The organism is Pseudomonas sp. yb_5 (assembly GCF_043103865.1).
Classification (GTDB): domain Bacteria; phylum Pseudomonadota; class Gammaproteobacteria; order Pseudomonadales; family Pseudomonadaceae; genus Aquipseudomonas; species Aquipseudomonas putida_Y.
Genome location: NZ_JBICKE010000061.1, coordinates 1 through 54,844, shown reverse-complemented (window position 1 = coordinate 54,844; position 54,844 = coordinate 1). Strand labels below are relative to the sequence as shown.

Annotated in this window: 58 protein-coding genes and 1 riboswitch (1 of these 59 cut by a window edge); of the genes, 20 read left to right on the top strand and 38 right to left on the bottom strand. The window is 62.4% G+C overall.

Translation table 11 applies throughout. The features are described from left to right. Together ACF8GF_RS09200 and cobO are read right to left on the bottom strand one after the other, a co-directional pair. Nucleotides 1-175, bottom strand: partial view of a cobyrinate a,c-diamide synthase gene (locus ACF8GF_RS09200; RefSeq protein ID WP_392460829.1) — the 5' end (the start) only. Its footprint begins 1,121 nt before the window's first position; the window shows 175 of its 1,296 coding nt (coding positions 1-175); it begins with the start codon at nt 173-175; the stop codon falls past the left edge of the window. After that, the gene (gene cobO, locus ACF8GF_RS09195) at nt 172-783 is read right to left on the bottom strand and encodes a cob(I)yrinic acid a,c-diamide adenosyltransferase (protein ID WP_392488011.1); all 612 of its coding nucleotides are present in this window, start codon (nt 781-783) and stop codon (nt 172-174) included. Before cobO ends, ACF8GF_RS09200 begins: the two co-directional genes overlap by 4 nt. Before the next feature lie 119 nt (nt 784-902). Further along, nucleotides 903-1,124, bottom strand: a riboswitch (cobalamin riboswitch). 269 nt (nt 1,125-1,393) lie between these two features. On the opposite strand from cobO, the gene ACF8GF_RS09190 reads away from it, so the two are divergent. Then, nucleotides 1,394-2,701: a PQQ-dependent sugar dehydrogenase gene (locus tag ACF8GF_RS09190; RefSeq protein ID WP_392460828.1), complete on the top strand. Its 1,308-nt coding sequence runs from the start codon at nt 1,394-1,396 to the stop codon at nt 2,699-2,701. 55 nt (nt 2,702-2,756) lie between these two features. On the opposite strand, the gene ACF8GF_RS09185 is transcribed toward ACF8GF_RS09190, so the two are convergent. The 5 genes from ACF8GF_RS09185 to ACF8GF_RS09165 form a co-directional block, all read right to left on the bottom strand. Next, nucleotides 2,757-3,290, bottom strand: coding sequence for a C40 family peptidase (locus ACF8GF_RS09185; RefSeq protein WP_176685488.1), 534 nt, complete (start codon nt 3,288-3,290; stop codon nt 2,757-2,759). A 140-nt stretch (nt 3,291-3,430) separates the two neighbouring features. Next, complete coding sequence (locus ACF8GF_RS09180; RefSeq protein ID WP_209964040.1) at nt 3,431-4,069, bottom strand: C40 family peptidase; 639 nt, start codon at nt 4,067-4,069, stop codon at nt 3,431-3,433. 127 nt (nt 4,070-4,196) lie between these two features. Continuing rightward, entirely contained in the window at nt 4,197-4,904 is a 708-nt protein-coding gene (gene hda / locus ACF8GF_RS09175; protein ID WP_003252443.1) for a DnaA regulatory inactivator Hda, read from the bottom strand. Nucleotides 4,905-5,084: 180 nt separating this feature from the next. Beyond that, nucleotides 5,085-6,158, bottom strand: a complete 1,074-nt coding sequence (locus ACF8GF_RS09170) for an AI-2E family transporter (RefSeq protein ID WP_176685489.1) — start codon at nt 6,156-6,158, stop codon at nt 5,085-5,087. A gap of 12 nt (nt 6,159-6,170) precedes the next feature. After that, nucleotides 6,171-7,238 (bottom strand): DUF2066 domain-containing protein, encoded by a 1,068-nt coding sequence (locus ACF8GF_RS09165; RefSeq protein ID WP_392488010.1) that lies wholly within the window; start codon nt 7,236-7,238, stop codon nt 6,171-6,173. A gap of 368 nt (nt 7,239-7,606) precedes the next feature. On the opposite strand from ACF8GF_RS09165, the gene purM reads away from it, so the two are divergent. The 4 genes from purM (at nt 7,607) to ACF8GF_RS09145 (ending at nt 10,420) form a co-directional block, all read left to right on the top strand. Continuing rightward, entirely contained in the window at nt 7,607-8,665 is a 1,059-nt protein-coding gene (purM, locus tag ACF8GF_RS09160) for a phosphoribosylformylglycinamidine cyclo-ligase (protein ID WP_003252437.1), read from the top strand. After that, nucleotides 8,665-9,318, top strand: a complete 654-nt coding sequence (purN, locus tag ACF8GF_RS09155; RefSeq protein ID WP_176685491.1) for a phosphoribosylglycinamide formyltransferase — start codon at nt 8,665-8,667, stop codon at nt 9,316-9,318. Before purM ends, purN begins: the two co-directional genes overlap by 1 nt. 8 nt (nt 9,319-9,326) lie before the next feature. Next, nucleotides 9,327-10,037, top strand: a complete 711-nt coding sequence (locus ACF8GF_RS09150; RefSeq protein WP_176685492.1) for a DUF3108 domain-containing protein — start codon at nt 9,327-9,329, stop codon at nt 10,035-10,037. Between the two features lie 200 nt (nt 10,038-10,237). After that, the gene (locus ACF8GF_RS09145) at nt 10,238-10,420 is read left to right on the top strand and encodes a hypothetical protein (RefSeq protein ID WP_021782528.1); all 183 of its coding nucleotides are present in this window, start codon (nt 10,238-10,240) and stop codon (nt 10,418-10,420) included. A 100-nt stretch (nt 10,421-10,520) separates the two neighbouring features. Here ACF8GF_RS09145 and ACF8GF_RS09140 read toward each other — a convergent pair whose 3' ends face one another. The 10 genes from ACF8GF_RS09140 to ACF8GF_RS09095 all read right to left on the bottom strand — a co-directional run bounded on the left by ACF8GF_RS09140 (nt 10,521) and on the right by ACF8GF_RS09095 (nt 23,295). Continuing rightward, nucleotides 10,521-12,779 (bottom strand): GMC oxidoreductase, encoded by a 2,259-nt coding sequence (locus ACF8GF_RS09140; RefSeq protein WP_392488009.1) that lies wholly within the window; start codon nt 12,777-12,779, stop codon nt 10,521-10,523. Then, complete coding sequence (locus ACF8GF_RS09135; RefSeq protein ID WP_104962419.1) at nt 12,776-13,267, bottom strand: sorbitol dehydrogenase; 492 nt, start codon at nt 13,265-13,267, stop codon at nt 12,776-12,778. The genes ACF8GF_RS09140 and ACF8GF_RS09135 overlap by 4 nt, the downstream gene beginning before the upstream one ends. 4 nt (nt 13,268-13,271) lie before the next feature. Next, nucleotides 13,272-14,612 (bottom strand): cytochrome C, encoded by a 1,341-nt coding sequence (locus ACF8GF_RS09130; protein WP_176685494.1) that lies wholly within the window; start codon nt 14,610-14,612, stop codon nt 13,272-13,274. A gap of 307 nt (nt 14,613-14,919) precedes the next feature. Continuing rightward, a complete protein-coding gene (locus ACF8GF_RS09125) occupies nt 14,920-15,459 on the bottom strand; it encodes a DUF2058 domain-containing protein (protein WP_176685495.1) in 540 nt (179 codons plus the stop codon). 26 nt (nt 15,460-15,485) lie between these two features. Further along, entirely contained in the window at nt 15,486-16,319 is an 834-nt protein-coding gene (gene mazG, locus ACF8GF_RS09120; protein WP_176685496.1) for a nucleoside triphosphate pyrophosphohydrolase, read from the bottom strand. Between the two features lie 124 nt (nt 16,320-16,443). Beyond that, the gene (gene relA / locus ACF8GF_RS09115) at nt 16,444-18,684 is read right to left on the bottom strand and encodes a GTP diphosphokinase (protein WP_176685497.1); all 2,241 of its coding nucleotides are present in this window, start codon (nt 18,682-18,684) and stop codon (nt 16,444-16,446) included. 96 nt (nt 18,685-18,780) lie between these two features. Continuing rightward, nucleotides 18,781-20,139 (bottom strand): 23S rRNA (uracil(1939)-C(5))-methyltransferase RlmD, encoded by a 1,359-nt coding sequence (rlmD, locus tag ACF8GF_RS09110; protein WP_176685498.1) that lies wholly within the window; start codon nt 20,137-20,139, stop codon nt 18,781-18,783. Further along, nucleotides 20,140-21,039 (bottom strand): cysteine synthase CysM, encoded by a 900-nt coding sequence (cysM, locus tag ACF8GF_RS09105; RefSeq protein WP_010952713.1) that lies wholly within the window; start codon nt 21,037-21,039, stop codon nt 20,140-20,142. A 141-nt stretch (nt 21,040-21,180) separates the two neighbouring features. Continuing rightward, entirely contained in the window at nt 21,181-22,572 is a 1,392-nt protein-coding gene (locus ACF8GF_RS09100; protein ID WP_176685499.1) for a sensor histidine kinase, read from the bottom strand. Nucleotides 22,573-22,575: 3 nt separating this feature from the next. Further along, nucleotides 22,576-23,295, bottom strand: a complete 720-nt coding sequence (locus tag ACF8GF_RS09095; protein WP_176685500.1) for a response regulator transcription factor — start codon at nt 23,293-23,295, stop codon at nt 22,576-22,578. 193 nt (nt 23,296-23,488) lie between these two features. On the opposite strand from ACF8GF_RS09095, the gene ACF8GF_RS09090 reads away from it, so the two are divergent. The 4 genes from ACF8GF_RS09090 (at nt 23,489) to ACF8GF_RS09075 (ending at nt 28,178) form a co-directional block, all read left to right on the top strand. Next, on the top strand, nt 23,489-26,242 hold the full coding sequence (locus tag ACF8GF_RS09090; RefSeq protein ID WP_176685501.1) for a response regulator: 2,754 nt from the start codon (nt 23,489-23,491) through the stop codon (nt 26,240-26,242). 76 nt (nt 26,243-26,318) lie between these two features. Further along, on the top strand, nt 26,319-27,308 hold the full coding sequence (locus tag ACF8GF_RS09085) for a 2-hydroxyacid dehydrogenase (protein ID WP_176685502.1): 990 nt from the start codon (nt 26,319-26,321) through the stop codon (nt 27,306-27,308). A 31-nt stretch (nt 27,309-27,339) separates the two neighbouring features. After that, nucleotides 27,340-27,777, top strand: a complete 438-nt coding sequence (locus ACF8GF_RS09080; protein WP_392519739.1) for a hypothetical protein — start codon at nt 27,340-27,342, stop codon at nt 27,775-27,777. After that, entirely contained in the window at nt 27,774-28,178 is a 405-nt protein-coding gene (locus tag ACF8GF_RS09075) for an META domain-containing protein (protein WP_021782541.1), read from the top strand. Before ACF8GF_RS09080 ends, ACF8GF_RS09075 begins: the two co-directional genes overlap by 4 nt. A gap of 34 nt (nt 28,179-28,212) precedes the next feature. Here ACF8GF_RS09075 and ACF8GF_RS09070 read toward each other — a convergent pair whose 3' ends face one another. Next, the gene (locus ACF8GF_RS09070; protein ID WP_010952706.1) at nt 28,213-28,677 is read right to left on the bottom strand and encodes a peroxiredoxin family protein; all 465 of its coding nucleotides are present in this window, start codon (nt 28,675-28,677) and stop codon (nt 28,213-28,215) included. Nucleotides 28,678-28,762: 85 nt separating this feature from the next. Here ACF8GF_RS09070 and arsC point away from each other — a divergent pair, with 85 nt between their 5' ends. Genes arsC through ACF8GF_RS09055 form a run of 3 tightly spaced genes read left to right on the top strand, consistent with a single transcriptional unit; the run spans nt 28,763 to nt 30,124 of the window. Continuing rightward, nucleotides 28,763-29,116, top strand: coding sequence for an arsenate reductase (glutaredoxin) (arsC, locus tag ACF8GF_RS09065; protein WP_103469350.1), 354 nt, complete (start codon nt 28,763-28,765; stop codon nt 29,114-29,116). Beyond that, nucleotides 29,113-29,718, top strand: a complete 606-nt coding sequence (gene wrbA / locus ACF8GF_RS09060; RefSeq protein WP_392488008.1) for an NAD(P)H:quinone oxidoreductase — start codon at nt 29,113-29,115, stop codon at nt 29,716-29,718. The genes arsC and wrbA overlap by 4 nt, the downstream gene beginning before the upstream one ends. Beyond that, complete coding sequence (locus ACF8GF_RS09055) at nt 29,711-30,124, top strand: DUF2069 domain-containing protein (protein ID WP_176682783.1); 414 nt, start codon at nt 29,711-29,713, stop codon at nt 30,122-30,124. The genes wrbA and ACF8GF_RS09055 overlap by 8 nt, the downstream gene beginning before the upstream one ends. A 103-nt stretch (nt 30,125-30,227) precedes the next feature. Here the strand turns inward: ACF8GF_RS09055 and ACF8GF_RS09050 are convergent, their stop codons facing one another. Both ACF8GF_RS09050 and ttcA read right to left on the bottom strand, forming a co-directional pair. Continuing rightward, nucleotides 30,228-30,899 (bottom strand): DNA-3-methyladenine glycosylase I, encoded by a 672-nt coding sequence (locus ACF8GF_RS09050; protein ID WP_176682782.1) that lies wholly within the window; start codon nt 30,897-30,899, stop codon nt 30,228-30,230. 4 nt (nt 30,900-30,903) lie between these two features. Next, nucleotides 30,904-31,728 (bottom strand): tRNA 2-thiocytidine(32) synthetase TtcA, encoded by an 825-nt coding sequence (gene ttcA, locus ACF8GF_RS09045; RefSeq protein WP_339443485.1) that lies wholly within the window; start codon nt 31,726-31,728, stop codon nt 30,904-30,906. Between the two features lie 263 nt (nt 31,729-31,991). On the opposite strand from ttcA, the gene ACF8GF_RS09040 reads away from it, so the two are divergent. Further along, on the top strand, nt 31,992-32,591 hold the full coding sequence (locus tag ACF8GF_RS09040; protein WP_103443838.1) for a Yip1 family protein: 600 nt from the start codon (nt 31,992-31,994) through the stop codon (nt 32,589-32,591). 131 nt (nt 32,592-32,722) lie between these two features. After that, nucleotides 32,723-33,217 carry a SprT family zinc-dependent metalloprotease gene (locus ACF8GF_RS09035; protein WP_176682781.1) on the top strand — a complete coding sequence of 165 codons (495 nt, stop codon included), beginning with the start codon at nt 32,723-32,725 and terminating at the stop codon, nt 33,215-33,217. A 186-nt stretch (nt 33,218-33,403) separates the two neighbouring features. On the opposite strand, the gene fpr is transcribed toward ACF8GF_RS09035, so the two are convergent. Then, entirely contained in the window at nt 33,404-34,183 is a 780-nt protein-coding gene (fpr, locus tag ACF8GF_RS09030) for a ferredoxin-NADP reductase (RefSeq protein ID WP_003252381.1), read from the bottom strand. Nucleotides 34,184-34,300: 117 nt separating this feature from the next. On the opposite strand from fpr, the gene finR reads away from it, so the two are divergent. Then, a complete protein-coding gene (gene finR / locus ACF8GF_RS09025; protein ID WP_003252379.1) occupies nt 34,301-35,227 on the top strand; it encodes a LysR family transcriptional regulator FinR in 927 nt (308 codons plus the stop codon). Here finR and ACF8GF_RS09020 read toward each other — a convergent pair. The 4 genes from ACF8GF_RS09020 to ACF8GF_RS09005 form a co-directional block, all read right to left on the bottom strand. Then, nucleotides 35,224-35,589, bottom strand: coding sequence for a diacylglycerol kinase (locus tag ACF8GF_RS09020; protein ID WP_176682780.1), 366 nt, complete (start codon nt 35,587-35,589; stop codon nt 35,224-35,226). The genes finR and ACF8GF_RS09020 overlap by 4 nt on opposite strands. Before the next feature lie 73 nt (nt 35,590-35,662). Then, a complete protein-coding gene (gene erdR / locus ACF8GF_RS09015; RefSeq protein WP_010952699.1) occupies nt 35,663-36,313 on the bottom strand; it encodes a response regulator transcription factor ErdR in 651 nt (216 codons plus the stop codon). Nucleotides 36,314-36,491: 178 nt separating this feature from the next. Continuing rightward, on the bottom strand, nt 36,492-37,202 hold the full coding sequence (locus tag ACF8GF_RS09010; RefSeq protein ID WP_176682779.1) for a tRNA-uridine aminocarboxypropyltransferase: 711 nt from the start codon (nt 37,200-37,202) through the stop codon (nt 36,492-36,494). Then, a complete protein-coding gene (locus ACF8GF_RS09005) occupies nt 37,199-37,420 on the bottom strand; it encodes a hypothetical protein (RefSeq protein WP_176682499.1) in 222 nt (73 codons plus the stop codon). Before ACF8GF_RS09005 ends, ACF8GF_RS09010 begins: the two co-directional genes overlap by 4 nt. On the opposite strand from ACF8GF_RS09005, the gene ACF8GF_RS09000 reads away from it, so the two are divergent. Next, a complete protein-coding gene (locus tag ACF8GF_RS09000; protein WP_021785869.1) occupies nt 37,419-37,838 on the top strand; it encodes a quorum-sensing-regulated virulence factor family protein in 420 nt (139 codons plus the stop codon). The two genes, ACF8GF_RS09005 and ACF8GF_RS09000, sit on opposite strands and share 2 nt — an antisense overlap. Nucleotides 37,839-37,852: 14 nt before the next feature. On the opposite strand, the gene ACF8GF_RS08995 is transcribed toward ACF8GF_RS09000, so the two are convergent. Further along, complete coding sequence (locus tag ACF8GF_RS08995; protein ID WP_176682778.1) at nt 37,853-38,062, bottom strand: hypothetical protein; 210 nt, start codon at nt 38,060-38,062, stop codon at nt 37,853-37,855. Between the two features lie 160 nt (nt 38,063-38,222). Here ACF8GF_RS08995 and ACF8GF_RS08990 point away from each other — a divergent pair, with 160 nt between their 5' ends. After that, nucleotides 38,223-39,341 (top strand): LOG family protein, encoded by a 1,119-nt coding sequence (locus ACF8GF_RS08990; protein WP_176682777.1) that lies wholly within the window; start codon nt 38,223-38,225, stop codon nt 39,339-39,341. Nucleotides 39,342-39,580: 239 nt separating this feature from the next. On the opposite strand, the gene recX is transcribed toward ACF8GF_RS08990, so the two are convergent. The 4 genes from recX to ACF8GF_RS08970 all read right to left on the bottom strand — a co-directional run bounded on the left by recX (nt 39,581) and on the right by ACF8GF_RS08970 (nt 42,849). Continuing rightward, nucleotides 39,581-40,051 carry a recombination regulator RecX gene (recX, locus tag ACF8GF_RS08985; protein WP_019436651.1) on the bottom strand — a complete coding sequence of 157 codons (471 nt, stop codon included), beginning with the start codon at nt 40,049-40,051 and terminating at the stop codon, nt 39,581-39,583. Nucleotides 40,052-40,072: 21 nt separating this feature from the next. Next, the gene (recA, locus tag ACF8GF_RS08980; RefSeq protein WP_176682775.1) at nt 40,073-41,140 is read right to left on the bottom strand and encodes a recombinase RecA; all 1,068 of its coding nucleotides are present in this window, start codon (nt 41,138-41,140) and stop codon (nt 40,073-40,075) included. Between the two features lie 103 nt (nt 41,141-41,243). Then, nucleotides 41,244-41,726 (bottom strand): CinA family protein, encoded by a 483-nt coding sequence (locus ACF8GF_RS08975; protein WP_010952695.1) that lies wholly within the window; start codon nt 41,724-41,726, stop codon nt 41,244-41,246. Nucleotides 41,727-41,760: 34 nt separating this feature from the next. After that, nucleotides 41,761-42,849 (bottom strand): hypothetical protein, encoded by a 1,089-nt coding sequence (locus ACF8GF_RS08970; RefSeq protein WP_392488007.1) that lies wholly within the window; start codon nt 42,847-42,849, stop codon nt 41,761-41,763. A 184-nt stretch (nt 42,850-43,033) separates the two neighbouring features. Between ACF8GF_RS08970 and mutS the strand changes: the two genes are divergently transcribed. Beyond that, the gene (gene mutS, locus ACF8GF_RS08965; protein ID WP_176682773.1) at nt 43,034-45,607 is read left to right on the top strand and encodes a DNA mismatch repair protein MutS; all 2,574 of its coding nucleotides are present in this window, start codon (nt 43,034-43,036) and stop codon (nt 45,605-45,607) included. Between the two features lie 140 nt (nt 45,608-45,747). Continuing rightward, nucleotides 45,748-46,071: a ferredoxin FdxA gene (fdxA, locus tag ACF8GF_RS08960; RefSeq protein ID WP_027595821.1), complete on the top strand. Its 324-nt coding sequence runs from the start codon at nt 45,748-45,750 to the stop codon at nt 46,069-46,071. Between the two features lie 516 nt (nt 46,072-46,587). On the opposite strand, the gene rpoS is transcribed toward fdxA, so the two are convergent. The 8 genes from rpoS to ACF8GF_RS08920 form a co-directional block, all read right to left on the bottom strand. Next, entirely contained in the window at nt 46,588-47,595 is a 1,008-nt protein-coding gene (gene rpoS, locus ACF8GF_RS08955) for an RNA polymerase sigma factor RpoS (protein WP_021785876.1), read from the bottom strand. Between the two features lie 108 nt (nt 47,596-47,703). Next, complete coding sequence (locus ACF8GF_RS08950; protein ID WP_176682795.1) at nt 47,704-48,561, bottom strand: peptidoglycan DD-metalloendopeptidase family protein; 858 nt, start codon at nt 48,559-48,561, stop codon at nt 47,704-47,706. A 237-nt stretch (nt 48,562-48,798) separates the two neighbouring features. Next, nucleotides 48,799-49,437, bottom strand: a complete 639-nt coding sequence (locus ACF8GF_RS08945) for a protein-L-isoaspartate(D-aspartate) O-methyltransferase (RefSeq protein WP_176682794.1) — start codon at nt 49,435-49,437, stop codon at nt 48,799-48,801. Between the two features lie 35 nt (nt 49,438-49,472). After that, nucleotides 49,473-50,222 carry a 5'/3'-nucleotidase SurE gene (gene surE / locus ACF8GF_RS08940; protein ID WP_176682772.1) on the bottom strand — a complete coding sequence of 250 codons (750 nt, stop codon included), beginning with the start codon at nt 50,220-50,222 and terminating at the stop codon, nt 49,473-49,475. Then, nucleotides 50,210-51,268 (bottom strand): tRNA pseudouridine(13) synthase TruD, encoded by a 1,059-nt coding sequence (gene truD, locus ACF8GF_RS08935; RefSeq protein WP_176682771.1) that lies wholly within the window; start codon nt 51,266-51,268, stop codon nt 50,210-50,212. The genes surE and truD overlap by 13 nt, the downstream gene beginning before the upstream one ends. Beyond that, nucleotides 51,265-51,738, bottom strand: a complete 474-nt coding sequence (gene ispF / locus ACF8GF_RS08930; RefSeq protein WP_003252342.1) for a 2-C-methyl-D-erythritol 2,4-cyclodiphosphate synthase — start codon at nt 51,736-51,738, stop codon at nt 51,265-51,267. The genes truD and ispF overlap by 4 nt, the downstream gene beginning before the upstream one ends. Before the next feature lie 76 nt (nt 51,739-51,814). Beyond that, nucleotides 51,815-52,669, bottom strand: a complete 855-nt coding sequence (gene fghA / locus ACF8GF_RS08925) for an S-formylglutathione hydrolase (protein WP_392488006.1) — start codon at nt 52,667-52,669, stop codon at nt 51,815-51,817. A gap of 8 nt (nt 52,670-52,677) precedes the next feature. Next, nucleotides 52,678-53,790: an S-(hydroxymethyl)glutathione dehydrogenase/class III alcohol dehydrogenase gene (locus ACF8GF_RS08920; RefSeq protein WP_021785895.1), complete on the bottom strand. Its 1,113-nt coding sequence runs from the start codon at nt 53,788-53,790 to the stop codon at nt 52,678-52,680. 107 nt (nt 53,791-53,897) lie between these two features. Between ACF8GF_RS08920 and ACF8GF_RS08915 the strand changes: the two genes are divergently transcribed. Further along, on the top strand, nt 53,898-54,794 hold the full coding sequence (locus ACF8GF_RS08915; RefSeq protein ID WP_021785896.1) for a LysR substrate-binding domain-containing protein: 897 nt from the start codon (nt 53,898-53,900) through the stop codon (nt 54,792-54,794). Nucleotides 54,795-54,844 lie beyond the last annotated feature (50 nt).

Here is a 54,844-nt window from a genome sequence, read left to right as displayed (position 1 = left end):
CACTGGCCCGTTCGAGAATCATCGGGTCAAGAAAGTCGGGCCCGCACTTGAACACCCGCACCTTGCGCCCGAGGTTGCGGTGCAGGCGGGCCAGGGCAGCAGTGACGGTTGTCTTGCCCTGGCCAGAGGCCGGTGCCGCGATCAACACGGCGGGGCAGTGGCGCGATCGACTCACAGTTCGACGCCTTTCTGCGCGCGGATACCAGCCAGGAAGGCATGCTTGAGCATACCCATTTCGGTCACGGTATCAGCCAGTTCGATCATCTCGGGCTTCGCAGCGCGGCCAGTGACAATCACATGCTGCATGGGCGGGCGGGCCTGAATGTCGGACAGTACCTGGTCCAGGTCGAGGTAACCATGCTTGAGCGCGATGTTGAGCTCGTCCAGCACCACGAACTGCACACCTGGGTCCTGCAGCAACTGGCGCGACACCGCCCAGGCGGCTTGCGCGGCAGCGATGTCACGCTGGCGGTCCTGGGTTTCCCAGGTAAAGCCCTCGCCCATCACGTGGTAGCGCACCTGTTCGGGGAAGCGACGGAAGAACAGCTCCTCGCCGGTGCTGTTGCGCCCTTTGATGAACTGCACCACACCGCATTGCATGCCGTGGCCCAAGGCGCGCGCGAGCATGCCGAAGGCCGAACTGCTCTTGCCCTTGCCGTTGCCGGTCAGCACCAGCAGCAGGCCACATTCGTTAGGGGAATTGGCGATGCGTTCGTCGATGACCGCCTTCTTGCGCTGCATGCGCGCCAGGTGGCGTTCGTCGCGTTCGGTGGATTCGCTCATCAGGGTTCTCCGCTGGCTGGCACCACGGCAATGCGCGGCGACAGGTAATAGGCAGGCAAACGGAGAGCGCGCAGAGGCCATGGCAGGAAGCCACGGTGCACCGCGCATCACCCTCCGTGATGCCGTTGGCAGTATCAGGCCGGTCTCCGGGCTTGTGAGTGGGCCTCGGCCCTGGCCTGCGCGCCTTCCCGGATGCTGGCATCCAGTGGCCCTGCGCGGCCTTTTACTCATCCACCGTTGCGGGGGCAGCGCCGGAATCGCGCCATGCTGGCACCCACCGGCTTCCCAGTTTCACCCTGCCCAGTCGGGGCTGGCAGGGCACCTGAAACACGCCGCGAAGGTTAGAGGGTTGTACCGGGAGCGTCAATCGAAGCGGGTGACGCCGCCAAAGTATGCCTGGCCCGCTCTGAACGCCCGGCCCCTGCGCTGCGCCCGGCCTTCCGAAGTAGCAATCTGCGTTGCCTGAACTACCGTGCACTTAGATGCAAAAGTCGAGGCACGAGCAAGAACAAGCCTCTCAGAGGCTGCTGGATCGACGGGGGCGCCGAGGGGAACCCGACGACCCCAGCCCCCTCTCAGTTCAACAGGCCTTCTTTGGAGGACGCCGCCTATGAAATGCCTCATGCCTTGGTTAATCGCAGCCAGCCTGGCAGGCTGCGGCGAGACGGCGCTGCTGGACGTGCGCGAGGGCAGCGGACCAACGCCCAAGCTGCCTGCCCCTGTCACGACCTTGATCCCCACCGTAAATATCGCCCCCGCAGTCGGCTGGCCCAAGGGTATGAAGCCGACCGCAGCACCTGGCACCCAAGTCGCAGCGTTCGCCAAAAGCCTCGATCACCCACGCTGGCTCTATTTGCTGCCCAACGGCGATGTGCTGGTGGCCGAGACCAACGCGCCGGCCAAACCCGAAGATGGCAAGGGCATTCGCGGCTGGGTCATGGGCAAGGCGATGAAACGTGCCGGCGCTACCGTACCCAGTGCCAACCGTATCACCCTGCTGCGCGATGCCGATCAGGATGGCGTGGCAGAAGTCCGCAGCGTTTTCATCAAAGGCCTCAACTCCCCCTTCGGCATGACACTGGTGGGCAAGAACTTGTACGTGGCGGAAACAGACAGGCTGCTGCGCTTTCACTATGAATCTGGCGCCCTACAGATTGACGATGAAGGCCACCCGGTGACCGAGCTACCCGGCGGCCCTCTGAACCACCACTGGACCAAGAACGTGATCGCAAGCCCTGATGGCAGGAAGCTCTACGTGACGGTTGGCTCGAACAGCAACGTGGGGGAAAACGGCATGGACAAGGAGCAAGGGCGTGCCGCGATCTGGGAGATAGACCCCGCCAGCGGCAAGCACCGGCTGTTCGCCACCGGCTTGCGCAACCCCAACGGACTGGCCTGGGAGCCGCACAGCGAAGTGTTGTGGACAGCGGTCAACGAGCGTGACGAACTCGGCAGCGACCTGGTGCCGGACTATATCACCTCGGTGAAAGACGGCGGCTTCTATGGCTGGCCCTACAGTTACTATGGGCAACACGTAGACCAACGAGTACACCCGCAGGCCCCGCAAAAGGTGGCCGAGGCACTGGTGCCGGACTATGCGGTCGGCCCGCATACTGCATCCCTAGGGCTGGCATTCATCGGACCCGGCGTGTTGCCGCCGCCTTTCGAACAAGGGGCATTGGTGGGCCAGCACGGGTCGTGGAACCGCAAACCACACAGTGGCTACAAAGTGCTGTTCGTGCCCTTCGACGGATCAGGCAAACCTGCGGGCCGCCCCATAGACCTGCTAACGGGCTTTCTCGATAGAGAAGGCAAGGCGATGGGTCGGCCGGTGGGCGTGATCCAGGACGGTCAAGGCGGGATACTGGTGGCCGACGATGTCGGCAATGTGATCTGGCGGGTGAGCAAAGCCCCCTGAATCTCGGCAGCCTGTATCGGTCCCGAGCTCAGCGGGGCCGATACAGGTATCGATATCAGGGATTCTGCGCCAGATGCCCTTGAGGAATCACCCGCTTGGCCTGCAGGTAGGCCTTGGCCCAGTAGCTGTTTGACAGGTAGTCCAGGCGCACGGTGCCACCGGTGGACGGTGCATGCACGAAGCGCCCGTCCCCTACATAGATGCCCGCATGGCTGACCTGCGAGCCACCATTGGTGGCGAAGAACACCAGGTCACCGGACTGCAGTGAACTGGCATCCACCGTCGGTGCGCGCATGACGATCATCTCTCGCGTCGAGCGCGGCAGACTGATGCCTGCAGCATCACGGTACACGTATTTGATCAGGCCGCTGCAGTCGAAGCCGGAGTCCGGCGTATTGCCACCCCAACGATAAGGCGTGCCAACCAGACCAATGGCACGAATCAGCACGTCATCGGCAACCGGCGAAGGATTGGGCTGGCTATAGGTAACCTGCGGCTGTACCACCGGGGCCGGCGCAGGCGCACGGCTGGAGCATGCAGCCAGCAAGGCTGCCAAGGAGAGAAATGCGAAGCGCGCCATTTTTACCATGGCCAGAACATCCTGTCTGAGACCGCTGCGCTGCAGCCGAAAAGAGTTGAGAATTTAGATTAGACGCTTTCTGTAAATGCGCACGGCGGTGTGCTTTTTTTCAAAGCATCACCGCCGCGGCAGGGTACATCATTTTGATATCAGTTGCGCGCGATGTTGGTCGGCGCCATGGCCAAGGCTCGCTTGGCTTCGATGAAGGTCTTGCTCCAATAGCGATCACCGAGGTTGTCGATGCGTACACCGCCGCTGCGGCGGCTGCTGGAGTGGATGAACTGGTTGTCACCCAGGTAGATACCGGCATGGCTCACCCGGCCGCGGCCATTGGTGCTGAAGAACAGCAAGTCACCTGGCTTGAGTTTGTTGCGGGCCACTTTAGGCGCATCGACCTTGATCATTTCACGCGTGGAGCGCGGCAGCGTCATGCCCGCCTCTTCGCGGAACAGGTAACCGATGAAGCCACTGCAGTCGAAGCCGGATTTTTCCGAGGTACCACCGAAGCGGTAGCGAGTGCCGATCAACGACATACCGCGCTCGAGAATGCTGTCAGCCAGAACGGGCAGTTGGTAAGGCTTGCTGCCGGAGAAAGACGAAAGGTCATCTTCGGTGGCCAGCTCTTCCGGCTCACCGAATACCGCCGAGGAAGAGGCTTTGGCCTTGATAGCCGATTGTGCGGTGACCGGGGTGTGATCCTGAGGCTGAGATACCGGGCCTTGGGCCGCGCAGCCAAAAAGAAGGGTCACGAGTGCGAGTGGCACGAGGGGTGCGAAGCGCTTCAGCATGGGCACGACCGTGTCTGTAATCCTTTAGAAGGGTGAGACTATGCCCTCTATCATGGCCATTTGCAAATTTTATCGAAAAAGATGTGACTTTTTTGCGCCACCGCTCTGGCCCAGTGTTTTCAGGGGGTTACCAGCCGAGGGTTTCCTTGAGAAAAGGAATGGTGAGCTTGCGTTGTGCCTGCAGCGACGCCTGATCGAGGCGCTCGAGCAAGTCGAACAACGCGCTCATGCTCCGCGCCCCGCGGGTGAGGATGAAATGGCCGACTTCGTCGGTCAGGTGCAGGCCACGGCGCGAAGCACGCAGCTGCAACGCGCGCAGCTTGTCTTCATCAGACAGGCCGCGCATCTGGAACACCAGGGCCAGGGTCAAGCGCGACTTCAGGTCCGGCAGCTTGATCGGCAGCTCGCGCGGTGATGCCGAGGCTGCCAGCAGCAAGCGGCGGCCGCTGTCGCGCAGGCGGTTGAACAGGTGGAACATGGCCTCTTCCCAATCAGCCTTGCCGGCGATCACATGCAAATCGTCGATGCACACCAGTTCGTACTGGGCCAGGTAGTCGAGCAGTTCTACGCCGCGATCGAGCAGTTGCGCCAGTGGCAGGTAGACAGCAGGTTCGCCACGTTGCTGGAAGCGATGGGTGGCGGCCTGCAGCAGGTGGGAACGGCCAACACCTTGTTTGCCCCACAGGTAGATAAGGCTCTCGGTCCAGCCGGCGTCGGCTTCGCATAACCGCTCGACGTAACCCAATGCCGCAGCATTGGCGCCCGGATAGTAGTTGATGAAGGTGGCGTCATCGCGCAGGCGCACACCCAGGGGCAACTGGATCGGTGGTTTCATGCTCGCGGGCGGTCGGCAGGACCGCGGGGGGCCTTTGGTGAACAATGTGCAAAGTCTATACCTGCAACGCGGGGCGCACAATCTCGACTGCGGATAGGGCAAGCAAAATCAACAAGTTGCGTTTTGCAAGCGACCTGCGGATGCGGGGCGCGAAAAGGCTCAAGACAAAACGCGTGGCGTTCAAAGCTCCGGGTCGATATTTCCGGCGTACATGTCCGATTCCTTGTACAGAGCATGCACATGCCGCAGCAGCACCATGATCACCGCCGCCACCGGCAGCGCCAGCAGCACGCCGGTAAAGCCGAACAGTTCACCACCCGCGAGGATGGCAAAGATGACCGCAACCGGGTGCAGGCCGATGCGATCGCCCACCAGCAGCGGGGTCAGTACCATACCCTCCAGCGCCTGCCCGACCATGAACACCGCAACGATGCCCAGCATCGGGTACAGGTCGCCACCAAACTGGAACAGGCCGGCCACCAGCGCGGCACCAATGCCAATGATGAAGCCCATGTATGGCACGATGGCCGCAAGACCTGCAAGCATGCCGATCAGCAGACCGAGCTCGAGCCCCACCAGCATAAGGCCGGCTGAATAGATGATGCCCAGGGCCAGCATCACCATCAGTTGCCCGCGCACGAATGCGCCCAGCACTTCATGGCATTCACCTGCCAGGCCCATCACTTGCGTCTCGCGCTGGCGCGGCAGCAGGCTGCGCAGCTTGCCCATCATCAGGTCCCAATCGCGCAGCAGATAGAAGCCCACTACCGGGATCAGCACCATGTTGGCCAGCCAGGCCACCAACGCCAGGCCTGAGGCGGTAGCCTGGGACAGCAGCATGCTGACGATATCGGTGGTCTGCCCCATGTGCGCGCCGATGGCGGCCTTGATCTTGTCGAATTTCCAGAAACCATCGGCCAGGCCAAGGCGGCCCTGTACCCACGGCAGCGCTACATGCTCAAGCCAGTCGAGCACCTGCGGCGCCAATTCGTACAGGCGCACCAACTGCTTGGCCAGCATCGGCACAAGCACCAGCAACAAGGCCAATAGCACCAGGGTGAACAGGCCGAACACCACCACTACACCCCAGGTACGCGATAGCCCCAGGCGCTCGAGGCGATCGACCAGCGGGTCGGCCAGGTAGGCCAGCATGATGCCAACCAGGAACGGCGTAAGAATATTGTGCAGGCTATAAAGCAGCACAGCGATCAGCAGCGCAACACCCAGCCAGATCCAGCGACGCATGTCAGTCACGGCAAGCGCCCCTTACCAGCGAAAACGCAAGCCGTCGAACGGCGTGGGTGCTGGCTGCGCAGGCGCGGGCTGCCCGGCAGCGGCGTCCACTGCCGGTGCTGGCGTGGCTGGCACTGCCGCTGCCTGCTCTACCGGCACCTCCTGCAGTTTGGCCAGGCCAAGCTGGGCACGCAGCTGATCACGATTGCCAGTGACCCCGTAGGTCAAGGTCGTGCCTTCGGCCGCCTGCAAGCGTGGGCCATAGGGCTCCAGCACGCGGGCCAGTTCGGCGTAGCGCTGCAGGTTCATGCCCTGCACTTGCACCTGCAATTGGCGGCCGGCACCCGGCCGGGTAACGTAGCGCGGCGCCAGGCGGCTGCTTACCGCCAGCATCACCGCGTCAGCCAAGGCTGTCGGGTCGGCACCCTCGGCATTGCCCTGCTCACGCTGGTCGCCCAGCCACAGCTGCCACTTGCCCTGCCACTTGCCGTCGGCTTCCTGGGCATGTACCGCCAGCAAAGCATCAGCACCGTAGCGCTCGGATGCTTCGCGCAACTGCGCCGGGTCGCTGCCTTCGATCTGCCTGGCATTGGCAACCAGTTGCTCCTGCAAGTCGGCCAGCGGCAAGCGCAGCGGCAGACCGCGGTGCTGGGCGGCGTGGCGCAGGGGTTGGGCACTGACCTGGCCATCACCGACCAGGTTGCTGCCCTCAACAGTGTCGTTCAACCACCACCCCAGTATCGAAGGCCGATTACTGCCCCATAGCGCCAGGCCAGCCTTGCGCAAGGCCCGCTCGGTACTACCAGGGTCGAACTCGACCACTATCGACTCGGGCGGGCCGGCTTCGCTGCCCACCTGGTTGATGATTTGCCGAGGGTCCTTGCGCAGCTCGGCCAACGCAGGGCTTTGCACTGCCTTTGGGTCACCGGTCAGACGCAGCACCAGCGTGTCCAGGGCTTTGACCGTGGCCGCGGTACGGGCTTCAGCGCCCGGCCCGGAGACCGGTTCGCGCACCTGATAAAGGCCTGAGACATTTTCAGCCAGGGCAGTGGCCGAGATCAGGGCCAGGCAACCGGCTGCCAGAATATTGAACAAACGCATGGAGGATTCCTGTCCAGTTACCGCAATGCCTATACCTTATACACGGGGGCGCCAGGTAACCAGCCGCGGGGCGTGAAAGATTGCTTGCGGGTGTTGTAGGGCCTACCGGTGTTCGCGTTGAGCGGCGCAGCGCCGGTGAGATCGCGCACCGCCCGCGCGGCGCATGGCTGTTCCCTCAAGGCGAACGTCCCAACTAATTATCTTTTTCATGCCCTGCCCGTCGGCCTGAGGATGGCCGCTGCACGGCAACCCTGATAAAATCGCGCGCCTTCACAGACTACTGACGTTTCAGGCAGCCGCCGCTTACCAGCCGGCCTTGGCCGTCATGGTCGTTTTTAAGAATCCCTCCCTCCTAAAGGCCTGGATCAATGAGCAAGCAACCCTCCCTGAGCTACAAGGACGCCGGTGTAGACATCGACGCCGGCGAAGCACTGGTCGAACGCATCAAGGGCGTGGCAAAACGCACCGCACGCCCTGAAGTCATGGGTGGCCTGGGTGGCTTCGGCGCCCTCTGCGAGATCCCGGCCGGCTACAAGCAGCCGGTGCTGGTCTCCGGCACCGACGGCGTCGGTACCAAGCTGCGCCTGGCACTTAACCTGAACAAGCACGACAGCATTGGCCAGGACCTGGTCGCCATGTGTGTCAACGACCTGGTCGTCTGCGGCGCCGAGCCGCTGTTCTTCCTCGACTACTACGCCACTGGCAAGCTGAACGTTGACGTGGCCGCCACCGTGGTCACCGGCATCGGCGCCGGTTGCGAACTGGCCGGCTGCTCGCTGGTCGGTGGTGAAACCGCCGAAATGCCTGGCATGTACGAAGGTGAAGACTACGACCTGGCCGGTTTCTGCGTAGGTGTGGTGGAAAAGGCCGAAATCATCGACGGCTCCAAGGTTGCCACCGGCGACGCGCTGATCGCCCTGCCGTCCTCGGGCCCGCACTCCAACGGCTACTCGCTGATCCGCAAGATCCTCGAAGTCTCGGCTACCGATATCGAGAACACCCAGCTGGACGGCAAGCCGCTGACCGACCTGCTGATGGCGCCGACCCGCATCTACGTCAAGCCGCTGCTGCAGCTGATCAAGAACACTGGCGCAGTCAAGGCCATGGCCCACATCACCGGCGGCGGCCTGTTGGACAACATCCCGCGCGTACTGCCGAAAAACGCCCAGGCCGTGGTTGACGTGGCCAGCTGGCAGCGCCCGGCGGTGTTCGACTTCCTGCAGGAAAAAGGCAACGTCGACGAGCACGAAATGCACCGCGTACTGAACTGCGGTGTGGGCATGGTCATCTGCGTGGCCCAGGACCAGGTCGAAGCCGCCCTGAACGAACTGCGCGCCGCCGGTGAGCAGCCATGGGTAATCGGCCACATCGCCGAAGCCGCCGAAGGCGCTGCCCAGGTCGAGCTGCAGAACCTCAAGGCACACTGATGCCGAGCAATGCCTGCAATGTAGTGGTACTGCTGTCGGGCTCCGGCAGCAACCTGCAAGCCCTGATCGACAGCTGCCAAGGGCAGGACAGCCCGGTGCGTATCCGCGCGGTGGTCTCCAACCGCGCCGATGCCTACGGCCTGCAACGCGCCGCAGCGGCCGGCATCGACAGCGTCGTGCTCGACCACACCCAGTTCAACGGCCGTGAAGCCTTCGATGCCGCGCTGATGGCGCGCATCGACGGCTTTGCCCCGGACCTGGTGGTGCTGGCCGGCTTCATGCGCATCCTCAGTGGCGGCTTCGTGCGCCACTATCAGGGCCGCCTGCTCAACATCCACCCGTCTCTGCTGCCCAAGTACAAGGGCCTGCATACTCATCGCCGGGCGTTGGAAGCTGGCGACGCCGAGCATGGCTGCAGCGTACACTTCGTGACTGAGGAACTCGATGGCGGCCCACTGGTCGTACAGGCTGTGGTACCGGTGGCGTCTGATGACACCGTCGAAAGCCTGGCACAGCGGGTACACCATCAGGAACACCTGATCTACCCACTGGCGGTGCGCTGGTTCGCTGAAGGGCGCTTGCGTCTTGGCGAACAGGGTGCATTACTGGACGGCCAGCCACTGGCGGCCAGCGGTCACTTGATTCGATCCTAGGAGAATTTATGCGTCGCGCCCTGCTCTTGGCTCTCGCCGTGCTCGCCCTGCCCCTCCAGGCAGCTGATCTGAAGCCCTTCTCGGCCAGCTACACGGCCGACTGGAAACAGCTGCCCATGAGCGGCACCGCCGAGCGCAGCCTGGTCAAAAATGCCAACGGTACCTGGGACCTTAATTTCAAGGCTTCCATGATGATCGCCAGCCTGACCGAGCAAAGCACCCTGCGCATGGAAAACGACACCCTGCTGCCGCAGAAGTACCACTTCGAGCGCGGCGGCCTGGGCAAGGCCAAGAAGGTCGACCTGGACTTCGACTGGAGCACCAAGAAGGTCACCGGCAGCGACCGTGGCGATGCCGTCAGCCTGCCACTGAACCGCGGCGTACTGGACAAGTCGTCCTACCAGCTGGCCCTGCAGCACGACGTGGCCGCGGGCAAGAAAAGCATGACCTACCAGGTGGTCGACGGCGACGAAATCGACACCTACGACTTCCGCGTGCTGGGCACCGAAAAGGTCACCACCAAGACCGGCCAGGTCGATGCAGTGAAGGTCGAGCGCGTGCGCGATCCAAGCCAGAGCAAGCGCATCACCGAGCTATGGTTTGCCAAGAACTGGGACTACCTGCTGGTGCAATTGCGCCAGGTAGAGACCGATGGCAAGGAGTACGTGATCGTGCTGCAGGATGGCACGGTCGATGGCAAGCCGGTGAAGGGCAACTGATCCGGCACTGCCTGCAACACCTGAAGCCCTGCCCAGTGCGGGGCTTTTCTTTGCTGCGAAGAAGCCCATCGAGGCAGCACACCTCCCAGCTTCATGAAACTTGTTTCATGCCTGTTTTATTTACTTAGTCTGCTAACAAACTCTATAAAGAAGACGTGCGACACACTGTCGCAGCCATCTTGAAGAAGTGGAGTTTAACGATGACTGTCCAAGTAACCGAACGCGACGAATCGAAAATGTCCCACGAAGGCCTGGCCGCTGGCGTGCGGATCTGGGATGTGTACCAACAAGGCCAACTGGTGGGCATGTTCCATAACGAACACGAAGCGCACCAATACCGCGTTGAGCTTGAAGACCTGGAAAACCAGCGCGCTACACAATGACCCAGCGCATTGCCGCGAATCCCTGATTCACCCGGGCTCGAAGAACAACCCCACAATACTGCGGCAGTGCCGGAGCCTTGTGGGGTTGCCATGACAGGATCTACACCGACCCGAAACGCACCTCCACCGACAGGCTGCCCAGGTTATCGCTCAGACCAGCCCCGTAACGGCCGTCCAAGTCGTCATTGATGCACAATTGCAACTCTCCCTGCTGGCCACGCGGCAATTGCATCTGGTTGCCGACCAGGAACGGCACGCCGCTGTTGCCGATACGCCCGATCAACGCCCCTTCCGGTTGACCAGGCAAGGCATAGCCGGGCTTGGCGATCAACCTTGGGTTGCCCGCCGCGCCAACCATGCCGGTGGCCGGGTTCGCCGTCCACTGCCCGCCCGTACAGACCGCCAACTGCCAGCTCTGCCCATTGATCTGCATGCCCGTGCCCTGCCATGCCTGGTTGGCCTGCACCTGTACGGTACGCTTGAGCAGGTCGCTGGCCACCACATCGGCGGCCTGGAAGGTCAACGCGGTGATGGTCAAGGTCGGGTTGGCGGTGCCGGTGGTGGGGAACACACCGTCGCCGACCAGGAACAGGTTGGGGTGGTCCCAGCTGCGCTGGTCCTTGTCCACCACCGACTTGGTGCGGTCCGAGCCCATGCGGTAGGTGCCCATCAGGTGGCCAGCGCCGTAGAACGCGTAGTTTTGGCCGTCGTACTCGAACACCGTTTGCGAGCCGGGCTCGAGCTTAGGGTTCAGGTCGGTCAGCTCGGTGGCGCCCATCAGCTCGGTGATGATATACGTGGCGGCCAGGCGCGCCTGCTTGAAACCCTCCTTGGTGTAGTCGGACAGTTCGTAGGTGATCTGTGGCCGAGGCAGGCCCAGGCCGTCGGTGAACTCCGTGCTCCTGTCCACCCGGCACAGCGCTTTGTCGGGGTCTTTCTCCACCTGCTCGACCAAGAAGCCCAGACGGAACTGGCGGGTCAGCACGCTGTTGAGCTGCTGCACCAGCGCCTGGCCGGACAATGCCAGCTTGTTGGGGTTAGCGCCGCCGTGGTTGGTCCCGTCGATGAAATCGCAGACCGAGGTGTAGGGGTCGTTCACCGACCAGTTCCAGCCCTCGTTGCCGATTTCGATACGCCAGGCGGCACGCTGGCTGCGGAACGGGCCATCGCGCATGTCCTCGATCCCCGAGGTGGACAATGGCCCACGGAACGGGAACAGCGGCTTGCCTTCGGGCATCAGGCCCCAGGCCAGGTACACCGGGTGGTCAGCCAACGCCTGGCCGACCTGGCCGCTGCTGTTGGCGACCCCTTTAGGGCTGTTCGGGCCGATGGAGTTGAGCAGCAGCTTCGGTGTTTCGATCGCGTGGGCGGCAATCACGTAGCGCTTGCCCTGGGCCGTGCCGTTCTGGCGCGTGCCGTTGTTCTGATACTGGATGAAGTCGATTCCCGTGACCCCATTGGCATCGACCTGCACCTGGCTTGCCACGGTCTGGTAGAGGATGCGCACGTTGCCGGTATCCAGTGCCTTGGCCATGGTCACGGTGGCATCGTACTTGGCCTGGATCGGGCAGATCGGTGTGCAACTGGTGTTGCCTGCGCACACCCGACGGCCGTTATCATTCTGCGAGTTGCGCCCGGCCGGGGTCTGCCGGACATTGAGGGTGACACCTGGGTACGGCTTGCCGTCGGGCCCCTTCTCCGGGCTCTGGTATACCGTGCCCGTGACGTTCTCGCCCAGGCCTTGGTCGACCAGCGACGGCGGGATGCCATGCATGCTGTATTTGTAGCCATGCGGGAACGTCACGCCCAGGTAAGTCTGCGAGGCGACATCGGCGGACACGCCCATCTCCTCTTCGGCGCGGCAATAGGCGGTCTGCAGATCGTCGTAACTGATCGGCCAGTCGACCCCGACGTTGTACGCAGTGCGCATGCGAAAGTCGTTGGGCAACAGGCGCAGGGCCGTGCCCATCCAGTGCCACATGGTGCCGCCACCTACCCGCTCGTAAGTGCTGGCGAACAGTTGCGGTCCCTTCTGCACCAGGTAGCTTTTCTGCGCCTTGTCCGGGTCTTGGCTACCCGCGGTGATCAGGTCCTGGATGGTCGCCCGTGGCGCGAACTGCGTGGCCGGGGTCTGCTCGCTCTGTTCAGGTGGGTACGGCGATTCGGGCGCTTTGAGCACCGCGGTGTAGAAGCGCTCCAGGTACTCGCTGCGATTGGGCGGAATGGCCGGGCCCGATTCGAGCACCAGCACTTTCAACCCGGCCAGGCCCAACTGGTAGGCCATGACACTGCCGGCCATGCCGGCGCCCACCACGATCACATCGGCGGTTTCGATGTTCTGGGTTTGTACATTGCTCATGGCTGCTGCCCTTCCTTGGCGTCGACTCCGGTGAATTGCTTGAGGGTCGGTGGCTGCTCTCCCCAGTATCCGAAGTGGAACTGGCTGTAGCCCATGGGATGGGATTGGGCGATCTTCCACGCCCAGCTCTCCTTGTAGGCCTGGTCGGAGACCACGCGCGTGTCACCCGTGCGCGCGTTGCCCAGGTCGTAGGGTTGGTACCAACTGCCGAGCAGCCACAGCTTCATGATCGAGCGGGCGCCCTGGGCGATTTGCGGGTTCGCGTTATCGAGCACGGCGCTGGCGATTTGCGCGGGCGGCTGGCTCTGGATGCTGGCGTACAGCTCCAGCAGGCTGCTGAACGCCTCGAGGCCCATGCCTTGCTGGGCGGTGGCGAAGAACACCGGCGGCAGGTTGATCGGGTCGACGGAAGGCGCCAGCAGCTTGGCCGACAGGCCAGTGAGCACGGCGGACAAGCCGATGAAGTTTTGCAGGTTCTGGTCGCTCATGGCATCACTCCTTGGCGCCGGTGGATTGGGCACGTTCAAGCAGGAAAGTGAAATCGGCGAAGCTGGTGCGCGGTGACTGGGTCACGCGAGTGGTCGCGTTGTTGTGGCACTCCATGCAGCTGGACGAGGCCTGCGGGGTGGTGCCCTGGTTGTAGGTCTCCAGGGTGGCGTTGGCCAGGAAGTTCGGCGCAGGCGTACCTAACGGGTTGGTCGGTGACGGCACCTGGCAGTCATCGGCCGGGGCGGTGGGCCACTGGGTGCTGATCAGGTGGTAGTTGGCCCACACCGTGCCCTTGAGCGCACCTTGCCACTGTGCGTTGAGCTGTTGGGTGGCGGCGGTGATGGGAATTTCACGCACGATCTGCGAGGGGATGGCCTTCTTCGACGGGTCCCACGGTTGCGCGGGCGGCTCGTTCACCGGGCGGTCGCTGGCCTGGGCGTCGTAGAACAGGTAGGGCCCCTTGCGCTCGTTCATGGGCGTGGTCTTTTCCGGCACGTTGCGCACGTGCTCGAACGTCGACCATACCCACTGTGGTGCACCTTCGGTCTTGTGCACGATGTGCAGGCCTACCAGCCCGACCTTCTGCGCATTGCACGACTCGGGGATCAGCGCCCCCTTGTTCGGGTCGGCGTTGCCGGGGGTGTAGACCAGCGCGTCGACGGCGTGGAACTCCTGCGGGTTGTCGCTGCCATCGAGCACTTTCCAGGCCGACTTGACCATGATCGCACCGACCTGCTGGGCCTTCTGCGAACCACAGGCGAAAGCGATGCGGTTGTCAGCCTTGCTCAGGAACGCTTGCTGGCCTTCCTTGCTGTACAGGCCATTGTTGACGATGTCATCGAACATCGGCTTGTTGACCATGATCGCGTTGCGCGTGTAGGTGCCGCTTTGGTCGACCAACGGGCCGGTCTTGAACGGCTGGATGAACTCATCGAGCACGCCGGCGACCTTGCCCATCTGCTGCAGCACCGGCAAGTCACCCTTGCCTTGGCAGGCTGCGGGCACGGGTGCCTGCTGATCCCAGGCAACGGGTTTCTGTCCCTTGGGCAGGAAGATCTCGTAGCTCTCTTTCCACGACTCCCACACCGTCTTGCCGGGTGCGCCGATCTGCGCCGAGGTGTTGGCGCTGCCGTCGGCGTTGGCGGGCCAGTTCAGGGCGACGAAGGTCTGCCACGACAGCACGTCGAAATCGTGTTGCAGGTTGTCCAGGGTGAAAGGGGGATTGGCGGTGACGTCGAAGGGAATCGCAGGTGACAGCACCGGCGGACTGGCCGCATCGGCCATGGCGAACGCGCTGGTGAAACTTGCACCCAGGCACGCCAACCGTTTCAGGGTTATTTTCATTATCGTCTCCTCAGCAGATAAAGCGTCGGGACGACGAGGCGTACTGGCCCTTCCTGGACCGAATGTTCAGCGCTATCCCTGACGCTAAGCTGGAGGCTAGCCGCTGTGCCAAAACCCTAGGAAATGTCCGACGAACGGAAGGAACCAAGGCAATAGCACAGCTGACTGATCGCGCCGGTTCGGCGAGCTGCGAGCCAACGCGTTTTTCACGATGGCCGCAGAAGCGACCTTGCGTCGCAAAAGGGCCGCAAAGCGGCCCTGGCGATCTTGAATGAACCGCGTTACCGCCAGAGCGGTGTTTTACTGTTTACCACATCAGATCATCAGGGATCTTGTAAGCCGCGTACGGGTCGTCTTCGTCCGCTTCCTCGACATGGCTATTGAGCAGCAGAATACGGCCAGGGTCGCGCTCCTGGATCTTCAATGCGGCCTCACGGGGGATAACCTCGTAGCCACCGGCATGGGCTACCACGGCCAGCGCGCCATTACTCAGCTTGGTACGCATGAGGGCGTTGACGGCAATGCGCTTGACCTTCTTGTCGTCGACGAAGTTGTAGTAATCCTCGGTGTTCAGCTTGGGCAGGCGAGTGGCCTCGATCAGTTGCTTGACCTGCGCGGCACGGGCCTTCTGCTCGGCCTTTTCCTGCTGCTGGCGGTTCAGTTCCTGGTCACGCCTGGCTTTTTCAGCCATGGCTTCCTTGGCCATGCGCTGCTGGCTGTCGTCGACTTCGACCTGGCCTTTGTGCTCCATGCGCTTTTGTTTCTTTTCAGCTTTGTTGGTCTGCGAGACCTGTTTCTGGTTGACCAGACCGGCTTTGAGCAATTGGTCGCGAAGGGAAAGGCTCATGAATACTCACTCACTTATGCAACAGCTCAGCCGCAGCTGGGCAGGTTCTTTTCCTGACGTTTGGCTTCCCCCCAAAGGGCATCCAGCTCGTCAAGGTCACAATCTTCAATGGGGCGGCCACTGTCGCGCAATGCCTGTTCGATAAAACGGAAGCGTCGTTCGAACTTGCGATTGGCGCGGCGCAAGGCGTGCTCCGGGTCCTGCTGGAGGTGGCGTGCCAGGTTGACGGTGGCGAACAGCAGGTCACCCATTTCATCTTCAAGGGCATCGACATCACCGTCGGCCATGGCCTGCAGCACTTCATCAAGCTCTTCACGGACCTTGTCCAGCACCGGCAATGCCGCTGGCCAGTCGAAACCGACCGTGGCCGCGCGCTTTTGCAGTTTGGCTGCCCGCGACAGCGCCGGCAAGGCTGCCGGAACGTCGTCGAGTAGCGAAAGCTGTTCAGGCTGGCTTTTTTCCGCGCGCTCTTCGGCCTTGATTTCTTCCCAGCGCGACTTGACCTGCGCATCGCTCAAACCGGGGGTATCCATCGGCGCGTACAGCTCGCCAGTGGGGAATACATGCGGGTGACGGCGGATGAGCTTGCGGGTGATGCTGTCGACCACGCCGTCGAACTCGAAACGCCCCTCCTCCCGGGCCAGCTGGCTGTAATAGACCACCTGGAACAGCAAGTCGCCCAGTTCACCTTGCAGGTGCTCGAAATCGCCGCGCTCGATGGTGTCGGCGACCTCGTAGGCCTCTTCGAGGGTGTGCGGGACGATGCTGGCGTAGTTCTGCTTCAGGTCCCACGGGCAGCCGTACTGCGGGTCGCGCAGACGGGCCATGAGATGCAGCAGGTCGTCAAGGGTGTAGGTCATACAGGCAGGTCCTTCGGTGGTGGCTGCTTCGCGGGCTTGCCCGCTCCCACAGGTACGGTGCAGATTTCCAAACCTGCATCCATCCTGTGGGAGCGGGCAAGCCCGCGAAGCTGGCGCCACAGTCTCAAGGGGTACGATTACGCCGCGTTTCGATGATGTTCGGCAACTGCGAGATCCGCCCCAGCAGGCGCCCCAGTGCGTCCAGGCCGGGGATCTCGATGGTCAGCGACATCAGCGCGGTGTTGTCTTCCTTGTTCGATCGGGTATTCACCGCCAGCACGTTGATCTTTTCGTTCAGCAGCACCTGCGACACATCGCGCAGCAGACCCGGGCGGTCGTAGGCACGGATGACGATGTCGACCGGGTAGGTCTGCACCGGGATCGGCCCCCAGCTCACCTGGATCATGCGCTCTGGCTCCCTGCCCGCCAGCTGCAGTACCGAGGCACAGTCCTGGCGATGAATGCTCACGCCACGGCCCTGGGTGATGTAACCGACAATGGCATCGCCCGGTAGCGGCTGGCAGCAGCCGGCCATTTGTGTCAACAGATTGCCGACACCCTGGATCTGGATGTCGCCACGCTTGCCGGTACGCGGACCGGTAGGCTTGCGCGGCACCAGTTCGATCTGCTCGATACGCTCGGGCTCCAGCAACTGCTGGGCAGCGTTGACCAGATGAGCCAGGCGCAAGTCGCCAGCACCGAGCGCGGCAAACATGTCTTCGGCAGTCTTGACGTTGGTCTTCTCGGCCAAGCGCTCGAAATCAACCTGCGGCAGGCCCAGACGACTGAGCTCGCGCTCAAGCAAGGTCTTGCCGGCGGCAACGTTCTGGTCGCGAGCCTGCAGCTTGAACCAGTGGACGATCTTGGCCCGCGCCCGCGAGGTGGTGACGTAGCCCAGGTTGGAGTTCAACCAGTCTCGGCTGGGGTTGCCGTGCTTACTGGTGATAATCTCCACCTGCTCGCCAGTCTGCAGGCTGTAGTTCAACGGCACGATACGGCCATTGATCTTGGCGCCGCGGCAGTTGTGGCCGATCTCGGTGTGCACGCGGTAGGCGAAGTCCAGTGGCGTGGCCCCCTTGGGCAGGTCGATGGCGTGGCCGTCGGGGGTGAACACATAAACCCGGTCAGGCTCGATATCGACCCGCAACTGCTCGGCCAGGCCACCGATGTCGCCCAGCTCTTCGTGCCATTCCAGCACCTGGCGCAACCAGGAAATCTTCTCTTCGTAGTGGTTGGAGCTGGGCTTGACGTCCGTGCCCTTGTAGCGCCAGTGGGCGCATACCCCAAGCTCGGCCTCTTCGTGCATGCCGTGGGTGCGGATCTGCACCTCCAGCACCTTGCCCTCGGGGCCGATTACCGCGGTGTGCAACGAGCGGTAGCCGTTCTCCTTGGGGTTGGCGATGTAGTCGTCGAACTCCTTGGGAATATGCCGCCACAAGGTGTGCACGATGCCCAGCGCGGTGTAGCAGTCGCGGATTTCCGGCACCAGTACGCGCACCGCTCGCACGTCGTAGATCTGGCTGAACTCCAGGCCTTTGCGCTGCATCTTGCGCCAGATCGAATAGATATGTTTCGCCCGACCGCTGATGTCGGCATTTACGCCAGTGGCAAGCAACTCGTTCTGCAGCTGGGTCATCACGTCGCTGATGAAGCGCTCGCGGTCCAGCCGCCGCTCATGCAACAGCTTGGCGATCTGCTTGTACTGGTCGGGCTCCAGGTAGCGGAAGGAGAGGTCTTCCAGCTCCCACTTGATGTGACCGATACCCAGGCGGTGCGCGAGCGGCGCATAGATGTCGAACACTTCACGCGCGACGCGCAGGCGTTTCTCGTCGTCGGCGGACTTGACCGCACGGATTGCGCACGTGCGTTCGGCCAGCTTGATCAGTGCCACGCGCACGTCGTCGACCATGGCCACCAGCATCTTGCGCAGGTTTTCGACCTGCGCCTGCGAACCCAGCACCAGCGACTGTCGCGGGCTGAGGCTGGCACTGATGGCGGCCATGCGCAGCACGCCGTCGATCAGCTTGGAGACCACCGGGCCAAAACACTGGCTGACTTCGGCGAGGGTGACCTTGCCCTCGCGCACCGAACGGTAGATGACCGCAGCCACCAGGGAGTCCTGGTCGAGCTTGAGGTCAGCCAGAATTTCGGCGATTTCCAGGCCAGCCTGGAAGCTGGACGTACCATCCGCCCAGGAATGCTTGGCCGGGTTGCCCTTTTTCTCTACCTCATGCGCAAACTCGCAGGCTTCTTTCAGCGCTGCGCGATCCAGTGCCGAATCGACGCTTACCACATGGTCCAACCATGCTTCGAGATTGATACTGCCGTCAGTGTTGACCGGCTGGTGCACTCTCACCTGTACCATCTTTGTTTTACCTTTCCATGCAGCACACCATACGGATGTGCTGGCGATCACCGTGCGGCCGCCATTCCGTGGCAACCGCACCAAGGGGCCAGTCAGCTAGCCCGCTTCGAATAACGCCATGGCCTCGACATGCGCCGTCTGAGGAAACATGTCGAGAATCCCGGCCCTTTTTAACCGGTACCCCTGGCCGACCAGCACTTGGGCGTCTCTCGCCAGCGTGGCCGGGTTGCACGATACGTAGACCAGCCTTCTGGCCTTGAGGCGGGCGATGCCTTGCACCACCTCGAAAGCACCGTCGCGCGGTGGATCCAAGAGTACCGCAGAAAAGCCCTCGGCGGCCCATCCGGTGCCTGCCAAAGGCTGCGATAAATCGGCCTGAAAAAACCGTGCATTATGCACATTGTTGTTCCGGGCATTGGCCGCGGCCCGATCGACCATGGCCTGCACACCTTCCACTGCCACCACCTCACGCGCCTGGCGAGCCAGCGGCAGGGCAAAGTTACCCAGACCGCAGAACAAGTCCAGCACACGCTCGTCGGCCTGTGGCGCGAGCCAGGCCAAGGCCTGCTCGATCATCGCGGTATTGACCTGGGCATTCACCTGCACGAAATCGCCCGGGCGCCAGGCCAGCTCCAGCTGCCAGGGTGCCAGGGCAAAGCCCAACTGCGCAGCAGGGTCCACGGGCGCCGGCTCCCCTTCGCCTTGCAGCCACAGCTGGGCATTGGCCTGCTCGCAGAACGCTTGCAGCCTGGCCTGGTCCTCAGCCGGCAACGGCATGACGTGGCGCACCAGAACCGCCTCGGCGGTGCCACTGAACAGCTCCACATGGCCAAGCGCCTGCGGTTTGCTCAACGAGCGCAGCACCGTCGGCAAGTGGCGCAGAATCGACTGCAAGGGCTGTACCAGCACGGCACAATCGTCGATGGCAATGATGTCCTGGCTGGCTTCGGCGCGGAACCCCACCTCCAGTTGACGCGCCTTGACGTCCCAGCGCACGGCCACACGGGCCCGGCGCCGGTAGCCGAATTCCGGCCCGCTCAGGGGTGTGGCCCATTCCTCGGGTTGCACGCCGGCCACCCGCTGCAACTGCTCGGCGAGGGTGCGCTGCTTCAGCGCCAGTTGCGCTTCGTGCGGCAGGTGCTGCAGGTTGCAGCCACCGCAGCGGTCGTAGTAGCGACATGGCGCCTCACGGCGTTCGGGCCCGGCCTGCAGCAACCGCTCCAGGCGGGCTTCGACCACTTTGCCACGGGCATTGAGCACGCGTGCCTCCACGGCCTCACCGGCCAAGGCGCCGCTGACGAACCAGGTACGCCCGTCGAGGAAGGCGATGCCACGGCCGTCACCGGCCAGGCGCTCGATGTCCAGCCGTTGCTTCTTGCCCACGGGAACCTGGGGGGTGCGATTGCCGCCGGCCGGCTGGAAGCGCAGGCCGCTGTTGCTTTTTTTCTTGGACATTTAGCGTGGGTCAAACAGGCCAGTGGACAGATAACGGTCGCCGCGGTCGCAAATGATCGCAACCATCACGGCATTTTCCACTTCGCGGGACAGACGCAACATGGCCGCGACCGCACCACCAGAAGACACGCCGCAGAAAATGCCCTCTTCACGCGCAAGGCGACGGGTGGTGTCTTCGGCTTCCTGCTGCGACATGTCGACCACGCGGTCGACGCGGGTGGCGTCGAAGATTTTCGGCAGGTATTCCTCGGGCCAGCGGCGAATGCCCGGAATGGCCGAGCCCTCCATCGGTTGCAGGCCGATGATCTGCACCGCAGGGTTCTGTTCCTTGAGGTACTGCGAGCAGCCCATGATGGTACCGGTGGTACCCATGGAGCTGACGAAATGGGTAATGGTGCCCTGGGTCTGCTGCCAGATCTCCGGGCCGGTACTGTTGTAGTGGGCGATCGGATTGTCGCCGTTGGCGAACTGGTCGAGCACCAGGCCACGGCCTTCGGCCTGCAGCTTCTCGGCCAGGTCACGGGCGCCTTCCATACCCTCCTCCTTGGTCACAAGGATCAGCTCGGCGCCATAGGCCGTCATGGCGGCCTTGCGCTCGGCGGTGGAGTTGTCGGGCATGATCAGGATCATCTTGTAGCCCTTGATCGCCGCCGCCATCGCCAGGGCGATGCCCGTGTTGCCTGAGGTGGCTTCGATCAGGGTATCGCCTGGCTTGATCTGGCCACGCAGTTCGGCGCGAGCGATCATCGACAGTGCCGGGCGGTCCTTCACCGAGCCGGCGGGATTGTTACCTTCGAGCTTGAGCAGGAGGGTATTGCTGGTTTCGCCAGCGATGCGCTGCAGGCGAACCAGTGGCGTATTGCCGACGCAATCGGCGATGGTTGGGTACTGCAAGGTCATGGGCGTATTTCGCAATCCGGACGGCGGGGTGCCTATCATACCGGCAAACCCTTCGCGGCCATATCACGCAATCTGTAGTGCATATAGCTACAAGCTATAACGGTGTGACATGTGCTGGCCTCTTCGCGGGTAAACCCGCTCCTACGGGGATCCGCTAGCCTGTAGGAGCGGGTTTACCCGCGAAGAGGCCGGCACATGCAACGGCAACTTCATCCACAAGCGCAACCCGCGCTTGCCATTCTGCGCCCACAAGGTCCCGCCCTGGCGCTGAATGGCACTGCGGGCGATGCTCAAGCCCAGACCGAAGCCCCCATCCCCCGGCCGAGAACCGTCCAGCCGCGAGAACGGCGCGAAGATCCGCTCCAGGTCCTCTTCAGCCACACCGCCACCTTCATCCTCCAACCATAGCCACCAATAACCGCCTTCGCGCTGGCCTCCCAGCCGCACCACCCCCTCGGCCGGCGAGTGACGAATGGCATTGCGCAACATGTTCTCCAGCGCCTGAGCCAGGTGGTTGAGGTTGCCCTGCACCCAGCAGTCGGCCGGCACTTCGCAGCGCAATTGCGCAGGCGACCAGCCGCTCTCGTAGCTGGCATTTTCGGCCAGCAACTCCCACAAGGCATGGACCTCGATCGGCTCCAGGTTCATCGGCGCACGCTCGGCGTCCTGCCAGGCCAGTTGCAGGGTGTCTTCGACCAGTTGCTGCATGCAGTCCACTTCACGGATCAGGCGATCACGCAGACGCTGCAGGTCGGTTTCACCATCGCAGGCCACCCGCAGCCGGCTCAGCGGCGTACGCATTTCGTGGGACAGGTCGCGCAGCAACTGCTGCTGCATAGCCACCGTGCCTTGCAGCCGCTCGGCCATCTGGTCAAAGGCACGCGCCAGTTCGCCCAACTCGTCATGCCGGGCGATGGTGCGCGAGTCCAGGCGGGCCGACAGCTGATCGGCCCGCCAGGCATTGGCCTGCTCGCGAAGTTGATTGAGCGGCACGATCAACATGCGGTACAGGCCTACACACAACAGCAAGGTGAACAGCCCCGGGATAATGCCATTGGTGACGATGCGCCACAGCACGCGGTGCTGGCCCGGATTGAAGCGCTGCGGCAGCTCGATCACCAGCATGCCCTGCTCCGGCGCCCCCGGGAACGGTATGCGCACCCACGGCTGGTCGACGCTGCGCCGACTCATGGGCCAATCGACACCGCGCAGGCGCGTCAGACGCTGCATGATCTGCGGGTTGAGTGTGGCGTTGTCGAGCGGCCGCAGGTTGATGTCGAGCACGCCAACCCAGCCCCGTTCGCGCTGATGCATGGCCGCCACCCATTGGTCCAGCCCTGCCCGACCGCCGCTGCGCCAGGCCTTTTCAGCTTCGGCGGCATAGCCCAGCAACGTCTGCCGTGCCGGCTGCGAGAGGAAGGCGTTCTGGGTTTCCATGTGCCGGCCCCAGGTATAACTGAGGCCGATCATCAGCAGGCAGAAGCCCACCAGCAAGATGGCCAGCTTCCAGAACAGCGAATGGCGGTCGAGCATGGTTCACTCTGCCTCGCCGGCACTGAGCACGTAACCCTTGCCCCACACGGTGCGGATCTGCCGTTCGTGATAACCGATGCCCTTGAGCTTGCGGCGGATCTGGCTGACGTGCATGTCCAGGCTGCGGTCGTGCCGTGAATAGCCGCGCTGCAACACCTGCTGGTACAGGAACGGCTTGCTGAGGACCTCGTCGAGGTTGCGGTTGAGGATGTCCAGCACGCGGTATTCGCTGGGGGTCAGACCTGCCAGGCGATTATCCAGGCACACGTCACACAACCCCTCGTCGAACTGCAGCTCGCCGCAGTTGGCTTGCTCCAGCGGGCCTTGATGCCGCCGCTCCAGGGCCACGCGGCGCAGAATCGCCTCGATGCGCACCTGCAACTCGGCCATGCTGAATGGCTTGGGCAGGTAATCGTCAGCACCGCGCTGAAAGCCGCTGATACGGTCGGCCTCGGCTCCCAGCGCCGACATCAGGATTACCGGCGTGGCGCTGCGCCTGCGCAACTGCGCCAAGGCGTCCAACCCATCAAGCCCGGGCAGCAGGATGTCCATGAGCACAACATCGAAAGCCTGGCGGCCAGCCGTTTCCAGGCCCTCCAGGCCATTGCGGCACCAGGTGACCTGGAAGCCCCCGCGCTGCAATTCCTCTTGCAGATAGGCACCAAGAACCGGGTCGTCCTCGATGGCAAGGATATTGGAGTTGTAAATAGCTACAGGATTCATTGGCAACTGCCATTAATTCTCAATTGAGCGATTATTGAGCATTCGCCACCTGCCAGGCAACCGCGTTGCGACCAATACCCCGGCAACAGCGCATGACACATACTAAAGAGATGCAATGGTGCCGCAGGCGGAGTAACTTCGCGGCTTGGCCGTTACCACTTGACGGCATCCAGGCACATCAGAGGAGGCGATTGTGCTCGATCGTTTGGGAATCCGCAGTCGGGTCTTGCTGCTGGCACTGCTGCCGGCCGGCTTGATGGCCCTGGTGCTGGGTAGCTATTTCACCTGGCTGCAACAGAACGACCTGCGCACCCAGCTGTTGCAGCGCGGCAAAATGATCGCCGAACAACTGGCGCCACTGGCCGCACCCGCCATGGCCCGGCTCGCGCCTGCGCAACTGGAGAGAATTGCCGCACAAACCCTGGAGCAGGCCGATGTGCGCGCAGTTGCGTTCCTGGCCCCAGACCGCACGCGCCTGGCCCACGCAGGCCCGAGCATGCTCAACCTGCCGCCCAGCGGCGGTACCGGCACCCAACTCCTGCAGCGCAGTGGCAACGACGCCACCCGCTACCTGATGCCAGTGTTCGGCCACCACCGTGACCTGGCCACCGACGCCGTGCCCGCCGAAGCCGATCGCCTGCTGGGCTGGGTAGAGATCGAGTTGTCGCACGACGGCACGCTGCTGCGCGGCTACCGCAACCTGTTCACCAGCCTGTTGCTGATCCTCGCTTGCCTGGCACTCAGTGGCCTGCTGGCGCTGCGCATGAGCCGCACCATCAACGACCCTATCGAGCGCATCAAGCACGCGGTCAACCAGCTCAAGGACGGGCACCTCGAGGAACGCCTGCCGACCCTGGGCAGCCATGAGCTGGACGAACTGGCCCACGGCATCAACCGCATGGCCGAAACCCTGCAAAACGCCCACGAAGAACTGCAGCACAGCATCGACCAGGCCACCGAAGACGTGCGCCAGAACCTGGAAACCATCGAAATCCAGAACATCGAGCTGGACATGGCGCGCAAAGAGGCACTTGAGGCCAGCCGCATCAAGTCGGAGTTCCTGGCCAACATGAGCCACGAAATCCGCACCCCGCTCAACGGCATCCTCGGTTTTACCCACCTGCTGCAAAAAAGCGAGATGACACCCCGCCAGCTCGACTACCTGAACACCATCGAGAAGTCTGCTGACAACTTGCTGGGAATCATCAACGAGATCCTCGATTTCTCCAAGATCGAAGCCGGCAAGCTGGTGCTCGACAGCATACCGTTCAACCTGCGTGACCTGATCCAGGACACCCTGACCATCCTCGCTCCGGCCGCCCACGCCAAGCAGCTGGAATTGCTGAGCCTGATCTACCGTGACACACCTGCTTCGCTGGTTGGCGACCCGTTGCGGCTCAAGCAGATCCTCACCAACCTGGTCAGCAATGCCATCAAGTTCACCCGCGAAGGCACCATCGTCGTGCGCGCCATGCTGGAAGACGAGCACGAAGACTGCGCGCAGTTGCGCATCAGCGTGCAGGACACCGGCATCGGCCTGTCACCACAGGATGTGCGCACACTGTTCCAGGCCTTCAGCCAGGCTGACAACTCACTGGCCCGCCAGCCCGGCGGCACCGGTCTAGGGCTGGTGATTTCCAAGCGCCTGATCGAACAGATGGGCGGCGAGATCGGCGTCGACAGTACCCCGGGCGAAGGTTCGCAGTTCTGGATCAGCCTCAACCTGCCCAAGGCGCATGACGATGCTGAAGAACTGCCACCGCAGCCATTGCTGGGCCGCCGTGCCGCCATTGTCGATGGCCACGAACTGGCACGCCAGGCGTTGGAGCACCAGTTGCAAGACTGCGGCCTCAGCGTGAGCCTTTTCGGCTCCTATGACCAGTTGCTGCAGGGGGTGCAGGCCGCCAGCCAGGCCGGCCTGCCGTTCGAGTTCGCGGTGCTCGGGGCCAACCTGGGCAACCTGTCGCCCGAGCAACTGGGCCATTATCACCAGCAGCTCGAGCGTTACCACTGCCAGTGCGTGGTGCTGTGCCCGACCACCGAGCAGGCGCTTTACCACCCATACCTGCCTAACGGCCATGGCCAATTGCTGTCCAAGCCGACCTGCACCCGCAAGCTGCGGCGTCTCTTGCTGGAACTGGTGCAACCACGTCGACCGCTGGCCGATGCAAATAACCCCAATGGCCAGCGCCGACCGAAAATACTCTGCGTCGACGACAATGCCGCCAACCTGCTGCTGGTGAAAACCCTGCTCGAAGACTTGGGTGCCGAGGTACTGGCCGTCAACAATGGCCATGCGGCGGTACAGGCCGTGCAGGGCGAGCTGTTCGACCTGGTGCTGATGGATGTGCAGATGCCCGGCATGGACGGCCGCGCCTGTACTGAACAGATCCGCCTGTGGGAGAACACCCAAAGCGGCAACCCGCTGCCGATCGTCGCCCTCACGGCCCATGCCATGGCCAACGAAAAACGTGCGTTATTGCACAGCGGCATGGACGACTACCTGACCAAACCGATCAGCGAACGGCAACTGGCCCAGGTGGTGATGAAGTGGACCGGCCTGAGCCTGGGCACACCGCAGCAGGCGCAGGCCGAGTTGCTGACCAACGGCGACGAACTGAAGGTACTCGACCCCGAAGAGGGCCTGCGCCTGGCCGCTGGCAAGGCAGATCTGGCGGCTGACATGCTGAGCATGCTGCTGGCGTCGCTGGATACGGACCGTGAAGCCATACGCGCCGCCCGCGCAGCCGATGACCGCAATGGCCTGATCGAGCAAGTACACCGTCTGAACGGTGCCTCACGCTATTGCGGCGTGCCGCAATTAAGGGCAGCGTGCCAACGCAGCGAAACCTTGCTGAAGCAGGACAATCCGCAGGCGCAGCAGGCCCTGGATGAACTGGACAGCGCGATCAGCCGGCTGGCGGCACAGGCCAGATTGAGCGCTTGAGTGGATCTCGGCCTCGCTGGGTATGCCTTGACAGGCAGCGCCCCACCCAAAACATGCATTGCAAAGGAGTTCCACCATGCGCGCCCTGTTGTTCAGCAGCCAGCACTACGACCAGGAAAGCTTCACCGAGGCTGCCCGCGGCACCACCCTGGAGCTGCATTTCCAGCCCGCCCGCCTGACCCTCGACACCGCCGCCCTGGCAGATGGCTTTGAGGTGGTCTGCGCCTTCATCAATGATGAACTCGGCGAACCGGTGCTGCAGCGCCTGGCCGCAGCTGGCACGCGGTTGATCGCGCTGCGCTCGGCCGGCTACAACCACGTCGACCTGGCCGCCGCCCAGCGCTTGGGCCTGGCCGTGGTGCGGGTGCCGGCCTACTCGCCACACGCCGTTGCCGAGCATGCCGTGGCGCTCATCCTGGCACTCAACCGGCGTCTGCATCGGGCCTACAACCGCACTCGCGAAGGCGACTTCACCTTGCACGGGCTGACCGGTTTCGATCTGCACGGCAAAACCGTCGGGGTGGTCGGTACCGGCCAGATCGGTGCCGCCTTTGCCCGCATCATGGCCGGTTTCGGCTGCAAGCTGCTGGCGTACGACCCCTACCCCAACCCAGAGCTGCTGGCCCTTGGCGCCCGCTACATGCCCCTGCCCGAGCTATTGCGCGAAGCCCGCATCATCAGCCTGCACTGCCCACTGACCGAGCACACTCGCCACCTGATCAATGCGCAAAGCCTGGCCCAGTTGCAGCCCGGCGCCATGCTGATCAACACCGGTCGCGGTGCGCTGGTCGACACCCCTGCGCTGATCGACGCACTGAAGAGCGGCCAGCTTGGCTACCTGGGCCTGGACGTCTACGAAGAAGAAGCCCAACTGTTCTTCGAGGACCGCTCCGACCTGCCCTTGCAAGACGATGTGCTAGCTCGGCTGCTGACCTTCCCCAACGTGATCATCACCGCCCACCAGGCTTTCCTCACCCGCGAGGCGCTGGATGCCATTGCCGCGACCACACTGGACAACATCAACCGCTGGGCGGCAGGCAATCCACAGAATCTGGTAATGGGTTAGTGCTAGGATACGCGGCATTTCTGGAGGACCCATGGTCGAACACGATTTTCGCTACACCCTTTTCAACCCGCAACACACCCTGATCGAGTGCCGTGCGTTGGTGCCAGGCCGCTATCAGGTCACCGGCAACGGCGGCTCGATGCACAAAGGCGACAGCCTGCTGGTCACGCTCAAGGGCAGCAAGGATTTGTCCATGCGCCTGACCGTGGAAAGCGTGCGCCACCTGATCAACCCACGCGGCCAGTGGGTTGCCGTGGCGAGCGGCCCGGTGTTCAACGAGCTGGAAATCCTCACCTGGCAGGTCGAATGCGATCGCTGCGATGCGGTGCTGGGCTTCGATTTCGCGGTAGACGCCAAGCTCGGCAAGGCAGCTCGTCAACCGGCTGCCAGTGCCCGTATCGCAGAGCTGGGCTGGGCCAGCCGTGGCGAAAAACACCTGTGCCCACGTTGCCAGGAGAGCGCCGAGTGAAGAATCTGCTGACCGGCGTGCTGATTGCAACCGGCCTGCTCGGCTGCGCCACAGAACCTTCCAAGCTGCAGCAGGAGCGCAGCTACGTGCTGGAGTGGATTGGCGAACGACCACTGATCGACTACAGCCACCTGACCCTGACACTGGCCAGCGACGGCCGTGCCTATGGCAACGGCGGCTGCAACCACTGGTTTGCGCCTTACACGCTCGATGGCGAGCACCTCAGCTTCGGCAAGGTCGGCAAGACCCGCAAGCTGTGCGCACCCGCGCTGATGGAACAGGAAAAGCGCTTCCTGCAGGCGCTGGAAACGGTAGAGCGTTGGGATGTGTCACCGGTGGAGCAGATACGCTTCTGGCCGGCCGAAGGCAAGCCGCTGCGCTTCTGGCCCGAGGAAGGCTGAGGATTGCCGGGGCCGCTTTGCGGCCCCGAATGCATCAGGCGCCTTTCAGGGCCTTGATCTTGGCCTGCAACCCTTCCAGGGTCTGCTCGCCCATCAACTGCTCACGCACCTTGCCCTTGTCGTCAATGATGTAGGTCACCGGCAAGGCCTCGCTGCGTGGCAGGTCATAGCGCTCGGCCGGGTCCTGGGCCAGCACGGTGAAACCGATGCCCAGGGTTTCGGCAGCCTGCTTCAGGTCCTGCCCCTGCAGGCCATCGAAGTTCACCCCCACCACCTTGACGCCATCAGCCGCCCACTGCTTGGCCGCTGCGTTCAGTTCCGGGATTTCGGTACGGCACGGCCCGCACCACTCAGCCCAGTAGTTGAGCACCAGCCAGTGCCCTTCGATCTGTTCGGCCTTAACCGTATTACCGTGTTGGTCCACGCCATAATCGGCACCGCAACCACCGAGCAACAGGCTCGCGGTGATGGCCAGTACTGCTGCCAAACGCCTTGCCATGGGTCAATCCTTCTCGAGTTTTAAAGCAAATTGGTCAGTCGCTGCGGTTAGAATAGCCGCCACACCCAGCTGGATGCGACCCGACATGACTGACCTCACGCTCTATCATAACCCGCGCTGCTCGAAATCCCGCGGCGCCCTTGAACTGCTCGAAGCCCGCGGCCTGGCCCCGACCATCGTGCGCTACCTGGAAACCCCGCCCGACGCTGCCACCCTCAAGGCCTTGCTCGGCAAGCTGGGCATCGCCCCGCGCCAATTGCTGCGCAGCGGCGAGGACGAATATAAAACACTGAACCTGGCCGACCCGGCACTGACCGACGCGCAACTGATCGAGGCCATGGCCCAGCACCCCAAACTGATCGAGCGGCCGATCCTGGTTGCCGGTGACAAGGCCGTGGTCGGTCGTCCGCCAGAAAAAGTGCTGGAGATCCTGCCGTGAGCGCGCCCTACATCCTGGTGCTGTATTACAGCCGCCATGGAGCGACCAGCGAAATGGCCCGGCACATCGCCCGCGGTATCGAGCTGGCCGGCATGGAGGCGCGCCTGCGCACGGTGCCCGCGATTTCCACCGAATGCGAAGCGGTGGTCCCGGATATTCCGGCCAGTGGCGCGCTGTACGCCACCCTTGATGACCTGCGCCACTGCGCAGGCCTGGTACTGGGCAGCCCGACCCGGTTCGGCAACATGGCAGCGCCACTCAAGTACTTCCTGGATGGCACCAGCAGCCTTTGGCTAGGCGGTGAGCTGGTCGGCAAACCGGCTGGCGTGTTCACCTCCACCGCCAGCCTGCACGGCGGCCAGGAAACGACTTTGCTGTCGATGATGCTGCCACTGATGCACCACGGCATGTTGGTGATGGGCCTGCCCTACAGCGAGTCGGCACTGCTCGAGACCCGCGGCGGCGGCACGCCTTATGGCGCCAGCCACCACGCAGGTGCCGATGGCAAGCGCGAACTCGACTCCCACGAAATCACCCTGTGCCGCGCCCTGGGCCAACGCCTGGCGACCACGGCCAAGGCCCTGGAGGCGGCGCGTGGCTAGAAAGCCCAAGGTATTGCCACCGCTGCAATGGCTGGTACCACGCCTGCGCCTGACGCGGGCATTCAGCCTGGCATGCTTCTTCGGCCTGATCGCCCTGCTGGTGGTGAACAACCTGTGGTTCGCCAACCTGCACGGGGCCCGGGTCGAGGTGATCCTGGCGATCGAATTGGTGCCGTTGCTGTTGCTGCTGCCAGGCATGCTGAAAGGCAGCGCCCGGGCGCATGCCTGGACCTGCTTCGTGGTGAATATCTATTTCATCAAGGGCGTGCTGGCGGCGTTCGACCCGGCCCGGGCGGTATTCGGCTGGCTTGAAGTGCTGGTGAGCCTGGGGCTGTTCATTGCCGGGCTACTGTACGTGCGCTGGAAGTTCCAGCATGAGCGGCGCATGGCAGGCGAAGGCAGTTAGATTTTTCGCGGGCACGCCCGCTCCCACAGGTACTGCACAGGCCTTAAGTGCGGTGCGATTCCTGTGGGAGCGGGCGTGCCCGCGAATGGGAGCAACACAAGGCTCAATGGTTGACGGTGTGCGCCAGCATCACCGACAACTGGCACAGCGGCCGCCCGCTCTCTGCATGCCACTGGTTGAACGCCTGCTGCACCAGAGCCAGGTCGCGCTGGCTGGTTGGCTGCTTGTCGATCACCTTCTGTGCAATCAACGCCGCTGCCATGTCATCGGTCGGGATGAAGGTGTCCTTGCCGACCATGCGCAAAAACCGTGGCGCCGACAACCCGCCCAACTGGTTGCCGTGCTTGGCCAGGTACTTCCACAAGCCGACAATGTCGGTCACTGGCCAGTCGGCGATAAATGCCCCAAAACTGCCATGCGCCTTGGCGATATCCAGCACCATTTGCGCATTGCGCGGCACGCTCTTGAGCTTGCCCAGGTGGCGAATGATGCGCTCGTCGTGCATTAGCCGCTCCAGATGCTCGGCACCCATCAACACCACTTTCTCCGGATCGAAGCCGAAGAACACCTGCTCGAACGCCGGCCACTTGGCGTCCACCAGGCTGTGCTTGAGCCCGGCGCGAAACACCCGCAGGGCCAGCGTCGACAGGTAGCGGTCGTCACTGATGTCGCGCAGTTGCGCCGGCGTGCGCGGCTGCGGCAGGAAAGCCTCCAGCGCCTGGGCCGAGCCAAAGCGGTTAAGGCAGTACTCATGCAACCACTGGTAATCGCGCATGGGCTCAGATGTTCAGCACGTCGAGGAAACGCGGGGTAGCGTTTTCGTCGATCTTCAGGCTGGTGAAGTCAAACAGGTTCCGGTCGGCCAACTGCGACGGAGCCACGTTCTGCAGGGCACGGAAGATGCTCTCGGTACGGCCCGGGTGCTTGCGTTCCCACTCCACCAGCATGTCCTTGACCACCTGGCGCTGCAGGTTTTCCTGCGAGCCGCACAGGTTGCACGGGATGATCGGGAATTCCTTCATGTCCGAGTAGGCCTGGATGTCCTTCTCGCTGCAGTAGGCCAGCGGGCGGATCACCACGTTGCGGCCGTCGTCGGCGCGCAGCTTCGGCGGCATGCCCTTGAGCGCGCCGTTGAAGAACATGTTGAGGAAGAAGGTTTCGACGATGTCGTCGCGGTGATGCCCCAGCGCCATCTTGGTAGCGCCAATTTCGTCGGCAAAGGTGTACAGGGTACCGCGGCGCAGACGAGAACACAGCGAGCAAGTGGTCTTGCCTTCGGGTACCAGCTCCTTTACCACCGAGTAGGTATCCTTCTCGACGATGTGGTACTCGACACCCAGTTCCTTGAGGTAGGCCGGCAATACGTGCTCAGGGAAGCCCGGCTGTTTCTGGTCCATGTTCACCGCCACGATCTGGAACGTGATCGGTGCCACCTTCTGCAGGTGCAACAGAACGTCGAGCATGGTGTAGCTGTCCTTGCCGCCGGACAGGCAGACCATGACCTTGTCGCCATCCTCGATCATGTTGTAGTCGGTGATGGCTTCGCCAGCGAGACGACGCAGGCGTTTTTGCAGTTTGTTCTGGTTGACCGAGAGGGTGCCCATAGCGCTTGGATCCGCGAGGTGTGACAAAAGCCGGCTATTTTACGCACAAACGCAGCATCGCTGTAGGCATTCCGATAAAGACTTCAATGTAATCAACAGCACCGCTTACAGCGCAATTTGCTCTAAAAAGCGCGGTTTATGTGGGTAACGGCTTCCTATACTGCCACATAAGGCCACATTACCGCTTGCATCGGTGTTAGGGCCTCGGGCCGCTTGCGCTCCATATTGGGGGGCGTTTGGCAACATTGAGAGGAGTGATCGGCATGATTCATCACGTTGTGGGGCTGTTTACCCATCCCGATCAGGAATGGCGGGAGATTCGTGGCGAAGAAGAAACCATCAGCCACATGTACCTGACGCACACCCTGATCCTCGCGGCGATTCCGGCCGTTTCGGCGTTTATCGGTACTACCCAGGTGGGCTGGGTGATCGGTGACCGACCGGCAGTGATGCTGACCATGGAAAGCGCTGTCTGGATGAGCATCATGTCATACCTGGCCATGCTCGCCGGGGTGGCGGTAATGGGCGCGTTCATCCACTGGATGGCCCGCACCTACGATGCCAACCCGTCCATGGCGCAATGCATCGCTTTTGCCACCTACACCGCCACCCCCTTGTTCATCGGCGGCCTGGCGGCGCTTTACCCGCACCTGTGGCTGGGCATGCTGATCGGCACAGCCGCCATCTGCTACACGGTATACCTGCTGTATGTCGGCTTGCCGACGTTCATGAACATACCATCGGATGAAGGCTTCCTGTTCTCCAGCTCGGTGCTGGCAGTAGGCTTGGTGGTACTGGTGGCAATCATGGCGGCTACCGTCATTATCTGGGGACTGGGCGTGGGGCCCGTCTACACCAACTAGAACAGACTGAACCAACACTGGGGCATCAACCAGGGGCCGCCGCAAGGCGGCTTCTGGCTGTGCGCTGACCGGTGACTCGGCAAGCCACCTGCGCTTGCGGCATAATGCCTGGTCAGGAGAACCGCCCCGCCATGCCCGAGCAGCTCAAACAACGCGTCGAAACCTGTTACCTGCAAGCCGAAGCCTTTTTCAAACGCCGCTTCCCGCGCCCGGAGGTCAGCTTCAAACTGCGCGGGCAAAAAGCCGGCGTCGCCCACCTGCACGAAAATCTGCTGCGCTTCAACCTGCAGCTCTACCGCGAAAACCAGGAAGACTTCCTGCGCCAGACCGTGGCCCATGAAGTGGCGCACCTGGTTGCCCACCAACTGTTTGGCGACCGTATCCAGGCCCACGGTGAAGAGTGGCAATTGATCATGCGCGGGGTGTATGAGCTGCCGCCCAATCGTTGCCACAACTATGACGTGCAACGGCGTGCAGTGACCCGCTACATCTACCGCTGCCCGTGCCCGAAAAGCGACTTCCCGTTTACCGCGCAGCGGCACAGGCTGGTGCACCAGGGGCGACGATACCTGTGCAAGCGGTGCCGGGAAGTCCTGGTGTACAGCGGCGAGACGCGGGTCGAATAGACCGGGTTTCGCCTGCACCGGCCCTTTCGCGGGCAAGCCCGCTCCTACAGGTGCAGCGCACGTCTCGAGAATTGCACGCCCCCCGTAGGAGCGGGTTTACCCGCGAAAGGGCCAGAACAGGCAATGCACAAATTCCAGGCATAAGAAAGGCGACCCGAGAGTCGCCTTCCTGTACCAGCCTGCGCCTTACTTCTCGACGAAAGCTCGCTCGATCAGGTAGTCACCCGGTTCGCGCATGCGCGGGGAGATCTTCAGGCCGAAGCTGTCCAGCACTTCACTGGTCTCGTCGAGCATGCTCGGGCTGCCACAGATCATCGCGCGGTCGTCTTGCGGGTTGATCGGCGGCAGGCCGATGTCACTGAACAGCTTGCCGCTGCGCATCAGGTCGGTCAGACGGCCCTGATTTTCGAACGGCTCACGGGTCACGGTCGGGTAGTAGATCAGCTTGTCGCGAACCGACTCACCGAAGAACTCGTTCTGCGGCAGGTGCTCGGTGATGAACTCGCGGTAGGCGACTTCGTTCACGTAGCGCACGCCATGGACCAGGATCACTTTTTCAAAGCGCTCGTAGGTTTCCGGATCCTGGATGACGCTCATGAACGGCGCCAGGCCAGTACCGGTGCTCAGCAGGTACAGGTGCTTGCCAGGGTTCAGGTCGTCGAGTACCAGGGTACCGGTAGGCTTCTTGCTGATGATGATCTCATCGCCTTCCTTCAGGTGTTGCAGCTGCGAGGTCAGCGGGCCGTCCGGTACCTTGATGCTGAAGAATTCAAGGTGCTCTTCCCAGTTCGGCGAAGCGATGGAGTAGGCACGCATGAGCGGACGGCCGTTGTCCTGCTGCAGGCCGATCATCACGAACTGACCGTTCTCGAAGCGCAGGCCCGGGTCGCGGGTGCACTTGAAGCTGAACAGGGTGTCGTTCCAGTGGTGCACACTGAGGACACGTTCGTGGTTCATGTTGCTCATCGATGGGGCTCCTGAAGAAAAACGCGCGCGCAAAGCGCACAGTTGCGCAATAGTTTAGGGGCAGCGACAATATCTGTTAACTGGATTATCAAGATATGTGTTATCGGTTATATCGATATGCGATTCACACTCCGTCAAATGCAAGTCTTCGTTGCTGTCGCCCAGCACCAAAGCGTCTCTCGGGCCGCCAGCCTGTTGGCGCTGTCGCAGTCGGCTGCCAGCACCTCTATCACCGAGCTGGAGCGCCAATCGAGCTGCCAGCTGTTCGACCGTGCCGGCAAACGCCTGGCCCTCAATGCCTTGGGCCATCAACTGCTGCCACAAGCAGTAGCCCTGCTTGACCAGGCCAAGGAAATCGAAGACTTGCTCAACGGCAAATCCGGTTTCGGCTCGCTGGCGGTCGGCGCCACACTGACCATCGGCAACTACCTGGCCACCCTGCTGATCGGCAACTACATGCAGACACACCCGGAAAGCCAGGTAAAACTGCATGTTCAAAATACTGCGCATATCGTGCAACAGGTCGCGCACTACGAAATTGATCTGGGTCTAATCGAAGGCGACTGCAATCACCCCGACCTGGAGGTTCAGCCGTGGGTCGAGGACGAACTGGTGGTGTTCTGTGCGCCACAGCACCCACTGGCGAAACTGGGCCGCGCCGATATCGAAAGCCTTTCGCAAGAGGCATGGATCCTGCGCGAACAAGGCTCAGGCACGCGCCTGACCTTCGACCAGGCCATGCGCCATCACCGCGCCAACCTGAATATTCGCCTGGAGCTGGAGCACACCGAAGCGATCAAGCGGGCGGTGGAGTCGGGCCTGGGCATCGGTTGCATTTCACGTCTGGCCCTGCGTGACGCCTTCCGCCGTGGCAGCCTGGTACCTGTGGAAACCCCGGAACTGGACCTGCTGCGCCAGTTCTACTTCATCTGGCACAAACAAAAGTACCAGACCTCGGCCATGCGTGAGTTTCTCGAGCTATGCCGCAACTTCACTGCGGGCTTTACCCGCAGCGATGAAATCGTGCTGCCGCCGATCGCTTAAAGCAGGATCACCCCCCACACCAACGCCACCATGGTCAGTGCCACCAGCTGTGCGGCGCTGCCCATGTCCTTGGCGTTTTTCGACAGAGGGTGGCGCTCCAGCGAAATGCGATCGATGGCCGCCTCCACCGCCGAGTTGAACAGCTCGACGATCAGCCCCAGCAGGCAAACCACAATCATGATTGCCCGTTCGGCGCGGCTGACCGGCAACCACAAGGCGATCGGGATCAGCAGCACATTGAGCAGCACCAACTGGCGGAATGCGGCCTCGCCCTTGAAGGCGGCTCGCAGGCCGTCCAGCGAGTAGCCAGCGGCGTTCAAGATGCGTTTGAGGCCGGTCTGGCCCTTGAATGGCGAGGTCATGTAAGTCACTTCACAGCAGAAAGGCCAGCAGACTAGACCGGCTCGGGTCAAAAAAGCGTGAAGCCACGCGCACTCAGTTGCTGGCAACCGATTCCAGTTGTTGCAGCAGCAACGCAGCCTGGGTCCGGGTACGCACACCCAGCTTGCGGAAGATCGCGGTAACGTGGGCCTTGATGGTCGCTTCCGACACGCTCAGCTCATAGGCGATCTGCTTGTTCAGCAAGCCTTCACAAACCATGGTCAGTACGCGGAACTGCTGCGGCGTGAGGCTGGCCAAGCCTTCGCTGGCGGCCTTGGCCTCGGCCGAAACATCGACCTTTTCGAACGCCTGCGGCGGCCACCAGACCTCACCGTCAAGCACCTTGCGCACCGCATCCTGGATCACTTCCAGGGTGCTGGACTTGGGAATGAAACCACTGGCGCCGAACTCGCGGGACTTGACCACCACGGCGGCCTCTTCCTGTGCCGAAACCATCACCACGGGGATCTGCGGGTACTGCCCGCGTAGCAGCACCAGACCGGAAAAACCGTAGGCACCCGGCATGTTCAAGTCCAGCAGCACCAGGTCCCAGTCGGCTTTTTCGCTCAGGCGGGTTTCCAGTTCGGCAATGCTCGCAACTTCGACCAGACGCACATCGGAGCCAAGCCCGAGGGTAACGGCCTGGCGCAGGGCGCCACGGAACAGTGGGTGGTCATCGGCAATCAGGATTTCGTATGTGGCCATCGATCTAAGGATCCTGTTCTGTGCCAGGCACTCGAGAGGAAGGGAAGCGCCCGGCGGGAAACGGCGCCAAGGATGCCGAGCACGTTCAAGGGTGATCAAGCCAATCGCCCTGCCGTCTCGCCCACCCTGGCTGCCAGCTCAGTCATTATGAACCAAAGCAGGGGTTGTGCCCCTTGGACTATAGGAAGGTATGCAAACGCTGGTGGGTGTCGTCCTGCTCGTCAAGTGGCAGCCGCCGCTTGCCGCTCAGGTAATGCAAGCTGAACACATCCAGATAGGCATCCAGCGCCTGCGAGGCCTGGCTGTCGCCAGCAAGGTCCAGGCACATGGCCGCAACTTCTGCCGTACAGAAATGATCATCGCGCTTGGAGCGCCGCAGGCGGTAGCGCGACATCTGCTCGGCTTGCAGGCTCAACACCGGGAAGCGGTCCAGGTACGGGCTTTTGCGGAACATCTTGCGCGCTTCAGTCCAGGTGGCATCCAGCAGGATGAACAGTGGACGCTTGCCCGGCTCGCGCACCACCTCGCTGACCACCCGCTCCTGGGCAACGAACTCGCCCGGAAAAACGATATAGGGCTGCCAGCTCGGGTCATCGAGCAAGGCCAGCAGGCGCTCGTCAACCGCGGTGCGCAACCAGCCGAAGGCCCAGGTGTCTTCAATCAGGTCGGCAATCAACCAGCCGGTGTTGGTGGGTTTCAGCGGCTCGGTGTCGTGCATCAGCAGGCACACACCCGCGTCAGCCTGCACCCTAGGCTTCCAGGCACACAGGCAATGGGTAGCAATGACCCGGCAATCCGGGCAACGCTCGGCACGCGAGCCGCGGGCGATGAAAGGCTTGTTGCTGCGGGCCAGGCGTTCGGCGCGCAGACGCGCTACCGCATGGCTCATGCCGGCAGGCCTCTGGACAGATTGGAAATGGGCACAAGGATGACTCGGAGAAAACAAGGCTGCCAGTCTACCAGAACAGGTGGCAATTGCTGTGCAGCCGGCAAAGCGCTCCTTATAATCGGTTTTTTACCGTGCCGGACCTCGCCGCGCGCAATTTCACGGAACGCCGTCGGCCCGCGCATGTCAAAGCGCCAGTCATCGAACCAGGAGAGATTCATGCTGCGCCTTATTGCCCCCGCCCTGAGCCTGCTGCTCGCCCTGCCTCTGGCAGCCCAGGCGGCATCCAAGCAGGATTATGACCTGAACACCCTGCTGCAGAAGGTCGCCAAAGAGAGCAGCGTCGGCACCCCGCGCGCAATTAACGAGGACATCCTCGATCAGGGTTACACCGTTGAAGGCAAGGCGCTGGTCAACCATCTGAGCGTACGCCAGAGCCACGCAGAGCGCATGCAGGCCAACCCTGAGCAAGTGCGTAGCCAGCTCGGCGACAGCGTGTGCCGCAACAACGGCTTCCGCAACCTGATGTCCAAGGGCGCGGTCATGGTCTACCGCTTCACGGTCTACAAAACCAACCAGCCAGTCATGGACCAAGCCTTCGACAACGCCAGCTGCCTGGCCGGCAACAAGAAGAAATAAGCATAGCGTCAAGGCTACGCTTTCTCGTCCTCATGAGCGCGCCAGCGACCTTCAGCGGCATCGGCGCGCATCTCCGCCAACAGCGCCTGCAAGTATCGCGACCGGCACTCCAGCCCCGACAGCCTGCGGCGGCACTCGGCTTCAAGGCTCAGGTGATGCACCTGGGCGGCGTTCTCCAGCTGCTGGTAGAGCTGCCGGTCCACTTCGATGACCAAGCGATGCATACCGCCACCTCCTGCATCGACACATTTCGCTCTACCAGTTAACCAAACCCGTGCTGCCGATGGCCGCAGGCCGACAGGCGGCTGCGCCGAACACCTCGGCACGATCGGGCGCAAGGGTCTAGATTGAGGTCAGAGGTATTGGTGCAGAAGGAGACGTCGCATGCCTTACCATTCGAATGAACTGCTGTTCAGCCACTTCCGCGACAACAATATCGACCTGAGCAATATCGAAGCACAACTGCAACTGGTTGCCCCCAACAGCCCCAACCTGCCGCTCTACCGCGACATGATGCTGACCATCCTGCGCATGGCCCATGACGACAGCGACCGCTGGAGCGCCAAGATCACCCTGCAGGCCCTGCGCGAACTGGACCAGTCGTTCCGCACCCTGCAGCGCTACAAGGACCGACGCAAAGTGACCGTGTTCGGCTCGGCACGCACCCCGCAGGAACATCCGATGTACGCCCTGGCCCGCGAGCTGGGCGCCACTCTGGCGCGCTCCGACCTGATGGTCATCACCGGTGCCGGCGGCGGCATCATGGCGGCTGCCCACGAAGGGGCCGGCAGCGAGCACAGTCTGGGCTTCAACATCACCTTACCCTTCGAACAACATGCCAACCCGACGGTGAACGGTACCGACAAACTACTGCCGTTCCACTTTTTCTTCATCCGCAAATTGTTCTTCGTCAAGGAGGCCGATGGCCTGGTGTTGTGCCCTGGCGGCTTCGGCACCCTGGATGAAGCGCTGGAGGTACTGACCTTGATCCAGACCGGCAAGAGCCCACTGGTGCCGGTTGTGCTACTGGATTCGCCGGGCGGAAGCTTCTGGCACGACTGCCTGGACTTCATCAGCCGCCAGCTCGAAGAAAACCGCTACATCCTGCCCAGCGACCTGAAACTGGTGCGCCTGGTGCACAGTGCCGACGAGGCCGTTGAGGAAATCAACCAGTTCTACAGCAACTACCATTCCAGCCGCTGGTTGAAGAGCCAGTTCGTGATTCGCATGCATCACCCGCTCAGCGAAGCGGCGCTGTATGACATTCAGGAAGGTTTTGCCGATTTGCGCCTGAGTGGCAAATATCACCAGCAAGCGGATAGCAGCGCCGAGCACGAAGTTGGCAATTACAGCCACCTGACCCGCCTGTCATTCGCCTTCAACGGCCGGGATCAGGGCCGCTTGCGTGAGTTGGTGGATTTCATCAACCTGCCGGAGAACTGGGCCAAGCCGGAGCCGATGCATACCACGCAGAGGGCCAGGCAGGCGCTGAAAGTGAGTTGATGCTTTTCTGTAACAGCTCGCGTGATACCTGCTGGGGCAACACCTGGTCGATGGTTGGGCATAGACCGTTGCAGGAGCGGGTTCACCCGCGAAAGGGCCGGGCCTGCCAGCCAATCTTCCCGGCCATTCACCGTCGCAGCCGCCACCGTATTCGCGGGTGAACCCGCTCCTACAATGGAATGGAGACAGCCTGGGGAATTTGGCAAAACAGATTATCCGCTACGGGCACATACAGAGCGTCAATAATCGTCGAGATCACGCCCATTGAGCAGACGGCCGATCATGTCCATGGGGAACCCACGGTAAGCCAGGAACCGGGTCTGCTGGGCGCGGCTGCGCGGATCTTGCGGGCGCTGCCCAGCAAACTTGCGCTGCCACACGTCTCGCATACGCTCACCCCAATTCACCTCGCTTTCACGCAGGGCCTGGTCGATGTCTGCACGCGCCAAACCACGCTGACATAGCTCTTCGCGAATACGCGCAGGGCCATAGCCAGAGCCGGAACGATAACGGATGAAACTCTCAAGGTAGCGGGCTTCACTAAGCAGCCCTTCTTCGGCGAGCCGATCGAGTTCAGGCTCGATCAACTCGTCCGAAGCGCCGCGCTGACGCAACTTGCGCGTCAGCTCGACTCGACCGTGCTCACGTCGTGCGAGCAGGTCCATGGCTGTCCGCCGGATGGCGACGGGGGTATCGAGTACGGCAGACATATTCGGCTATCTACTGCGCAATCAATAACCGGCGTCAGCGCCGGCCATGTCATCGGCATCAGCTTCGGCAGCAGCAGCTTTGCCGGCTTCAGCAACAGCGCCCGCTTTCAGCAACTTGTCACGAATCTGCTTCTCGATCTCGGCACCAATAGCCGGGTTCTCAGCCAGGTACTTGGCAGCGTTGGCTTTGCCTTGACCGATCTTGTTGCCCTGGTAGGCGTACCAGGCACCGGACTTCTCGACCAGGCCCTGAGATACCCCCAGGTCAATGATCTCGCCGTTACGGTAAATACCTTTGCCGTAAAGAATCTGGAACTCAGCCTGACGGAACGGAGGCGAGACCTTGTTCTTGACGATCTTGACGCGGGTTTCGCTGCCGACCACCTCGTCGCCTTCCTTGACCGCGCCGGTACGGCGGATGTCCAGACGGACCGAAGCATAGAACTTCAGGGCGTTACCACCGGTCGTGGTTTCCGGGCTGCCGAACATCACACCGATCTTCATACGGATCTGGTTGATGAAGATGACCAGGCAGTTGGCATTCTTGATGTTACCGGTGATCTTGCGCAGCGCCTGGGACATCAGGCGGGCCTGCAGGCCCACATGCATATCACCCATCTCGCCTTCGATCTCGGCCTTCGGCACCAACGCGGCCACGGAGTCGACAATGATCACGTCGACCGCGTTGGAGCGCACCAGCATATCGGTGATTTCAAGGGCCTGTTCACCGGTGTCCGGCTGCGAAACCAACAGGTCATCGACGTTGACGCCCAGCTTGCCGGCGTACTCAGGGTCAAGGGCATGCTCGGCGTCGACGAAGGCGCAGGTGGCACCGTTCTTCTGCGCTTCAGCGATGACAGACAGCGTCAGCGTGGTCTTACCCGACGATTCCGGGCCGTAGATCTCGACGATACGGCCTTTTGGCAGACCGCCGATACCCAGGGCGATATCCAGGCCCAGCGAGCCGGTGGAAATGGCAGGAATGCCTTGACGCTCATGGTCACCCATGCGCATGACCGCGCCTTTACCGAATTGGCGTTCGATCTGACCCAGGGCCGCAGCCAAGGCGCGCTTCTTGTTGTCGTCCATTGAAATCCTCACGTGTTCGACTTGGCCCTGACGGCCGGAATACCTGTATAAGTAGCCAGTATTATTCCACAGGCAGACGCCCGCGCAAACCCCTGTCGTCGATTTACTCGGCACCAAGCTGTAACAAGCCGTCTAACGCGGCGATCACCGTCTGTCGGCGCACCGCCTCGCGGTCACCGTCGAACTGCCGGCGTTCGCTGAACACCCGGTCGCCGTCACCCCAGGCCAGCCACACGGTGCCCACCGGTTTGGCTGGCGAGCCGCCGTCCGGCCCGGCCACACCACTCACCGCCACGGCGAAGCGTGCGCCACTGGCGGCCTGAGCTCCGCGGACCATGGCTTCGACCACTTCCTGGCTGACTGCCCCCACCTGACCGAACAACGCTTCAGGTACCCCCAGCTGGCGGGTTTTCTGGGCATTGGAATAGGTGACGTAACCGGCTTCGAACCAGGCCGAGCTGCCAGGTATGCGGGTGATGGCTTCGGCAATGCCACCACCGGTGCATGATTCGGCGGTAGTCACCTGCGCATTGAATCGGCGCAGGTGTTCACCCAGACGGGTGGCGAGCGTGGTGATCGGGTCCATGTAGGGTGCTCCTTGAGGGCGGCTCTCTACCCTATCACCCTGCTTCGAACTCTGGCTCAGGAACTTTCAGGCTGGCCCGGGCGATTTCGCTGAACGCCAGTTCGTCACGCTGCCCCAACCGCGGCAGCCCCTCAGGCCACTCCCGGCTACAGTCGAAGCCGCCCAGCTTGCGCATGTCCTCAATTGCCGAACGCCACCAGACCACCTTGCACGCGCGCTGGTAATCATCACCACTCATCACACTGCCATAGAGCAACTTGCGGCCGATGCCACGCAGCTCCCGGGGCACATGCTTGAGGCTCCATTTCACCGAGAGCCGAGTCAACCACGAGGGCTCCGGGCGGTGCGCCGGCACCTTCAGGGCCAGACCTGGCATCTTCGGATGAAAATGCTCGCCATGCCGGGCAAAGAAGATTTCTAGAATGGCATGCACGTACTGCTTCATCGCAAAGTAATGGCTGATCACGCCGCGCGCCTCGTTGATCTGCGCGCCATCCAGTTCGAAGGAAAAGGCGATCTGCTCGATCGTATGCAGGTCACGGGCATACGGCGTCCAGGTGTCGATCCGGCAGATGGCGCGCTCGGCGGTGCCTACGTTGTCGCGGGTAAAGCCCATGACACCGCTGTTACACAGCCGCAAGTCATCGGCCGGTGCTTCGCCCGACTCCGCAAGTCCTTCGGTGAAACTGCGGTAATAACTGCTGCGGGAGGCCTCGGCCCAGCTCATTTCCACCTCGTCGACCAAGAACTGCCCGGCATCGACCTGGCTGAACAGCTTTTGCGGCGACTGCAGAAATACCGTATCGGTATCGATGAACACGGTCTTGTCCGCCCACTGACCGGCCAGGGCAATGGCACAGGCCTTGCGCCGGTGGGTGTAGCCGCCGTAGCCGGCCCAGGCCTGCAGGGTCTGCTCGTCCAGTGCGATCACTTCCACCGGCCAGCCGGCAAAAGCCTGTGGCTGGTCGGTAAGCACACGGATCACCGGCAGCTCAGCCGACCTGCAACGGGCCAGGGCGGTAAGGATGCTGAGTTTTGCCTCCAGCTGGTAGATCCGGCGCTCGCCATAAAGGAGGTAGATCAGCTGTTGCGATACATAAGGGACAGGGCTGGACACATTCATCGTGCAGGTCACGGCTAGGGGCATTCATCGAGGGGCGCGCATTCTAGAGGGTTACGCGGTGCAGCTCCACCATTGCCCGCCAGACTGCGCGCATGCCCCAAAGCACGCGCCTGCATCGCAACGAAAAAGCCTGTACCATTACGGGTTTACCATCGCCAACCAGATCCCCCCTGTAAGGCCCTGAATGTCAGATCTTTCCGCACACACCCCGATGATGCAGCAGTACTGGAAGCTGAAGAACCAGCACCCGGACCAGCTGATGTTCTACCGCATGGGCGACTTCTACGAAATCTTCTACGAAGATGCGAAAAAGGCCGCGAAACTGCTGGATATCACCCTGACCGCCCGCGGTCAGTCGGCCGGCCAGTCCATCCCCATGTGCGGGATTCCGTTCCATTCGCTGGAGGGTTACCTGGCCAAGCTGGTCAAACTCGGCGAGTCGGTGGTGATCTGTGAGCAGATCGGCGACCCGGCCACCAGCAAGGGCCCGGTGGAACGCCAGGTGGTGCGCATCATCACCCCGGGCACGGTCAGTGACGAGGCACTGCTCGACGAGCGCCGCGACAACCTGATTGCCGCACTGCTCGGTGACGAGCGCCTGTTCGGCCTGGCGGTACTGGACATCACCAGCGGCAATTTCAGCGTGCAGGAGATCAAGGGCTGGGAAAACCTGCTGGCCGAACTCGAGCGCCTGAACCCGGTCGAGCTGTTGATCCCCGACGACTGGCCACGGGACCTGCCTGCGGAGAAACGCCCAGGCGCCCGCCGCCGCGCACCGTGGGACTTCGACCGCGACTCGGCACGCAAGGCCCTGTGCCAGCAGTTCGCGACCAAGGACCTCAAGGGCTTCGGCTGCGACAAGCTGACCCTGGCCATCGGTGCCGCCGGCTGCCTGCTGACCTACGCCAAGGAAACCCAGCGCACCGCCCTGCCGCACTTGCGCAGCCTGCGCCACGAGCGCCTGGATGATACGGTCATCCTCGATGGTGCCAGCCGGCGCAACCTGGAGCTGGACATCAACCTGGCCGGTGGGCGCGACAACACCCTGCAATCGGTAATCGACCGCTGCCAGACCGCCATGGCCAGCCGCCTGCTGAGCCGCTGGCTGAACCGCCCACTGCGCGACCTCAAGGTGCTGCAAGCACGCCAGGACTCGATCCGCTGCCTGCTCGACAGCTACCGCTTCGAAAAGCTGCAGCCGCAGTTGAAGGAAATTGGCGATATCGAGCGGATCCTCGCCCGTATTGGCCTGCGCAATGCCCGCCCGCGCGACCTGGCACGCCTGCGCGATGCGCTGGGCGCGTTGCCAGAGTTGCAGAACGCCATGACCGAGCTCGAAGCGCCGCACCTGGCGCGCCTGGCGGCGATTACCGGTACCTATCCGGAGCTGGCCAGCCTGCTGGAGCGGGCAATCATCGACAACCCGCCGGCGGTGATCCGCGACGGCGGTGTACTGAAGGCCGGCTATGACAACGAACTGGACGAGCTGCTGGCAATCAGCGAGAACGCCGGCCAGTTCCTGATCGACCTGGAAGCCCGGGAAAAGGCCCGTACCGGCCTTGCCAACCTCAAGGTCGGCTACAACCGTGTACACGGCTACTTCATCGAACTGCCGACCAAGCAGGCCGAGCAGGCCCCGGGCGACTACATCCGCCGCCAGACACTCAAAGGCGCCGAGCGCTTCATCACCCCGGAGCTGAAGGCGTTCGAGGACAAGGCATTGTCGGCCAAAAGCCGCGCCCTGGCCCGCGAAAAGATGCTCTACGACGCCCTGCTGGAAACCTTGATCAGCCACCTGGCACCCCTGCAGGACAGCGCAGCCGCGCTGGCCGAACTGGATGTGCTCAGCAACCTGGCCGAGCGGGCGCTTAACCTCGACCTTAACTGCCCGCGCTTTGTCGACGAACCGTGCCTGCGCATCGAGCAAGGCCGCCACCCGGTGGTGGAGCAGGTACTGACCACACCGTTCGTGGCCAACGACCTGGGCCTGGACAACAGCACGCGCATGCTGATCATCACCGGCCCGAACATGGGCGGTAAGTCCACCTACATGCGCCAGACCGCCCTGATCGTGCTGCTGGCGCACATCGGCAGCTTCGTCCCTGCGGCGAGTTGCGAGCTGTCGCTGGTCGACCGCATCTTCACGCGCATCGGCTCCAGTGACGACCTGGCAGGCGGGCGCTCGACCTTCATGGTCGAGATGAGCGAAACCGCCAACATCCTGCACAACGCCACCGACCGCAGCCTGGTGCTGATGGACGAAGTGGGCCGCGGCACCAGTACCTTTGACGGCCTGTCGCTGGCCTGGGCCGCCGCCGAGCGCCTGGCCCAACTGCGTGCCTACACACTGTTCGCCACGCACTACTTCGAACTGACCGTGCTGCCGGAGAGCGAGCCGCTGGTGGCCAACGTGCACCTGAACGCCACCGAGCACAACGAACGCATCGTGTTCCTGCACCATGTACTGCCCGGCCCTGCCAGCCAGAGCTACGGCCTGGCCGTGGCGCAACTGGCCGGCGTCCCCACGGCGGTCATCCAGCGTGCCCGCGAACACCTGGGGCGCCTGGAAACCACCAGCCTGCCGCACGAGCAGCCCCCGGCCGCAAAAGCCAAGGATGCGCCGCAGGTACCGCACCAGAGCGACCTGTTCGCCAGCCTGCCACATCCAGCCATCGAGAAGCTGGGCAAGCTGCAACTGGACGACATGACCCCGCGTCAAGCTATCGAAATGCTATATCAACTAAAGAACCTGTTATAACGGCGCCCATTACAAGCTGGTAGAATCCGCCGCGGTTTGCTGGTGCTGCAGGTTATTAGCCTGGCCTGCAGCCACATGCCCGTAAACCGCGCGGCCCTGAGAGGAAGGGCCGCCGCCGTCGCCTGAGGAGAGAATTAGAAATGACCTTCGTCGTCACCGACAACTGCATCAAATGCAAATACACCGACTGCGTGGAAGTCTGTCCGGTGGACTGCTTCTACGAAGGCCCGAACTTCCTGGTCATCCACCCGGACGAGTGCATCGACTGCGCCCTGTGCGAGCCGGAGTGCCCAGCGCAAGCCATCTTCTCGGAAGACGAAGTGCCTTCGGGCATGGAAAACTTCATCGAGCTGAACGCCGAGCTGGCGGAAATCTGGCCTAATATCACCGAGCGTAAGGATGCCCTGCCGGACGCTGAAGAATGGGATGGCAAGACCGGCAAGATTGCCGACCTGGAGCGCTGATAGCGCCCAGACGCGAAAAAGGCCCTTCGGGGCCTTTTTTGTTTTCCTACGTGCAAAAAAAAGGGGCGGTTTGACCCGCCCACATTTTTTCCGTAGTCCCTGCTTGTCCCAAACATCATCCTGATGAAATCGCTTCTTGCGATGTCCTTGGCCTTCATCCTGAAAGCCTGTGCATGTCCCTGTGCACAGTTCGAATACTAGCGGGTTGAGCCGGGCGGGCAAGCGCGAGACCTCACAGGGTATTTCCGACGACACATATGGTCAGCGGCGAATAAATCATGATTTTCAATGAGTTGTAAAAAAACAGAGCCAGGAAACGACAATGGTCTACTGAGGCTTGCATAGATAGCTTACAAAACGAGTAAGAAAAGGCTTACATGCAATGTTACCGGGGTAGCGGAATACACATTGGGTATCTGCTCTGCCCTGAAGTGCGCCCCGCCGCTCTCAAGCTTTTCCGCTACAGACGAAAACGCCCCGAGGTCATCGGGGCGTTTTGAGTGACACAGACCTTCGCTACTGGAACAAGGACTCACTGGACAGGCCATTCTTCTCAAGGATCTCGCGCAAACGCTTGAGCCCCTCTACCTGAATCTGCCGCACCCGTTCCCGGGTCAGGCCTATTTCCAGGCCAACATCCTCAAGGGTACTGCTTTCATGCCCACGCAGGCCAAAGCGACGCACCACCACCTCGCGCTGCTTGTCGGTCAGCTCACCCAGCCACTGATCGATGCTCTGCGACAGGTCGTCATCCTGCAGCAATTCGCACGGATCAGTCGGACGGTCGTCGGTCAGCGTATCAAGCAGGGTCTTGTCCGAGTCCGGGCCAAGCGACACATCCACCGACGACACCCGCTCATTCAGGCCCAGCATGCGCTTGACCTCGGTGACCGGCTTCTCCAGCAGCGTGGCGATTTCTTCTGGTGAAGGTTCGTGGTCGAGTTTCTGGGTCAGCTCGCGCGCGGCGCGCAGGTAGACGTTCAGTTCCTTGACCACGTGGATCGGCAGGCGAATGGTGCGGGTCTGGTTCATGATCGCCCGTTCGATGGTCTGGCGAATCCACCAGGTCGCATAGGTCGAGAAACGGAAACCACGCTCCGGGTCGAACTTTTCGACCGCACGGATCAACCCCAGGTTGCCTTCCTCGATCAGGTCGAGCAACGACAGGCCACGGTTCACGTAACGACGGGCAATTTTGACAACCAGGCGCAGGTTGCTTTCGATCATGCGCTTGCGGCCGGCAGGGTCACCCTTTTGCGACAAGCGCGCAAAATGCACTTCTTCTTCCGGCGAAAGCAGCGGCGAGAAACCGATCTCGTTGAGATACAACTGGGTGGCATCGAGCGCCCGGCTGTAATCGATGTACTTGTGTTGCTTGAGCGAAGAGCCCGACTTGGCCCTCGTCCGAACCGAAGATACAGCAGGTTCGTCTGACACCACATCCGTTTCCAAAACGATACCCGTCTCCATCAGGAGGACGTCATCATCGATGTCAAACTCCGGCACTTCTTTACTGAGAGCCATTGTTATAATCCTTTGCTGAGTTCGAACTCAGACTCGAGCGGCACCTTTATCCCTGGCAGCGCTTGAGCCTGTCCCCTCTACATCACAGGAACAGGCTGGGTACAACGATCAACGACGTGGCAGGAACTGGAGCGGATCGACGGGTTTGCCCTGGCGGCGAATCTCGAAATGCAGCTTCACCCGATCTGTGCCCGTAGACCCCATTTCAGCAATCGACTGCCCTGCCTTGACCTGCTGCCCCTCCCGAACCAACAGCCTGCGGTTATGACCGTAGGCACTGACGTAGGTGTCGCTGTGCTTGATGATGATCAGCTCGCCGTAGCCCCTCAAACCACTTCCGGCGTAGACCACTGCACCATCAGACGCAGCAAAAACAGGCTGTCCCAAATCACCGGCGATATCAATGCCTTTATTCAAACTACCGTTTGAAGCGAATTTTCCAATCAGCACGCCGTTGGCTGGCCAGGCCCAACCGCCTACGGCACGCTCCGCAGCCGGCACACTGGCAACCACTGGCGCATTGCCCGAAGAGGCCGGCGTGACCGGTTTACGGGTGCTGGCAGGCGCCGTGGCAGGAGCGCCCACAGGCCGCCGCGTGACCGTGGTGCGGCTTGACGAGGACGGGCTGGACACCACCGTGGTGCGGCTGCCGGAGCCGCTGCTGAATCGAATCGCCTGGCCCGGGCGAATGGTATAAGGCGCCCGGATGCCATTGCGTGCAGCCAGCTCCTTGTAGTCCCAACCATAACGGAAGGCGATGGAGAACAGGGTGTCGCCTGGCTTGACGATATATTGCCCGGAAGTCACTGCCGGACGCTTGGGAACGGTGTTGTTGCGGTCGACCACCCGCGCGCTGTTGCTGCCGGTGCTTGAGCAACCCACCAGAAGCGCGCCCATGGCCAATGCAATCACCAGAAGCTTGAAACCCGAGCCGTCCTTGCGCTGCCGAATGACTGTGTGACCCACCCGCGCTCCCCTCATGGTGCCGAAAATCGATATGAAGACAAGAAATGCAATATTGTTGCAATTATAACCAAGCCAGCCGGTATTGGCAGACGGCTACGAAAGACGAGCGCAAAACCCCGGTGCACGCTGTGCGTTAGCGCTTCGCACCGCCTGATAGACAGGGCGAAGCGACAAGAATTCGCCACCGGCACAAAAATACACCGCGCCTCATGCCTGCACAGCTCAGTTCAACAGACCTCAGGCCAGCGGACCATTGAGCAGCGGCACGAAACGCACAGCCCCCAGCACGCGACGGGAGAAACCATGCTCCTCGCGTACGATCAGCATCAGTTGCTGCGTTTCGCCGGCCGGCCCTACCGGGATGACCATGCGCCCACCGGGTGCCAGCTGGTCGAGCAGTGCCTGTGGCACCTCCGGCGCCACGGCGGTGACGATGATGCCATTGTACGGCGCAAGTGCCGGCCACCCCTCGCAACCGTCGCCCCAGCGGAATACCACGTTGCGCAGGTTCAGTTCCACCAGGCGCTCTTTGGCCCGATCCTGCAGTACCTTGATGCGCTCTACCGAGAACACCCGCTCGACCAGCTGGGCCAGGATAGCCGTCTGGTAACCCGAGCCGGTGCCAATCTCCAGCACCTTGTCCAGTGGCCCGGCCTCGAGCAACAGCTCGCTCATGTGAGCAACCATGAACGGCTGGGAGATGGTCTGGTTGTGGCCGATCGGCAGCGCGGTGTCTTCGTAAGCCCGATGCGCCAGCGCCTCGTCAACGAACAGGTGGCGCGGCGTACGCCGGATCACGTCGAGCACCTTGGGGTTCGAAACACCCTCCTCGCACAAGCGCTGGATCAGCCGCTCCCGGGTACGCTGAGAGGTCATGCCGATGCCACGCCGCAGCATATCGTCCTCACGCATCAGAGCAGGCCCTCCAGCCAACCATCGAGCTGCTCGAAGGCATCATTGAAGGTGCGATCGAGTTGCAGCGGGGTAATCGATACGTAGCCTTGCATCACCGCGTGGAAGTCGGTGCCCGGCCCGCCATCCTCGGCATCACCGGCCACGGCAATCCAGTAGCCTTCCTTGCCACGCGGGTTGACTACCTTGGTTGGCGCCGCCGCCCGCGCCCGGTGACCGAGACGGGTGAGCTGGATGCCACGGATGTGCTCCAGCGGCAAGTTGGGAATATTGATGTTGAGTACGGTGCGTGGCGGCAACGCCAGGCGCGACTGTGCCTCGACCAGGCGGCGGGCGATATAGGCCGCGGTCGGCAGGTTGTCCGGCTGGCGCGACAACAGCGAGAACGCCAGCGAGGTACCGCCGAGGAAGCGGCCTTCCAGCGCCGCAGCGACCGTACCCGAATACAGCACGTCATCGCCCAGGTTGGCACCGAGGTTGATCCCCGATACGACCATGTCCGGCGTCTGCGGCAACAGCCCATTGAGCCCCAGGTGCACGCAATCGGTCGGCGTGCCATTGAGGCTGATGAAGCCATTGGCCAGGGTCTGCGGATGCAGTGGCCGGTCCAGCGTCAGCGAACTGCTGGCGCCGCTCTTGTCTTGATCCGGGGCGATCACCGCGCACTCGGCATAATCCACCAGCGCAGCATGCAGCGCGGCGATGCCAGGTGCGGTAACACCGTCGTCATTCGAAATCAGAATACGCATGGGCTGTCCGTCTGCCCTGCCGACACCAGATCCACGACTTCACGCACCACCACGGTGGCGAAGCATCCGGCCGGCAGGACGAATTCCAGTTGCAGGATATCAGGCTCGGGATAATGCCACGTCAGGCCGCCAATAGGGAGCCGCAGAATTCGTCGTTCGTGATCCATGCCCGCCTGGGCCAACCACTGGCAAAGTGCTGGCTGACTTGAGCCGATAGCGTTTTCCAGCTGGGCAGGCGCAGCGCCAGCAGGCGAAGCGCCCTCCCCCCACATCGGGCCGGTCGGATGCAGGTCGAGAATCGCCAGGCGCGGGTCGCCACATTCTGCCTCACCCGCCGGGAAGAAACTGCGGCTGTCGGTGAACGCCAGCAGGTCCCCGACCTGGGCTCGGGCCCAGCTACCGTCAGCGACACGCGCAGCCAGCACCTGATTGAACAGGTAGCTGCGCCCGGCCGAAAGCAGCCGCGAACGCACGTTGCGCTGTTCAGGCAAAGCCTTGCGTACGGCCCAATCGAGGGCGTCATGGACGTTGCCACCGCCGTGCCCGAAGCGCTGGGTGCCGAAATAGTTGGGCACACCTTGCCGCCTGAGCTGTTCCAGACGCGCATCAACCGCCTGGTGATCGGCAGCCAAGGCCGTCAGGCGCAAGGTGAAACCGTTGGCCGAATGCGCCCCGCGCTGCAGTTTGCGCTGGTGACGCACCTGCTTGAGCACACGCAGGCTGGCATCCTCGGCTCGCGACAGATCCGGGTCGGCCTTGCCCGGCAGGTGCAGGCTGAACCACTGGCGGGTCAGCGCCTGGCGGTCCTTGAGGCCGGCGTAGCTGATGCTGCGCACCGGCACGCCAGCGGCGCGGGCGAGGCGCCGGGCAGCTTCTTCAGTGTTCAGATCACGCTTCTCGACCCACAGCCACAGGTGCTCGCCCTGGCCCGATAGCGGGATATCCAGGACTTCGTCAACCTGAAAGTCTTCGGCAACCGCTTTGAGGACGGCGGTACCCAGGGATTCACCCGATGCGCGCGGGCCCAGCAGTTCCAGTTCGGTCATGCTGGCAGCAGCAGGGCGACCGAATGCACGGCAATGCCCTCCTCGCGACCGGTAAAGCCCAGCTTCTCTGTGGTGGTGGCCTTGACATTGACCTGGTCGAGCTCGACCTGCAGGTCTTCGGCGATCAGCTGGCGCATGGTTTCGATGTGTGGGGCCATTTTCGGTGCCTGGGCGACGATGGTGGCGTCAACGTTGCCGACCTTCCAGCCCTTGGCCTTGACGATGCCGACTACATGGCGCAGCAGCGCGCGGCTGTCAGCCCCCTTGAACTGCGGGTCAGTGTCAGGGAAGTGCTTGCCGATGTCGCCCAGTGCCGCAGCGCCAAGCAAGGCATCGCTCAGGGCGTGCAGCAGCACGTCACCGTCGGAATGGGCCAGCAGGCCGTATTTGTGCGGGATGCGCACCCCGCCCAAGGTAATGAAATCACCGTCGCAGAAACGGTGCACATCGTAGCCGTGGCCAATACGCATAAGAAAACGCCCTGAAAGAGTCAGGGCGTGATTCTACCTGCTTTGCAGCGGGTTTGGCGGCTTTTGGACCAGGGTGTTACACCCGCCCCAGTGCCACCGCATGATGGCGTAGGTGCTCCTCGATGAAGCTGGCAATGAAGTAGTAGCTATGGTCATAGCCCGGCTGCATACGCAGGGTCATTTCATGGCCACCTTTGCGTGCCGCCTGTTCCAGTGCTTCAGGCTTGAGTTGCTTCTCGAGGAAGTCGTCACGGTCGCCCTGGTCCACCAGCAACGGCGGGCATTGGCCAGCAGGGGTTTCAGCCAGCAGCACGCTGGCATCCCACTCACGCCAGCGCCCACGGTCTTCACCCAGGTAGCGGCTGAAGGCCTTCTCGCCCCACGGACAATCCATCGGATTGCTGATCGGCGAGAATGCCGACACCGAGCGGTAGCGCCCCGGGTTGCGCAAGGCGCACACCAGCGCGCCATGGCCCCCCATGGAGTGGCCGCTGATGCTGCGCTCGCCCGACGCCGGGAAATGTGCCTCGATCAGGGCTGGCAACTCCTCCACCACATAGTCATGCATGCGGTAGTGCTGGGCCCAGGGTTGCTGGGTAGCGTTGAGGTAGAAGCCCGCCCCCAGGCCGAAGTCCCAGGCGCCGTCCGGATCGCCCGGCACCTGCTCGCCACGCGGACTGGTGTCGGGAGCAACGATGATCAGCCCCAGCTCGGCGGCCAGACGCTGGGCGCCGGCCTTCTGCATGAAGTTCTCGTCGGTGCAGGTGAGGCCGCTGAGCCAGTACAGTACCGGCAGCTTTTCGCCCTGCTCGGCGTGCGGCGGCAGGTACACAGCGAACACCATGTCGCAACCCAGCACCTTGGAGTGATGCCGGTAACGCTTGTGCCAGCCGCCGAAGCTCTTCTGGCAGGAGATGTTATCCAGGCTCATGGCAAACCTCAGAAGTGGATCACGCTACGGATGCTCTTGCCTTCATGCATCAGGTCGAAGGCCTTGTTGATGTCTTCCAGACCCATCGTGTGGGTGATGAAGGTGTCCAGCGGGATCTCGCCTTTCTCGGACATTTCCACGTAGCTCGGCAGCTCGCTGCGGCCACGCACGCCGCCGAACGCCGAACCACGCCAAACCCGACCGGTCACCAGCTGGAACGGACGCGTGGAAATTTCCTGGCCGGCACCGGCCACACCGATGATGACCGACTCACCCCAGCCCTTGTGGCAGCATTCCAGGGCGGCGCGCATCAGTTGAACGTTGCCGATGCACTCGAAGGAGAAGTCCACGCCGCCATCGGTGAGGTCGACGATCACTTCCTGGATCGGGCGATCGTAGTCTTTCGGGTTGACGCAATCGGTGGCACCCAGCTGGCGGGCGATTTCGAACTTGGCCGGGTTGATGTCGATGGCGATGATACGCGAGGCCTTGGCCTTGACCGCACCGATCACGGCCGACAGGCCGATGCCACCGAGGCCGAAGATGGCCACGGTATCACCCGGCTTGACCTTGGCAGTGTTGAGCACCGCGCCGATACCGGTGGTCACGCCGCAACCCAGCAGGCAGACCTTCTCCAGTGGTGCTTCTTTCTGGATCTTGGCCACGGAAATTTCCGGCAGCACGGTGTATTCGGAGAAGGTCGAGGTACCCATGTAGTGGAACAGCTCCTGGCCCTTGTACGAGAAGCGCGTGGTGCCGTCCGGCATCAGGCCCTTGCCCTGGGTGGCGCGGATGGCCTGGCACAGGTTGGTCTTGCCCGAGAGGCAGAACTTGCACTTGCCGCATTCCGGGGTGTACAGCGGGATGACGTGGTCACCTACAGCGACCGAGGTGACCCCCTCGCCTACCGCTTCGACGATTGCACCACCTTCGTGGCCGAGGATCGATGGGAAGATACCCTCCGGGTCAGCACCGGACAGGGTATAGGCATCGGTGTGGCAGACACCGCTGGCGACCACGCGCAGCAGCACTTCACCGGCCTTTGGCATGGCCACGTCGACTTCGACGATTTCCAGGGGTTTCTTGGCTTCGAAGGCTACGGCAGCACGGGACTTGATCATCAAAGGTCTCCAGACAGTGGGTCGATTCAGTCTTGCAGTGTAATTCAGCGCCTTTTGATGAATAATCAGGCCAAAGACAAAACATTATTGCCATACAGGGATAATCAATGAGCAGCCGATGGGAAGGCATCGACGAATTCGTCGCCGTGGCCGAATCGGGCCAGTTCACTGCCGCCGCCGAACGCCTGGGGGTTTCCTCATCGCACATCAGCCGGCAGATCGCCCGGCTGGAAGAACGCCTGCAAACGCGCTTGCTGTACCGCAGTACCCGCCGGGTAACCCTGAGCGAGGCCGGGCAGACCTTCCTGCAGCATTGCCAGCGCTTGCAGGATGGCCGTGAGGAAGCGCTGCGCGCCATGGGCGACCTGGCCAGCGAACCCAAGGGGTTGCTGCGCATGACCTGCGCTGTGGCCTACGGCGAGCGCTTCATCGTGCCGCTGGTGACGCGATTCATGGCGCTGTACCCGCAGCTGCGCGTGGATGTGGAACTGAGCAACCACACCCTCGACCTGCTGCATGAAGGCATGGACCTGGCCATCCGCCTGGGTCGCCTGGCCGACTCTCGCTTGGTGGCTACCCGCCTGGCGCCGAGGCGCATGTACCTGTGCGCCTCGCCGGCCTATCTTGAGCGTTATGGCCGGCCGCACAGCCTGTCGGAGCTGGCGCGGCACAATTGCCTGGTGGGGAGTTCGGACTTGTGGGCACTACAGCAGGATGGCCGTGAGATCAGCCAGCGGGTACAGGGCAACTGGCGCTGCAACAGTGGCCAGGCAGTGCTGGATGCGGCGTTACAAGGGATAGGGTTATGCCAGTTGCCGGATTACTACGTGCTGGAACACCTCAATAGCGGTGCGCTGGTGTCGCTGCTGGAGGCGCACCAGCCGCCGAATACGGCGGTATGGGCGCTGTATCCGCAGCAGAGGCACCTGTCGCCGAAGGTACGGCGGCTGGTGGATTACCTGAAGGAGGGGTTGGCAGGGTTGCCGGAATATCGTTTCGGCTGACGGGATGTGCTGCATGTACTGGCCTCTTCGCGGGTGAACCCGCTCCTACG

Excerpts from the sequence above, each read along its gene's own strand:
- cobO (WP_392488011.1), bottom strand. The coding sequence starts at position 783 with ATGAGCGAATCCACCGAACGCGACGAACGCCACCTGGCGCGCATGCAG.
- ACF8GF_RS09190 (WP_392460828.1), top strand. The coding sequence starts at position 1,394 with ATGAAATGCCTCATGCCTTGGTTAATCGCAGCCAGCCTGGCAGGCTGC.
- ACF8GF_RS09185 (WP_176685488.1), bottom strand. The coding sequence starts at position 3,290 with ATGGTAAAAATGGCGCGCTTCGCATTTCTCTCCTTGGCAGCCTTGCTG.
- ACF8GF_RS09180 (WP_209964040.1), bottom strand. The coding sequence starts at position 4,069 with ATGCTGAAGCGCTTCGCACCCCTCGTGCCACTCGCACTCGTGACCCTT.
- hda (WP_003252443.1), bottom strand. The coding sequence starts at position 4,904 with ATGAAACCACCGATCCAGTTGCCCCTGGGTGTGCGCCTGCGCGATGAC.
- ACF8GF_RS09165 (WP_392488010.1), bottom strand. The coding sequence starts at position 7,238 with ATGCGTTTGTTCAATATTCTGGCAGCCGGTTGCCTGGCCCTGATCTCG.
- purM (WP_003252437.1), top strand. The coding sequence starts at position 7,607 with ATGAGCAAGCAACCCTCCCTGAGCTACAAGGACGCCGGTGTAGACATC.
- purN (WP_176685491.1), top strand. The coding sequence starts at position 8,665 with ATGCCGAGCAATGCCTGCAATGTAGTGGTACTGCTGTCGGGCTCCGGC.
- ACF8GF_RS09150 (WP_176685492.1), top strand. The coding sequence starts at position 9,327 with ATGCGTCGCGCCCTGCTCTTGGCTCTCGCCGTGCTCGCCCTGCCCCTC.
- ACF8GF_RS09145 (WP_021782528.1), top strand. The coding sequence starts at position 10,238 with ATGACTGTCCAAGTAACCGAACGCGACGAATCGAAAATGTCCCACGAA.
- ACF8GF_RS09140 (WP_392488009.1), bottom strand. The coding sequence starts at position 12,779 with ATGAGCAATGTACAAACCCAGAACATCGAAACCGCCGATGTGATCGTG.
- ACF8GF_RS09135 (WP_104962419.1), bottom strand. The coding sequence starts at position 13,267 with ATGAGCGACCAGAACCTGCAAAACTTCATCGGCTTGTCCGCCGTGCTC.
- ACF8GF_RS09130 (WP_176685494.1), bottom strand. The coding sequence starts at position 14,612 with ATGAAAATAACCCTGAAACGGTTGGCGTGCCTGGGTGCAAGTTTCACC.
- ACF8GF_RS09125 (WP_176685495.1), bottom strand. The coding sequence starts at position 15,459 with ATGAGCCTTTCCCTTCGCGACCAATTGCTCAAAGCCGGTCTGGTCAAC.
- mazG (WP_176685496.1), bottom strand. The coding sequence starts at position 16,319 with ATGACCTACACCCTTGACGACCTGCTGCATCTCATGGCCCGTCTGCGC.
- relA (WP_176685497.1), bottom strand. The coding sequence starts at position 18,684 with ATGGTACAGGTGAGAGTGCACCAGCCGGTCAACACTGACGGCAGTATC.
- rlmD (WP_176685498.1), bottom strand. The coding sequence starts at position 20,139 with ATGTCCAAGAAAAAAAGCAACAGCGGCCTGCGCTTCCAGCCGGCCGGC.
- cysM (WP_010952713.1), bottom strand. The coding sequence starts at position 21,039 with ATGACCTTGCAGTACCCAACCATCGCCGATTGCGTCGGCAATACGCCA.
- ACF8GF_RS09100 (WP_176685499.1), bottom strand. The coding sequence starts at position 22,572 with ATGCTCGACCGCCATTCGCTGTTCTGGAAGCTGGCCATCTTGCTGGTG.
- ACF8GF_RS09095 (WP_176685500.1), bottom strand. The coding sequence starts at position 23,295 with ATGAATCCTGTAGCTATTTACAACTCCAATATCCTTGCCATCGAGGAC.
- ACF8GF_RS09085 (WP_176685502.1), top strand. The coding sequence starts at position 26,319 with ATGCGCGCCCTGTTGTTCAGCAGCCAGCACTACGACCAGGAAAGCTTC.
- ACF8GF_RS09080 (WP_392519739.1), top strand. The coding sequence starts at position 27,340 with ATGGTCGAACACGATTTTCGCTACACCCTTTTCAACCCGCAACACACC.
- ACF8GF_RS09070 (WP_010952706.1), bottom strand. The coding sequence starts at position 28,677 with ATGGCAAGGCGTTTGGCAGCAGTACTGGCCATCACCGCGAGCCTGTTG.
- arsC (WP_103469350.1), top strand. The coding sequence starts at position 28,763 with ATGACTGACCTCACGCTCTATCATAACCCGCGCTGCTCGAAATCCCGC.
- ACF8GF_RS09050 (WP_176682782.1), bottom strand. The coding sequence starts at position 30,899 with ATGCGCGATTACCAGTGGTTGCATGAGTACTGCCTTAACCGCTTTGGC.
- ttcA (WP_339443485.1), bottom strand. The coding sequence starts at position 31,728 with ATGGGCACCCTCTCGGTCAACCAGAACAAACTGCAAAAACGCCTGCGT.
- ACF8GF_RS09040 (WP_103443838.1), top strand. The coding sequence starts at position 31,992 with ATGATTCATCACGTTGTGGGGCTGTTTACCCATCCCGATCAGGAATGG.
- ACF8GF_RS09035 (WP_176682781.1), top strand. The coding sequence starts at position 32,723 with ATGCCCGAGCAGCTCAAACAACGCGTCGAAACCTGTTACCTGCAAGCC.
- fpr (WP_003252381.1), bottom strand. The coding sequence starts at position 34,183 with ATGAGCAACATGAACCACGAACGTGTCCTCAGTGTGCACCACTGGAAC.
- finR (WP_003252379.1), top strand. The coding sequence starts at position 34,301 with ATGCGATTCACACTCCGTCAAATGCAAGTCTTCGTTGCTGTCGCCCAG.
- ACF8GF_RS09020 (WP_176682780.1), bottom strand. The coding sequence starts at position 35,589 with ATGACCTCGCCATTCAAGGGCCAGACCGGCCTCAAACGCATCTTGAAC.
- erdR (WP_010952699.1), bottom strand. The coding sequence starts at position 36,313 with ATGGCCACATACGAAATCCTGATTGCCGATGACCACCCACTGTTCCGT.
- ACF8GF_RS09010 (WP_176682779.1), bottom strand. The coding sequence starts at position 37,202 with ATGAGCCATGCGGTAGCGCGTCTGCGCGCCGAACGCCTGGCCCGCAGC.
- ACF8GF_RS09000 (WP_021785869.1), top strand. The coding sequence starts at position 37,419 with ATGCTGCGCCTTATTGCCCCCGCCCTGAGCCTGCTGCTCGCCCTGCCT.
- ACF8GF_RS09005 (WP_176682499.1), bottom strand. The coding sequence starts at position 37,420 with ATGAATCTCTCCTGGTTCGATGACTGGCGCTTTGACATGCGCGGGCCG.
- ACF8GF_RS08995 (WP_176682778.1), bottom strand. The coding sequence starts at position 38,062 with ATGCATCGCTTGGTCATCGAAGTGGACCGGCAGCTCTACCAGCAGCTG.
- ACF8GF_RS08990 (WP_176682777.1), top strand. The coding sequence starts at position 38,223 with ATGCCTTACCATTCGAATGAACTGCTGTTCAGCCACTTCCGCGACAAC.
- recX (WP_019436651.1), bottom strand. The coding sequence starts at position 40,051 with ATGTCTGCCGTACTCGATACCCCCGTCGCCATCCGGCGGACAGCCATG.
- recA (WP_176682775.1), bottom strand. The coding sequence starts at position 41,140 with ATGGACGACAACAAGAAGCGCGCCTTGGCTGCGGCCCTGGGTCAGATC.
- ACF8GF_RS08975 (WP_010952695.1), bottom strand. The coding sequence starts at position 41,726 with ATGGACCCGATCACCACGCTCGCCACCCGTCTGGGTGAACACCTGCGC.
- ACF8GF_RS08970 (WP_392488007.1), bottom strand. The coding sequence starts at position 42,849 with ATGAATGTGTCCAGCCCTGTCCCTTATGTATCGCAACAGCTGATCTAC.
- mutS (WP_176682773.1), top strand. The coding sequence starts at position 43,034 with ATGTCAGATCTTTCCGCACACACCCCGATGATGCAGCAGTACTGGAAG.
- fdxA (WP_027595821.1), top strand. The coding sequence starts at position 45,748 with ATGACCTTCGTCGTCACCGACAACTGCATCAAATGCAAATACACCGAC.
- rpoS (WP_021785876.1), bottom strand. The coding sequence starts at position 47,595 with ATGGCTCTCAGTAAAGAAGTGCCGGAGTTTGACATCGATGATGACGTC.
- ACF8GF_RS08945 (WP_176682794.1), bottom strand. The coding sequence starts at position 49,437 with ATGACCTCTCAGCGTACCCGGGAGCGGCTGATCCAGCGCTTGTGCGAG.
- surE (WP_176682772.1), bottom strand. The coding sequence starts at position 50,222 with ATGCGTATTCTGATTTCGAATGACGACGGTGTTACCGCACCTGGCATC.
- truD (WP_176682771.1), bottom strand. The coding sequence starts at position 51,268 with ATGACCGAACTGGAACTGCTGGGCCCGCGCGCATCGGGTGAATCCCTG.
- ispF (WP_003252342.1), bottom strand. The coding sequence starts at position 51,738 with ATGCGTATTGGCCACGGCTACGATGTGCACCGTTTCTGCGACGGTGAT.
- fghA (WP_392488006.1), bottom strand. The coding sequence starts at position 52,669 with ATGAGCCTGGATAACATCTCCTGCCAGAAGAGCTTCGGCGGCTGGCAC.
- ACF8GF_RS08920 (WP_021785895.1), bottom strand. The coding sequence starts at position 53,790 with ATGATCAAGTCCCGTGCTGCCGTAGCCTTCGAAGCCAAGAAACCCCTG.
- ACF8GF_RS08915 (WP_021785896.1), top strand. The coding sequence starts at position 53,898 with ATGAGCAGCCGATGGGAAGGCATCGACGAATTCGTCGCCGTGGCCGAA.